We start from the raw sequence: 57,671 nt of genomic DNA, 5'->3' as shown, positions 1-57,671 counted from the left end.
ATGTCAGTTTGCTCCATGAAGATATTTTAGCCCCCCAACATGGAGCGGCACCCAGCATGATTATGTTATGGAGCGAGAGCTTTGTTTTGAAAATACTGGTCGTGGTGGTGTCATTCCGCCTGTTTACGCTGATAGCGGGTACTCAGACAAGAATGCCTTATCGGTAGGTCCGAGCAACTTCAAGATGTGAGCGCTAACGGGACATTCTCCGCTGGCACTCATTTTTCGTCCCCTTACTAACGGACTACAGCTCGATGCGTAAACTTACCGTCTTACCCCTGTTTTTCTTCCCATTGCTTGCGTTACCAGTGTTTGCATCGGCCAGCTGTGCAGACAACATTCGGGGATGGGCCGAGACGCTGCGCCCGGACTTGAAGCTCGACAGCGAGCACGCGGTGTGCAAAATCAATCCGGCCAACTCCAGCCAGGTTCTGGCCGCTCTGCCCTTCGCCGAAAATGTCACCGAGGATGGCCAGGGCGACTATGGCCTCGGTGTAATCGTCGCGAACGCCAGCAATGGCAAGATCATCTCGCAGCACTATCAAGCAGCCGCGATCAGCTCAGACGCCATCTATTTTTCCGGACTGGAACTGGATACTGCCCGTTATCAGTTGGCACCGAAGCTGCGAGCGTTTGGTGTGCGAGTGACCTACGGCGGCTCGTCGCGTCCCAATCCGTTCGAAAGTAAAGTCCTGACCTTGTACGCAGCGCTGCCAGGCGCTCAATTGAAGCCGGTGGTGAGTGGGCTGGAGGTCAAAAGAAGCAACGGTGAATGGGACACTCGTTGTGCTGGCGAATTTACCGAGACGCAGCGCACGATCTCCATCTCGGACAAAAGCAATAAAGGTCTCGCGGCCCTGGAAATCGAGCAGAAAGTCATCGACACCCAGAACCGGCCCAAGGGCGAAGAGTGTGAAAGGATCTCAGCCAAACCGGTGATTACCCGTTTCACGCTGGAATATGACGGCAGCCACTATCCAGTGCCGAAAGAGCTGTCTTCTCTTTGATGAACATCGGCCCCACCCCGAATGGGGCCTTCGCACCCGTTTCGACACGCCATCAGGGCATTTCAGTTCACTCGCCAGTTTCAGCAAACCACTTGAGTTCCCCGGTTCTGTCGATGGTCATGGTCAACATGCAGCCAGCGCCGTTGATCTGGTCCATGGTGCCGCCCGAAAAGTTGTAATACATGAAGCAATTGGCGTCTCGGTATTTGACCCATAACCGTTGCGCATCGCGCAGTTGTGTTTTTTGCTCGTCCGAGAGTGCACCCATCGCGGCTTTGTAGGACTCATTCAGGCGGGCATTCTGTAACGCCAGTTCCTTGTTATTGCAGTCATTCAGATTGGAGGTAATACCTTCAGACTTCTCGACGCACGCATCATATTCCGCAGAGTATTTGTCCTCCGCAGATGCATGCAGGGAGAATACAACGGCGCACAATACAGCCAGGCATCGCATCATGATTTAAATCCGGTTCAATGAGAGGTTTCAGCAATCAAGCTTTTCCCAAAGCCCAAGGCTTTTCAATAGTACAGGTGTAGTATTTCTAATGCGTCGAAAGCCCCTTTATTGTGTCGATCACTATAGAAAGAGGCAGACAGATGAAAAAAAGGATTGGCCTGTGCGTGACAAGCGCCCTTCTCCTTGTCTTGACCCTGCACGCAAATGCCGGAGCCGACGATATTCCGCCCGGCTATTCCGACTTTGGGTTTGCCGAGCGCTGCGACGATGAAAGTGCAAAGTTGACCACGCTCGAGGATATCGCCTGTTCCAGTGACAGCCTGCGAGCCCAGGAAACCAAAATGCTGAATCTGGTCGACGACGTGAGGGCAGAAACCAAAGGGGTCGATGGTGAGACCGGTAAGGCGCTGGACCCCATGGGCGTGCAACAGAAAGAGTGGCGCGATGCCCTGGCCCGCGCGTGCAAGGATGCCGTCTGCCTCTCCGTGTCCTACGCAGCACGCATCGCGGCAATCCACAAAGAATGGTCGGAGGCGCTTTGATGAGTACGCTTGCTTATCGGGGAACCCGCAGAGCCGTTCTGCTGGCAATGTCGGTGATCTCGGCCGCCACGTTTTACAGCGCGCCCTCACTCGCCGCAAACACTCAACCACCTGCGCAGGCGAGCATGGCGGCGTGTCCGGCTCAGGATTTCGATGGTTTCCTGAAGCGCTTCGCCAACGACATTGAGGTACAGAAAGCCTTCGTCAGTACGCCTCTGCAGAGCGAGTACATCGATCCTGAGGCTCAACCGGAACCTCGTCCTGTCTCTGAGCTACTGGACAAGTCCCAACTGCAGTTTCCACTGATGCCCAGCGATCAGCAGCAGCACGAGCAAGGTTTGACGCTTGCCAAGCGGCTCAAAGGGACGGATCAGGCAGTGATCAAACTGACCAAAGCCGACACGGGCTATCAACTCTCATTGTTCTTCAAGCGAGAAGCATGCTGGACGCTTTACCGCATTCAGGATGAGTCGCTGTAATCGATATCCTTGGCGGGTCTTTGGGAAATTACCTATACCGCCCTATTCAAGATTGCATCAGTGTAATAGCGCATAGTACATCCGTACTATTGCGCGACTGATGAGATGAAACTTAACCTGACAGTCATAAACAAACGAATTGTTTCCGTTTGATCAGCAGCAAATTGATACAGTCCTGATGGCGTCTTCTATGCAGACATTGACGGCGGAGCTAAATACCGGCCACACGTGATGTCGACATTGAGGAGACGGCCAACCGTATGAACTCAGTTAAACGCATACGACTCACCTTTCAATATACGGTAGGCCCTGATGACCATACCTTATCTCCCACTGCAGGCATGGAACAAGCACTGGAGACTCAGGGGCGAGTCGGTGTACTGCCAGCATTGTGGTTATTCACAACATCTGATTGATCCACACCCGTTCAAACATGCACCACACTGCCCGCACTCTTCATTGCTTTATCAATCCCCTGGGCGTGAGTTAGGTCAGATCATTGAGCAGAAGATAAAGGCAGGGTTGTTCTGAATAACGGCTGTCCTGAAGATCCCAGTGTCCATCGCTGCAAAAACATAACGTGTTGGAGCGAGGCTTACCGGCGAAGAACGGTAATGCGCTACATCTGACCTACCGAGTCGACTGGTTCGCGGGCAAACCACGCTCCAACTGAAAAACTGCTTTCCCTTCATTAGAGTCGCCAAGACGCCGCGCGCTCGCGCACCAAACGTAGACCCTGCAAGAGTCTCCCGTTTCTCAGGGAAAAGTCCTGGGACTTGCTCGTACGCCCGGACTCGCCTCCTGCGGTTTGTCTGTCCAGGTCAGCAGTTTTGACAGCGTTCCATAGGGCGCAGCAAAACGCTTGCAGGATGCCTCATCGGTCGCATCAGATAGCCTCGCAGACTGGGTTGCACCGATACGCAGCGCCTTCAGCCATTCTTTGGCACGGCGCTTGTCCTGATCAGCCAATGCGTACCGGTTATAGTTCAATTGCGCGTGAGCATTGCGAGTTATGGTGTCAGCGTCAGCCTGATCCAGCACCCGACATAACTGACCGATCATGACCAATCGCTCGATCCTTACAGCGTTCGTGGCTTCGCCCTGCCAGTTTTTCCACGAGAGCAATCGCTGAACATCAGCCGGCATTGTTCCGCCTGACGCGACTGCACTCTGGATGTACCTCATTTCCGGATCTGTCGCGTGCCAGGCAAACCACTCACGTTCCGTGGGGGGCAGCCATTTACCCCATTGGGTAAATAACCGGTCATCCTCAGCACTGCCACCACCAACAGGCGAGCACACAAAAGTATTCAGTTGCGAAGGACGGCACTTCCAGGTGGCTTCGCTGAGCGCCCGCTCACTTACGACACTGACAACGCGGGCGGTATTCGCGTCTTTGCCGACAAGGCCAACCAATAACCGTGGCGGCTTTGAATGATCAGCCTGGTTGTCTGGTTTATATTCGCAGACAGTCGTGATCGGCGATAACTTGATGTCAGCGGGTGCACAAGGCAGCTCGTCCAGTTCGGTGACGTCGAACCACAGCTCCATGAAGTCGCGCATTTTACGCGATGTCCACGCAAGATCCTCTGAGCGGAAATCCTCCAGTGCTGCCATGGGATCAATGGGCTGCTCTACGGGCGTCAGCGCCATAGCCGGAGCAAGTGCGCTGCTTAGCCATAGAGTCAAGACACACGCTGTTCTGCGCCGTGCAGTGCCGGGGACGCCCGCAAACATAGTTGATCTCCCACTGTTATTTGCTTAACGAATTATGGTTCTTCGTGTCCTAATAGCTGCGCTATCCGGCTTGACGCTTGGCTCGACACTCTATGTTTTCAAGCCTTGAACCCACCGCAATCCCCTTTCGCTCAAACTGCCCCTGCATGACCTCCAGCGCATATTTGGCAGGCTGCCCGGACAAGTGATAGTCCGCAGAATCCGGCTCCATGTCCTCCATCTTGAACACCCTTCGATCCTCGCCAATGTAAGCGACGGACAAAGGCACCCATGTATTGCGCATCCAGAATGAGAGTGTTCCCGCTGAGTCGTAGGCAAACAGCATCCCGGGGCCCACATCATCGAGATAAGACAGCCCTTTGGATTGCTGCGGCCAGGTACGCGCGACCGGTACGCCAGCAAGCTTGATGTTTCCGGTGAATGTCAGGTCGCACAGCTCTGTTATTTCGGCTGCCGTAGCCAGTGGTGCGTTCAGCGCACCTGTCAGCAGCAAAGCAGTCGCTGCCCTGAGAGCTGCAGTTTTCAAAGCGGAAGCAATCATCAAATGTCACGGCTTCGGCAGATATATTATCTGGACCGGCGTGTTGGGTTTTGTGTACGACCCCGTGGGATCCACGTTCGGTTTCAAACCCGGGTACCACGCCCTGAACTGTGTGTCCGATAGCCATTCAAGTTGCAACTGTTCGACTGCCAATCCGGGCGGGCCCGCTTTGAATCCTGTGAGGGACTTCACCGCTGAATGGCATTCTTCCCCTACGCCCACTTCGAGAATGCTGACCTCCAGTTGCTCGCCCCACGTAATGGATCCGGTCTCAGGACAGCTTCGAACCTGGGCGTGATATTTGCCATTGGGTGAAGGAAGATCGTAAACGATTTTGTCGGGCCCGCAGGCTGTCAGCAGGACAGACGATGCGAGTAAAAACAGGGCAGTCTTCTTCACGGTGCTACTCCAGATTCAATCAAGCGCAACATTTAATTTTTTTTGTACCTCGGCTGAGTACATTCCGTGAATACCAGATTACATTCTGATTTTTTGGCATTGCGCTTACAGTAGCCCATCGACTTCTCTTGCGCCGTCAAGGGATCGTCAGCGGTGAAAACAGCATTTACGTTCCCGTCTTCTGACTGGACCGCTGCCACGCACTGATCGGAATAGGTCGCGACGAGAAAGCAATCCGTAGCGCCCGCTGATTCGCACCTGCCAAGAACATCCTGTTTGGCGTAGTCCGCGCTTTGCTGTTTAGTGGTCGTCCAGACCTTGTCGAGTTGGTCCGAGGTCATGACCGCGCCCCAGGTACTGACCCACTCTCCGGATTTCGATCCTGAAGTATCGGAGTCAGGCCCACATGCAACGAGCAGCGCGATTGACGACAGTAACACACAGCGTTGCACGTTATTCATTCAGTGTCCTTACAGCGGTAGCAAACGAGATGAAAGAAAAATTGAACAGCACGTCGAATAAATGAATCAGTGAAAAACTGTATGACACATAGAGCTATTTTACAGTGCAGTATTCGCGGGCCTGAGACCTCAACCCTGAACTAACTATTACTCAGCCAGCTTACACACAAGACAATCTTTTTTGAGTTCACCACTTCCAAAAAAAGGGTCCATGAAACCACAGTTCTCCACTTCGTAATCCACTACGATGTCTTGAGGGTCAGCCACGACCTTGACGTAGCAGTGTTCCGTCCACGTATTCTGTTGGTATTGATCTGTAATCTGAAGATACCCTGCGCTCCGGTCATGAGTAGACCCCATGTACTTGTTTTCTGAAAACGTACCCTTATACCGACTCCAGTAATAAGCGGTGTTATCCGGATTTTTACGGTCAGGCTGTACAGCGCTAGGCTCGCCCATCAGAGGCGCAAGTTTTGCGATGGCCTCATTGACATCTTTACCCTGGGCATCTTTTACACTACTGAGCTCCTGACTAGGGATCGAAGTACACCCCACCAATGAAGACAGCAGCGCGGCGACAAGCGCATGTTTTGTGGCTGCGCTTTTTAAAACTCTGAAAGCGGCTGGCTGGGCGGAAAGCTTTACTGTCGGCTCAGACCTTTCATTCATCATGCTTGTCATACACCGTCTCGTTCAAAATTACTGGAATGGGTGGAATCGTGAAAAAATCATATTCGACACTCTGAAGTTTTTCGATAGTACAGGTGTACTATCCGCTTACTCGTCGTGGCCAACGCCTAGTAATCAGAGCGGGACAGTTTGTGTTGCCATTGCCAGTAAGTTAACGGGTACTACTCCAGCAAAAGACGCCGGGCGAGCCCTTCGATATACGCTTCATCCTGACCATTGGGATGCGCCTCGAACGCCAGGTGCAGATACTCGTGGGTCAGGTCGAGACGGTCTTGAAGCGACAGCACGCCGCGTACGTAGATCCGGTTGCGTTCGCGGTCGACATGGGGATTACCGAAGGCCACACGGCATACGGCAAACGTACTGACTTCGTTGTAACCCACCTCCCCTTCGAGCCGTTGACGCCAGACCCGGCGCTGTTTTTGCAGCCACTCCTGAGCGTCGGGCAATGCTGTGCAGGACGCGACCGGATTGTCCCAGCGACTGAGGCTTGCGCGTGGATAGGCGTGGGACAGGATGGCGTCGTAACGCTGGCCCGCGTTGGCTTGTTCTACCGCTTGCTCCCAGGACAATTTGTCGGCATCCGGTTGCGTCAAGTGATAGGTGACATTAGTGCCCACGAGGATCAGGTCGCTGGTCAACGCGGCTATACCGCGTGATTCGGCATTCGCCGGGCGCGGCGCTACGCGCTGTCGGTTGCTGCTGTCATCGATAGTCAGACATTCACCCGTGCGGCCGGCGTTTTGCAGGAGGTAAGTGCGAATCGCGACGGCCAGCGCCTTGGCGGCCTCGGCGGGCTCTGCCCTGGCTTCGCGTTGCAGCACACGCGCCACATATTCTTCGCGGTCCAGCCGGGCGACGAGTTTGTCTTTCACCAGAAAGAGTTCGCCGTCGCTGTGGATGTCCAGTTGGTTGCCATTCAAAAACTCGACGCGATAGTCGCCCAGCAAGGGGCCTGACTCAACGGCGCGGCCCGCCTTGAGCACGTACCCGATCGGGTAACGTGAAAACAGGTCGACCTCCACGCAACGTCCCGGCTCGGCGGGCCAGCCTGCGGGCAGGACCGACGCCAGGGCCTCGCTGTAATTGCGCAAGACCGTCTGGCTGGTGCCGCGCCCCTGCGCCCAGATGGGCGTGCCATCCACGGTCCAGCCGGCAAAGCCGCCCTCCCGTTGCGCAGCGGCGTCGTCGGCAAACCAGCTCCAGGTTTTGATCCGCAGAAGGCCAGCCAACGTGCCAACGACATTGTTGTCCACCGCACCCAGCACCACATCAAGCAGCACCCGTCGCGCCTGATCCTGTGCCGGAAGCGTGCCCAGAGTTTCCAGCAATTGCGCCACGGGAACCTGGGTTTGCGGCTGCAGTGTGGAAGTGCTGAGCAGCCATGGCGGTGCTTTGCGCGCTTGCCAATAAGCTCGCCAGTCCGACTCGGAGATGCCGAGACGCTGAGGCTCAAAATACAAGCCACAGGATTTCACCAATGCCTGATCGCGACCGATGCTGCCACCGGCCGTGCAGCAATAAACTTCTTCCTTGGACTGCCCTCGACACTCATAGGCGGGCTCGGTGGCGCCGGTGTCTACCAACCAGGCGTAGACAAACAACTTCCACAGACTGCCCAGCGGGGCCTGTAAATCAGCGGGCAGCGGTGCTCGCGAAACCAGCCCGGTGCGGTTTAGGGACAACAGCTCTCCCTTCAACGCCACCTGAATCGGGTCCTCCTGCGCCGAGGCCAGCGCAGGGAGTAGAAACAGCACCAGCCAGAGCCAGCGTGAACGCACGTCAATTGACCTTGATCTGGCCGTATGCAGGTTTCTGCTCAAGGGTTTGGTGCTGAGGTGCGTAGACCTGGGTGAAGCGCACTGGCGGCAGATTGAACTGGCCTTTTTGCGAGAAACGCACCAGATGCCGCATGCGCAACTCACCGCTCAAGGCATCCACCGGAATCGCGTAGCCCAGCTGGCCCGGCTCGAAGCGCGCTTTCTCAAGCGCCGCCGCTTCCGTGCCCGCCTTACCCTGGAGTTTGATACCCCAGGTCGTTTGCTCGATATCAGCGCCGGGCGGCAATGGCACTTCGATCATGCCGTAGCGCAGTGGCTTGGCAGCCTTACTGGTGATGATGACTTCATCCAGATAGAGGCTGTCACTGGACAGCGGTTTGCCGTCCACGGCTTCGAGGCTGAAGGTGAACGCTTCAGTGCCCGGCACAAGACGAGAAAGTCGGCGAGTGACGGTCACAGGCATTGGCTCCACCGCAGGCTGTCGGGTCTGGTAGCTGAGCAACGCACGCAGAGGGCGTTCCTGGGCTCCGGCCAATGACAACGATGAAGGGACGGGATTGGCACCTTCCCATGTCCAGTACATTTCACCGCTGGCACCGTAGCGCTTCTTCCAGCCTTCGCCTGGCGCCAGCGCGATAGTCGGCGACGCCTGCTCGATGCTGCGCTGCAACCAGCTCAACGCCAGAGCACGCTCAAGGGTTGATTGCTGAGGCAGTAAACGCTGCAACAACGCACGCGCACGTTCTTGATCGAAAGCTTTGAGCGACAGGTTCAAGGCTTCGGCGAATGGCTCGGAGCTGACATCCAGACGCTGCTGGGCACCCGGCAACTGGCGACTGAACGCCTCTGGGATGATCACCTTGTTCTGCCTGGCCAGCGAAGCCGTCATGACCCGCGCGGCTGCGAGGCCCAAAGCAGAATCCGGAGCATTCATGACGATGCTGCCCTCATCCATGTCCATCACATTGGCCTGAGCACCCTCGCCGGCTTTAGCCAGGTCATCCATCAAGCCACTGAGCAGCGTATTGACCGGCAATTGCATTTGTCTGGCAAACGAGAGGATCAGCGCGCGTTGCAACAGCGGCGTTTTACCGGCCTGCTTCGCATAGACATTCAGCACGCGTTGCCAGTGCTCGGGCGGCAGCGACAATTCCAGCGCCTTGCTCGCGTGCCAGTCGGCATAGTAAGCGTAAGCCGTGAGGAACGCGTCCGGCTCACCGCCGTAGCCCCACCAGTTAAAGCTTGCCGACGGCCCCGCCAGATGCACCAGACGTAAACGGCTGTTTTGCATGATCAAGCGCAAGCGGTCTCTGATTTGCGGATCAGATGACAGTACTGGATACGCCATGCCCAGTGGCAGCAAACGGCTGGCTATCTGCTCGACACCGCCATAGGGGTAGCTCAGCAGATCATCCAGTGCCGAGCGGAACAACGCTTGTGAGCTGTCATCCAGACGCAGTCGAATGGCGGTGGCATCGGCTGGCAAGGTCAGCGGTGTATCGCCACTGACCGCGTCCAGACTCTGGCTCTGCGTGACCTGCCAGCCCTCACCAGTGGCGGTCAGGCTTACGGCCAGCGCATCAGCAGTTTTACCGTCCTGCACCAACTCGGCCTTCCACTCGCCGCTTGCGAGGGAGAATGCAGGCAATGCGATGTAGTTGATGCCTTTGTTCAAGGTCACCGGTATGCGCTGCTCGGCTCCCGCGTAGTGGGTCACGAGTTCTGACTTGACCGGCTGGTCGGCCTGGCTGAACGCGAACACGCCGAGATCCGGTTTATCTCCGGCGCGGAATCGGGTTGGCCCGCTCCATTTCAGGTACAACGGTTTTTCCGAGCGCACGAATTGCTTTTTCTGACCGACCTGCCCTGTTTGATCGATGGCCCTGGCAGTGATGCGCCAGCGAGTCAGCGAGTCCGGCATTTTGAAAGTGAAGCGCACTTTGCCGTTTGCATCGGTCACCAGTTCAGGCTCCCACGCAGCGGTGTCAACGTCCTCACGGCGTGGCCGCTCCAGCACTTTAACGCTGCGATCACTGCGATTGGCCTTGCCGGGCGCGGTCGGGCTGCCGGGCAACGCGACGTCGTAGCTGATGAAGGACAAGCTGGCACTGGTGCGTACATTGTTGCGGCGCGGGTGGTGGAAGAACTGGTCGATGGCAGGCGCAATTTCCGGCTGCAGTGCATAGATCATCTCGTCGACCACGCTGACCGTCAGATGCGCGGGAATCGGCTTGCCTGCGAACTGAGTCGTCAGGTCAACGGACACGGTGTCGCCCGGCCGATAAGCGTCTTTGTCGGTGGCGATGGCTACGTCGATCTGCGGGGCGACAACCTTGATCCCGGCGTTCTGGAAGCTGTACTGCCCGCCTTTGGTGTACAGCACCGAAAAGGTCAGGTTCGGGGCGAAGTTGTCCTTCACGGCAATTCGCGCCCGGTACTGGGTATCGTTGAGCTTTTCCAGCTTCAACCAGTCGCCGCCCTTGGACAGCAACGCCGTGGCTTCAACCTTGTCGCGCTCCAGAGACAGCAACGCATCGCTGACGGGCTCAGGGAAGGTGATCAGCGCAGTAGCTTCGTCGCCGACGGTGTACTCGGGCTTGTCGAAAATCACTTCAACGGTACCCGCGACCGCCTTGACGCCGTCACCGCTCACCGAATGGCCGGTGGCCCCCAACAAACGACCGCTTTCATCCATCAACGTCAGGTTGTAAGTGCCTGGTTGCTGAAAGGTCACGCTGAAACCTTCATTCCCCGCGACGAGTTTGTCACCGCCACTGGTCTGGTCCTCCAGTCGCACCCATTTATAGCTTGCGGGTGTGACAGACCGGGTTTGCTCGCTGCCACCTTCGTTCGAATAGCCGAAGACAACCTTTTCACCCACAGCACTGAACCGTTGCGGGGCGGTAATCCGGTAGCTGGCGGCGCCCCGGTCAATCAGGATTTCTTTCGTGGTCCGGACACGATACGCCGCACCGTCACTGGCAAACACGGTGAGCATGTAGCGGCTAGGGCTGAACGCCGGCGGCAGGTCCAGCGTCGCATTACCCTTCGCGTCAGTGGTGAGTTCGGCGCTCTTCAATTCCACCGGAAACTGCCCAAGGTATTGCAGCTCATTATCGACAGTCGAAAGCTGCTGGGCGCGCAAGCTCAGGGTCAACTTTGCATTTGCCACCGGCTTGCCATCCGGATAGAGCAAGGTCAGGTTGCCTTTCACCGGCTCGTTGATGCTGTAGTCTTGTTTGGCGAGGTTCAGGGCTATCTCAAAGTGCGGCTTGATGTACTCCGCTACGCGAAACGCGCTGCTGTAGGCCTGATCCTTGTACCTGAAACGCACTTCGTAACCACCGGCAACGGCATTGTCCGGAAGCTGAAAACGGCCTTGGGCGCCCGCCTTCGAATCAAGCTTCAGGGCCAGCGACTGCAGCGCAGTACCGGTGGCATCGAGGATGGTCACGTCAACATCGGCAGCGGCTGGCGCCACGGAATCGCGAGCATTCTTGAACTCCCGCCCGACGATCTTCAACGAGACCCAGTCTCCGGGCCGGTATAACGGCCGGTCGGTGAACGCGAAGAGTTTGGTGTCGTAGATCTCGCTGTCGTAATAGAAATTCTCTGCAACGAAAACACCGCCCTCCTGGTCTTCACCGATCACGAATGAGCGTTCGGGGCTGACGTGTTTCAGTCTGAGCAAACCCTGCGCATCAGTCGCGCCGCTGCTCATGACGCCCAGGCCGTCGGTCCAGAGCACATTGACCTTCTCGGCCGGGCTGCCTTCGTTTTTGCGGGCAGCCCACACCAGAAGCTCATCACCGGCAACTTTGCTCACCGCAACGGTATTGGAGACGAACACCATGGTCGTGGCGCGGTACTTGCCGATCAGCGCCTCCACGAGGTACAGCCCGGGCTTTAACTTGCCTAGCGGGATGTAGACGTTACCGGGCACGACTTTGATGAACTTGCTGGACGAGCCGTTCAGGTCAACACCAGCCGGTGGCTGGATCGGTTTTGCTTCCCAGATCGGGTAACGGAACTGACTCACCACTGGCAAGCCGGGGATCAGTGCGAACTGCGCTTGGGCCTCGTAGGGTGTAGGCGCAGCCATGGCGTTACCCATCTTCAGCTCAGGCACTTCCTCGGTGACCTGCTTGCGGGACTCATAGGAAAACGCACGCTGCATGACGCGTCGGGACTGGCGATACCAGCTGTCCCAGAGATACGCGAGGGTGTTGGAAAGCCCTTCGCCCCTGAACTGTCCGTCACTGACCACGCGGTGCAGGTTTTTCTGGCGCTTGAGGAAGTCCATGGGTTTGTCGATGCGATACACGCGGATATCCGCGCCGCCGTAAGGCTGCATGCGGAACCGGCGATAGTCACGGCCCGGAGCTTCCAGGCGTACTTTGGCCTGCTCATCGCTGGAAAAACTGCTGTCCGCCAGTAGAAAAAAGCTTTCTCCCGGTACTGCGCTGTAGCCGCTTGGCTCGACGCTGTCGTCGGCGTTGACGCTGGTCATAGGCAGCAACAGTGCCAGCGACAATGTAATCAGAGAGCAAATACGCGGCATGCGGGCACCGATCATTGGGAGAGAAAGTTGAGTCGATAGACGCCGATGAAATTCGGGTTGGCAGCGTCGGGTATCCATCGGGTGTCCTTCCATGTCATGAGTTGCTGCAGGCTTGCCGAGCGCATGCCGTTGTCAGTGGGTGTCGTGGTGCCAGTGTGATAGGCGATGTAGCGGCCCATCCAGATCATCAGGTGCTGGTCATCGCCCTGATCGAAAAACATCAGATCACCGGGTCGGGCCTGAGCCATGTCGCGCCCGACCAGGTGACTGTTGAACTGAATCAGTTTGATCGCATTCACGTAGGGGCCGGTTTGTCCGTCGCCTTGCTGCCATTGCTGGGCGAGCCCTCGCTGAGCGTCGCTCAGTTGCATCTCCGGCGGCAGGTAACGATTGGACAAGCCATTGCTGCGCAGCCATTTGTCATCGTGAACCTTCAGTGCTTCATTGCTGGCAAAGCGCACCAGGCCCGCGCAATCCTGCTGATACCAGCGTGGGCTAGGCCCTTGGGCCAGTTGCTCTTGAGCAATACGTACGAACCAGGCACGAAATACCTGAGACTGCTGCGCGTCGAGCGCTGGAATCTGACTGGCAAATGCAGGGCTGCCGAGCAAGATCGCCAGCAGAGCAAGGCCTCGACCCAGAGCAATCACAGCGGCTTCCACTCCAATGGCAACCACTGCCATTGACCATCGGGTTCAGTACCTTGCGGCAGTGTCAGCGCGTACTTGCCGTACCCACCGAGTTTCTGCAATTTCGGGATCAGATGCGTCTGCGCGGCGTTGTAAAAAACCGGTTCCATGTCCTTGGGCAGACTGCCCAGGGTTTCTTGCTGCAGAAGTTGCGCGATTGCACCCGGGTTGAAATACATCGGGACCAGTTGATCGCCGGGCAGCACGTCGGCCAGCGGCGGGAAACGTTTGTCGAGGGTGCCCACGGCTTTGTCCAGGAGTTGGTCGTCCAGGGAGAACAGCAGCGTCGAACCGTGCCGCGCCAGACTGACCTTCATGAACGCATTGCCGCTGACCGCGTCAGGGTTTTCCGCCTCTCTGGCCAGATACGGACCAAAACGGGTGCTGACTTGTCGCTGCCACTGATGAGTTTCGCCCTGCTGCTTCTCCACTACCGGGAACACATGCCCCTCGGCATTCGCCTCGTAGGAGCCGACCATGGAACCGAACAGTTTGCCCAAATCACCGTCCAGTCTGGCGCTGTTCTTGTCGGTCAGATGGGCAACCAGCAACGGCGTGTACAAGCGCGAATCGGCATACCAGCAAAGACCCGCTGCATCAGAGATGTGCGCAGTCAGTGCCTGCGCAACCGGCTCTTCTGCTCCAAGTTTTACCAGCAATGGTTTTTGTTGCGCGGCCGCAAGGGGCAAAGCCACACATGCGCTGGCACCGATGGGCATCGCCTGCCAGATCGGCTTGAAATCAAAGCCTGGCTGATGTTCGGTTTCGTTCATCGCCAGAAAGCTGTGCCAGCCCTTCTCGTCCATTTCGAAACGCAGGCCAGCGAAGTTCGGAATGAAGCGCTGATACCCCATGGCAAGAACACTGGCGTTGACCGACAGCCGTTGCTTGACCTGCGGCGCGCGTGGCTGCAGCCCAAATGCTTCGGTGAACAGCTTTTCGCCACTGAGTAATGCGGCGAGGGCCTCTGGCGAAATACTGCCCGACTCCGGGGCGGACTTTCCGTCTTCCTGGCCCAAAGGCTGACTCAGGGTGGAGGGTTCTCTTTCATAGGTGGACGAATCACGCCCCGCGATTTTGTTCGGATTTGACACCACCACCAGCTTGTCGCCATAGGAGGCGAACGCCAGCGACTTGCTGGCATTGTAATTCAAAAGATAGAGCGGCACCTCATCGGAACCGATCTTCACCACACCGATTTCGCTCAACTGCGGGTCGTAGAGCACTTTGAGCAACTGTTCCAGCATCTTGGCCATGCCACCTCGATCCATGACCATAAGGAAGTCTTTGAGTCGCCCGTCCTTGCCGCGCCACAGTGCGATGTCCGCAGGTTGATCGAGGAGTTGCTCAATGAGGGTGTCCTGCAATGTCAGGTCATATTCGTAGATGATTCTGCGCAGGCTACCGATCAATCCAAGGCGATCAGTATGGGTTTCGTAATAGAAAACGAAATCTTCGGTGAGTGTGTCTTTCAGGAACGGCACCGCCAGCAAATCCTTGGGCAACTGGCTCAAGGAAGTGGTTTCCAGCAAACCATCCGGACGGCTCAAGTGCAGTTTGTCACTGGCAATTTCGACCATCGGCCCCTTGGGTTTGAGCATCAGCCAACCCATTGCACCGGCAACACCGGCGACCACGCACAGTCCGCCCAACAGCAATGGCCAGCGTCGGACAGGTTTTACGACGGGCGTGCCGGTTGGCTCGGAAGTCGCTGAAGTCGAGTTATCGCTCATGTTCACAAAACCCAATTCATCCGTGGGAGGGGATGATCAATAGTTGAATGTCTTGACCAAGAGCAGGTCACCGATGCCACGCAAAGGCACGATGAATGTCTCGCGTTTTTCATTGACAGTGTTTTCGTTGAGCACCAGGTTTATCTGCGAAGTAATCACTTCTTTTTCGTTACTGGCTTCATCGAAGTTATAACCGCCGCCACTGCTGTAGTTGCCCCAATAATTCACGTAAATCAGGTAGGTGCCCTGCAACGGCGCAGTCATGGTGAACATCTCCGGGCCAGGTCCATCCACGCTGTCGGTGTCCAGACCGCCGCCGTTGGTCAGCACTGGATGGGCGAAGAACGCGTGCTGGCCGTCGGGCGTAACGATGTGCAAGTCGAGCTCGGCATTTGGATCATCCCAGCCCAGCACGACACGAATGCGTGCTGGCGTGCGCTGGTTGTTGGCTTCATAAAACTGCACGCGTTTGAGGGATTTGCCTTCGGCGCTCCGCACCTCGACACTGTTGGAGCCCGCACCAAAGGCGTATGGCCGGGCAAAGCGCCCCTGCTCATCCGTATAAAGGTTCAAAGGGTTGCCGTTGACCGAGAGGACATTGGGGCCGCGTTGTTTGCCAAGGGCTTTGATCTGGCCCTCGATCATGGTGCGACTGCGCTGTGCGCCGCGGTCGATGGGAGGTGTGGGATACGCGACTCGCGGTGCCTCACTTCGGTCCAGAAGGCCGTTGTAACGCCAGCCACCCACGGGTTCCGTGAGTGCAGAAGAGGACTCGGCGCAAGCCGTAGTCACCGAGGCAAACGTTAACACCAGCGCCATCACGCAACGCACCGGCGCGCTTCCATACAGCTTGTCACTGGTCCCGCGCATGAAAGCACCCTGTTTTTTATGCGAATTAAACGCTAAGTCCATACCGCGCAACGTCAGCTCTCCTGAGCAATGGGGCACGGGAATGCCGAATAAATCTTATTAGTGCTCACACCCGCATGGGTATAAAGCGCAGGAGCAAGTGCCAGCCATTATTCTTGGAGGCCAGCCCGGCTTTCAATAGCACACATGTACTATGTTTTATCGGTCTGGGTCACTTCACGATAGGCCCATGCACCCGACTCTATAGCAATAACCATTAAAGCTATCAGTTAAGCGACTTTCATTACCTGACCCACGTTATCGCGCTGTCGATTGCGTCATTCCCCAGATAAACATCCCGGGCCATTCAGAATGCGACGTTTCAGACTTTTTACACTGCTCGCCCTGCTTGCCTCAACTGCCGCGTCAGGACAGACAGCTTGCCCAGGCGGCGTAGCACCAGGCAGCCCGCAATGCGGACCTGATTCGAGCACATCGAGAGGCGACTCATCACCGCCTCAGCCAACGGGAAAATGGATCAAAACCTGGGGGGCTCTTTCCGCAAACAGTTCGGGAGACATTGGACTGGCCTCAGGCAAGTTATCCAAATCCGACGCTGCCGCAGAGGCGGTCGCTCGGTGCGAAGCGTTTGGTGCAGGCAAGTGTGTGGCGAAGCATTATTTCTATAATCAATGCATCTCGGTGGCCCGAGCCGAATCAGGGCAATCAGCAACCGTGACAGGACCGAGGGAGAAAGCCGCAGATCTCGCAGTCAAGGAATGTGAAAGCAGCACAAACTCCACCTGCGCTGTTCTGTTAACAGAGTGCTCGCCCCCTGTTTTCGAGAAATTCTAAGTGGCAGCAACCTGGGCTGAATGCGCCCAATAGATACCAGCTCGAGGTTTGTTAAATGCTCCGTTCTTTCTCGTGTGTATTTCTGTTTGGCTCGATTATCTCCACCACCGCCATGGGCCAAACGCGATGCCCAATCGGAGTCCAGGCGGGAAACATCCAATGCATACCGGATGATCCTCAGGCAGAAGTGAACGCCGCTCCCAGGCCAACAGGTGAATGGATTAAAACCTGGGGGGCGATCGCTAGTTCGGAAAGCGGTGATATCGGCAGCAGTACCGGGAAATTTTCAAAAAACGACGCCGAAGCTGAAGCAATAAAAATCTGTGCGGACTTTGGGAATTCGGACTGCAAGGTCAACATGACTTATAAGAATCAATGTGTGGCTGTCGTACAGGCAGCCAAAGGTCGTACAGGCGGGAAGATCATCACCGCTGAAACCGCGGACATTGCGAAACGAACTGCATTGCAAGAATGCCAAGAGGACTCCGGGGCGCAATGTTTCGTCAGGGGCACGGATTGCACCGAACCGTACTTCAGGAAGTACTGAGGCGTCATTCATTCAGTGCGAGCAGTTGAGACCTGTGTCAGCTACCGAAATACCAGCTCTTGGACATCCGAGTGCACCCTGAACCCACCGCTTTCGCTTCTCTAATGATATTTCGAGTGTCGACCTGGAGATTGACCGTGCAGTAGTGATTCACGCGTTTATAGTCGTAGGTGTGCACAATGACGGGACGACCTGAGTCAACATCCTGGTACGACCCTGTTTGCTCCGGCACATCTTCGTAATAAGCCAGCGCTTCCCATTGGTATAACCCCCCGACACTGCCCGGAATGGAATCGGCAATGATGCTGGGTACGGGAGTTGGCTCATACACGGGATTGCCCATGGTTGAAAACAGAAACCCTTTAGCTTCATTGACATCCTTGCCTATGAGCTGTTTGATCATTTCGCGCTCGGGATTAAGGCTAACGCAACCTGAAACAGCTAGAAACATCAAAGCCGCCACTGTCATCTTGAACATTATTTCAATCCTGTCCTTGCAAGATGCACAACATGCTCATTCAACCAGCACGTTATTCACTAGCAGTCCAATACTGCAATTAAGGGCCCGCGCACTTGAGTGCTGCGGCCTGATTATTCCTCCAGAAATAGTGGGGCACTTGGTCAGCGCTTATCAATAGCACATGTGTACTATTGTCCCGGCGACTGACTGGGCGTTAACGTCAACACTGAATAATGAACCGTCGCGATCGATGCGAGCGCAGACCTCACTTTCTTAAACAGGCCATCTAATGCGTCGTACCCAACTGTGTTCGTTATTTGCACTTCTAGCGTCTCACTCCGCTTTTGGTCAGACAGCGTGCCCTGCCGGGGTAGCTCCGGGCAGCCCACAATGCGGGCCAGATGCGGGCACTTCAAGAGGGGACAGTAAGGAACGCGCATCTGATCGATGCAATGACATTGTGCGAGAAGAACTCTGGGCAGTCCTGCAGGATTGCACTCGCCGAGTGTACTGATCCGATATTTGAAAAGTTTTAAGCATCGATTATCTGCGGAGCACATTGCTCTGCACATCTCCACACCGAACTAAAACTAAACAGGTGCGACATCATGATCTCCAATAAGACACTCATCAAGGCACTCGGCACCGTTACCGCAGCGTTATTACTGCAAGGTTGCGGAATGATCGCGTCGAAAACGGTCAGCGATAGCGGTCTGCAGGAAAAGGCAGCCGTCACACTTAATACCACGCCTGAGAAAGTGCGGATTTTTGACAAGCGCGGCGAGCTCGACTCTGTGAAGTTCAAAGCACAGACAAACAAGGGTGTTTACAACTGCTACTACACTACCCTCGTCGGCCTTGATTCGGACACGCTGTGTTCTGGTCCTGTCGAGGGTTCTGCAAAGCAGACCGGCAATCAAGCTCCGGCACCCGCCGCCGCACCAGCAAACTGTAATGCATTGTTGAAAGCTGCCGGACGTTGCTGAAATGAGTACGCTATCGACTCACGCCCTCCTGCTGTTTAGCGCCAGTATATGTGGCGTAGCGCTAAGCGGCTGCGTACCGGCGACATCGTCGCCCTACGCTGCTTACTCGCCATACGGCACTACTCAGGCAGTTCCAGCGCAGCCTGCCTCCCGATTTGCCCAAAATAGCGCAACAGATGAAATGCTTGCGCAGTTCAAAAGTGCAGGCAAAGCAATCATTGTTGTTCCCAGCCCGAGCCTGGATAGCCTGCACACTGATTTTCAGAACAATGACTCCATCGCTAACTTCCTGAGGATGCGCTCGGGCACCACCGAGTGGACGAATACTTCGCGTGCTTCTTCAATGTTCAAGGTGGGGTACGACACCAAAAACCGCGGCGATGAGGACGACCCGAAACACGCTTACTTCCAGGTGGTTTTCGGGCGGACGATGTACATGATTTATCTGGTCGATCCTGGTCATTACTCAATCAGCGGCGTGAGCTACAACTTGCCACGAACGCGTGGTTTCGAAACCCCTGGTGGGCGCAATATCAGCCCATCGCCGCTAGGCCATGCGATGCTCAAATCCTTTACCATCGACGAGTTCGAGCGCGGTCAGAAATGGGAGGACGCAAGCTACCGCAATCAGACAGTTCAGGAGGATTACTGCACCTCAAGGCGCGTTGTTAACAATGAATGCACCAGTTGGGGGAAATCATCCTACGACGTCAAACAACAAACCTCCGCCGCTGGCTGGGTGTCCAGCACGGAGCAGCGGACCCTCGAAGCCCGTGCGGTAAAGGTCGAACTGGACAAGGAATTTGCCGCCTTTGATATCGCCGCTGGCGAAGTCATTCTGATTGATGGCTTCTTCGCAGAACCACCCGCAGCAACGTTCAAAGAGAAAAGCTGCAAGCAGACGGATCAGGAGCAGATGCGTTGCGAGCTCAAACAAGTCGCCCTTGTGCAAATGCTTGGGGAACTCGAAGAAGTCAGGAAAGCCGACAACCCTGCGGACTGGGGCATGCCTAAACTGGCGGAAACCCTGAAAGGGCTTACCTACCGCCCAATTCAGATCAAGGCCCGTGAAGTCCAGGGCGATTCGGCGTGGGGCCCGACGTACGCTTTGAAAGCTGAGTAGGTATAAGACGTTAAACGCCGTCACAGGCAAACCAGCCGTGACGGCGTTGGTTCAAGCGTGAAGTATCAAAGACAGGGGTTCTGAGATGAAAAAGATCGCGCCTTTCGCCTGCTTGCCAATGTTGATATTCGGGATGTATGCAGAAGCACAAACACGCTGCCCGATGGGCGCTCAGGCGGGTAGCATGCAATGCCTGCCGGACGACCCTCAGTACAACCAGAGTGCTCCTCCCCGGCCTACAGGTGAATGGATCAAAACCTGGGGCGCTATTGCGGGATCAGATGCGACGGGCGAGTCGGGCGGTGCCGTCGGCAAGTTTTCTGAACGCGAGGCGCGAGAGTCGGCGATGCGTCTATGCGCCCAAGGCGAAGCGAAAGATTGCGAAGTAGATTTTGTATTCTTCAATCAGTGTGCTGCCATGATTTCGTCAAAAACAATCAGCTATATCCAGGGGGCGGAAAGCGAGGAGATTGCAATTGATCTGGCAACGAAAGACTGCGAAGTAAATGGGGGCGCGCCATGCAGCGTTATTTATTCAGCGTGCACTGATCCGGTTTTCAAAAAATATTAGTCTGCAGCCGGGCAAGCTGTTCTATGCTCAGAGATTGTTGTACTCGAACCTTAAGTGCCCGGCATTGCCGAATCCGTCCCCGCACCACTGCTTCCTAAGCAACAGATTCCCTTCGCTTCTCCCTCGTCAGGGAAACCGCACACAAACTTTCGCCTGAAAAGTTCCCTTGTCAGTGCAACTTTGCGACGAAACCACACTCTGACTGCGTATCACTTTTGATACAGACCGCGTCCTCGTATGTATGATGCTCCCTCGAATTACGGAGACAGACGAATGTCGTGCAGAATTATCGTGGCTGACGACCACCCGCTGTTTCGTGAAGGTATGTTTCGGACCATCGAGCGACTGCTACCCGGGTCGGTCATTGAGCAGGCCAGCAATCTCGATGAGGTGCTGGCATTGGCCCGGTCCGGCACTGAAGTTGATACGTTGTTTCTGGATCTGCATTTTCCCGGTTTGAGTTCGATGCAGGCCATTGCCGAACTGCGCGCGGAATTCAAACGCACGTCCATCATTGTGGTGTCTATGGTCGATGATCTGGAGACCATCTCCCTCGTCATGTCACATGGCGCGGACGGTTTTATCGGAAAGAACATCGATCCCCAGGAAATTGCAGAATCCATCCTCGCTATTCGCGAAGGTGAGATTGTCGTCAAGTACAAACCCGGCGGTTCGATCCTTAACGATGCTGACGTGAAGATACTCAGCCACCTGACGGCTCGCCAGAAACAGGTACTGAGTCTGGTAGCCTCTGGAAAAACCAATAAGGAAATCGCCAAGGAACTGGGTGTTTCCCCTTTTACTGTGCGCATCCATGTATCCAGTCTGCTCAAGGTATTGGGCGTGCCAACACGCTCAGCCGCTGCCGCGCAGTTTTCCAGCCTGGTCATCAAGTAACGCAGGGCTGACTCCACGTCGGCCTCAACGTTTCAGACGACCAGTGCCCCGCCCTGTTTATACATGGGCAACCAACAACATACGGACCGTTCCAGGGAAGACAAAAGAGTCCGGTGTTATAACCGCATTATGTGATCCAGCCTGGCAATCTTTCGGCCAATTCCAGGATAAGGCGCTGCGATGTCAATGATATCGATACTCACCAAATGCAAAGACCTGGAGATGATTCAGGCTCTGTTGCGCATGGCAGTGATTGCCACCTCCTCGTTATACACCCTCATCGCCTATGCAATGGACGATATGACGGCTACGCGGATGTGGGTGATTCTGGCTTATTGCCTGGCCTTCGGTATCGTCAACACGGGGTTGATCATACGCATCGCACAAAAACCTGGCGCTTCAACTCCGCGCAGAATGTTTGCTCTTGTGGTCGACAATATGGCCGGGATTGTCACCATTACCGTCGGGGGCGAAGCGATGCTGCCCGTCTATTCGGTAATGTTGAGCATGACGGTGGGCTACGGCATGCGCTACGGGCGCACGTATCTGTTGCTGGCCACCGGATTTGCCCTCGCCTCCCTGGCGCTGATCATCCAGTTCACACCTTTCCTGCAGCAACACCCTGCCGTTGCGGTGATGATGATCCTGACGATGCTGGTGCTGCCGCTATTCGTTTATTTCCTGCTCTCGCGTCTGCATATCGCGCTTGAGGAAACCCAGGCCGCGAATGAGGCCAAGTCACGGTTCCTGGCACAAGCCAGTCATGACCTGCGTCAACCGATTCACTCCATCAGTTTGTTCACCGCCTGCCTGCGCGACGGGCAACTGGGCAATGATGAGCGGCGGCTGGTCGACAACATCGACCGGGCCTTGAGCGCCGTTGAGCAACTTTTCCGATCGTTGCTGGATATCTACACCCTCAATCAGGGCGATATGAAGCCGCATCTGGAAACCATCGATGTCGACGCTTTACTGAGCAATCTGGTCAGTCAGAATAGCGAAGCGGCCAACTGGGCAGGCGTTGAAGTCCGACTGCGACCGTGCCGCCAGCATGTTCGCTGTGACGCCGCGTTATTACGCACGCTGGTGCAGAATCTACTCTCAAACGCGTTCAAATATGCGCCAGACAAACCGGTACTGATTGGCTGCCGACAGCATAAAGGCAAGTTGAGCATTGGCGTTTACGATCTTGGCCGCGGAATATCGGCTGAACATTTGCCGCACTTGTGCAATGAGTTTTATCGGGTTCGTGAGAAGCGAGATCAAGACATTGAGGGCGTCGGCCTGGGGCTGAGTATTGTCAGCCGTATTGCCCGATTGTTGAAACTGCAACTCAGCATCAAGTCATGGCCTGAGCGCGGCACATCCGTGATCATTGACGGCTTGCCGATCGTACCCGCCAACGTGGTGGTTCCAGCGCCTGATATCGACTGGAACAAACGCCTGCTCGGTGGCTTGCGTGTGTTGCTGATTGAAGATAACCACAACGTTCTGCAAGCGACCGCAATGTTGCTGCGAAAATGGGGCTGCGATGTGCAGACCGCATCAGCGATCCCCCAGACCCGCGTGGATTGCGACCTTGTTGTCACCGACTTCGACCTTGACCGGACCGCGACCGGTGCTGACAGCATTGCCTATCTGCGCGAAATGCATGGCCGACGGATACCCGCTATCGTGATTACCGGTCATGAATTACAGCATGTACAGCAATCGCTCAACGATCCGGATATCCCGATACTGTCCAAGCCCGTACGACCTGCTGAACTTCGCTCATTACTGCTGAGTTTCAAAATGAACCAGATGCAGGACGTGGGTTACGCGACGCCTGCATTGACCTGATATATCGCTTTGGCATGCGGCAATTATTTGCTGCATGGCTTATTAGCGGCTGCGACTCATTGAGCCCACGGGTAAATCCGCTTGGCTTCGTCGTACTGCACCAGCCGTGTGTCGAGCACTTTATCGCTGCGTTTGCTGACTACTTCCAGAGGGTACATACCTGCCACCACCCCGCCGTCACTTTTGATCTTAAGTTCGTGGGTTTCATCCGGCGAGTTTTCACTGATCTGTGGAATCGCCGAAACATCACGAATCTCATCACCAACAGGAACCTCAAGTGAATAACGAGTCACTTGCACGCCCTGCCAGATACCACCCGTGGTAGACAGCCAGCCATATCGGTCAGGCCCGACCTGAATGACTTTGGCATCAAGGCAACCGCAATCGCCTGCCTGCCCTTTGTCGATTGCCGGCCTGGAGGCCAGTAGCTTCACATTCTGGTTAGCGTCCAGCCCGGCCAGAAAAAGCCCTTCCAGTCCGGGATCAACCTGGGAATATATTTCAGCTTCAGGATCACTGTGGGCTTGCACGTAAACAGTGCTGCCGGTTTCGGCACTGACGACTCTGGAAACAGTACCCAGCATGCAGTAATCCAAAGAGTCCTGACCTGCCTGAAAAGAGTGCTTCCAGCACTGTCGCGAGGCGTCGTAATTATCAGCGCCATACGCCGAATTCATCACGCCTTTCAATAGGGCCTCAAGTTCGGCGGCACTCGGTTGAGCAGAATTATTGCCTGCGGCCAAACCGGGCAGTGTCATACACGCTGTGGAGGCGAGCAAACCAACTGCCGCCGAGACTCTCATTACGCCGTTCAACAATGAACAACTCCCTTCAGTAGTTTTGCCGTGCACTTCACACCTGTTGTAAACCAAGATTCTTAATACCGTGCAAACTTGTAACGGGCGATACCACCGATTGATGGGTTGAACCTAACACTTCCTGGGAAAGGCAAACATAGTACAGGTGTACTATTTCAAATATTGGCCGTTGATTTACTTTATGCACTCATAAGACTTCCAGGCGAAGGATGCACTGCCCAGCATCCTAACTTCGTGGTAGCGCAGAGCCGTGATTCCCATAAGCACGGTTTGCACGGGCCTGGCTCGAGCAGACTTCCGTATTCACAAGACATGGACATCCAATGCTTATTAATACAACCCTCGGCGAACGTGCGCCTGCCGTGACAGATACGGCCACTGGAGCGGTTTTACCGTCAAAGCCGTCGCGCCCGCACAGCATCTTCCGGTCCATAAACGAGGTGTATGCCACTGGCAATCCGCAACCTGATCGCGCCGAGGAGTACGCAGCATGATTCGCTTGTTGAGCCTTCGCCTGCTGCATGCATTCATGGTTGCAGTGCTGGTTGGGACACTGACGTTCATATCCATAATCCTTCAGCTTCGTACGCCGTTGAGCCCTGATCAGTCGGTGTCGTGGCTTTTTCTGGGCTGGCTGGGTGACGTCCTGACTTTTGATCTCGGCAGTTCCATAGCCTCGGGGGAGCCCGTACTGGACAGGGTTGTTCAAAGTCTGGGTAGTTCAATCCCCCTGGCCGTCGGTGCGTTGATACTTTCCCTATTGATCGGGCTACCGCTTGGGATCATTGCAGGCTTGCACAGGGGTGGATGGACGGATCGCGCGCTTTTGCTCTTGAGCACAGCAATACGCGCAATTCCGCAATTTGTGCTTGCGATTATTTTTGTATTGATCTTCGCTGTGGCCATGGGTTTGCTGCCGACTCAAGGGCACGCCACATTCGCTCACTCAATCCTTCCAACTGTAACCCTCGCTTTGGGTTTGGCAGCAGTGTCTTCGCTTGCCGCGCGAGACGCCACATTAGCAGTCACTTCAGCGCCCCATTACACCTCCGGACGACTTGAAGGACTCAGCGCATTCACAGTATTCAGGCAGCACGGCTTACGCGATATAAGGGGCCCGATAGTCACCGCTCTCGGCGCTCAACTCGTGTATTTGATGGAAGGCATCATCGTCGTTGAGACAGTTTTTGCCTGGCCTGGAATTGGCATGGAACTGGTGCGCGCTATCGCCGAACGCGACTCACGAATGATGCAGGGTAGCGCTTTGGCTATCGGGCTGATGTTCGTGCTCCTCAAAACCATTGTTGACCTGGTAAACCACTCCATCGATTCTCGTCGGAGGAACTCATGAGCCACGAAGCCGCTATCCAGAGCAACTCTCCAAGGACGCATGCCCTGCCTCGCATCATTGGATTCTCCATTCTCGCAACGCTGATACTGTTTGCCGTGTTGGTGCCCTTGATGTGGGGGGTAAGCAGTCTGGAAATGGATCGCACAGCGCTGCTGTCAGGTCCCGTGCAGGGGCATCCCCTGGGCACAGACGAACTGGGCCGTGACATGCTAGCGCGGCTAGCCGCCGCTGTAGGCTTATCGCTAGGGTTCGCTGTGTTTAGTGTCATCACAGCCGCAGTACCCGGAATACTGCTTGGCATCCTTGCCGGCTGGACAGGCGGTGTCATAGATAAATGTCTCAGCCTGCTGGCCGAAGTGTTTCTGGTCCTGCCCCGATTACTGATGGTGCTACTGATCGTCGTGATATTTCCGGGAAATCTTCTGGCGGTATATGGCGCTATCGCACTGGTGCTATGGACTGAATGCTTCCGTATGACACGCGCACTTTCGCGCACGGTGCTGGCTTCGCCGGACGTGGCAGACAGCCGCCAGCAGGGGCACGGTACACTCTACGTAATACGCCGACATGTATGGCCTGAGTTGTCATCAAGACTCATGACCTTCTCCGCATCTGGTGCTGCCTCAGCCATTCTGGCTTTAGCAACACTGTCCTATTTAGGCGCCGGGGTCAGTCCTCCAACCGCTGAGCCTGGACTCATGATTACGCAGCTTATGGCTTATTCCGAGGCTGCACCTTTCAGCTTCGCATTACCAATTCTCGTAATCTTCCTGACTGTGCTTTCACTCTTGATGATTGGCAGCGGACGCAGGCCATGAACCTTCTTTTGAAAAAACAGGCTGTTGAAACCAGTAGCCGCTCTCAGGCCAAGGACATCCAATGTTCATCAAAACCATTCCACTGATTCTCGCTCTGGCAGCACTGGCGGCAGGGCCGGCATTGGCACATGACGACGGCGCCGCACCCGCGGCGCCTGCGCCAATCGCGAGGGATCCTGCCACAGGAGCGGCTCTACAGTTAAAACCACCGCGCCCCGACAGCATCATGTATTACATCAGCAGGGTGGATGGGAACGGTGACTTGTCCTACCCGACGGTCAACGGCAGTTGGATCAATTACTGGTACGGTTTTCAGTTCGAACTGAACGGAACGCTCTATTACACAGGGTTTGTCTGGGAGACACCGGACAAATACGGTGCCGAACTCGAGAATGACTTTCCTGCGCCGGATACCAAAGTAACCATGGCGCATGCCACGTTTGTCACCAGCCAACCCGGCAGCAAGTCGCCGTGGTTGCTAAAAGGCGTAGAACCGTACATCGGCGAATTTGGCGGCAGCGAGCGAGGCAACGTAGTCGACACGACGCGTGAACCGCAGACGTGGAATACCCCATCAGGCGACATGCTGCTGGCGCTGCCGACATGGTATCTGGTGTCCGGGGAGCGGATGCGAACGATCGAGATACTGCTGTTCCATCCTCAAGAACTGTCGAATACCGACGACAAATGGTGGACTTACCTGGCAACCCTCGAAGCCGGTTTCAATAACGAAGCCAATTGCGGGCCCGACTCGGCCGGAGCCATTCCTTGTGGCGACACGACCGGTAAGCTCGAGTTCATTGCGCAGAAAGGCAGCGACCTCCCGTTGCTGCGAGTGACGGTGCCTGCCGCCGGTAATCAGCCCGAAATAGTGACTGATTACAGGTACGAGGCTACGCGCAAGGTGTATGAACCGATCAAATGACCCTGACACCATGCTTTCCTGCAGCAAACAGAGAACCAGTGCAGACAGTGTGAAAACTACTGCGCTCGGCAATACTGCGTTAAAAACAGGCGAAAAATGCTCATTTAGAACACCTAGACTCCGCTTTTTCGCCTGTTTTTGCCTTGTCTTGCCGTCGCTCGCTACGTTTTCACACAGTCTGAGTGGGACCGGATTCATCCGGGAGACGGTATTCCTGACGACGATGATGTGGCGGATGTACCGACCTCTTCCCGAATAAATTCGGTCCCACAGGTTTCTGCGAATTCAGATAGTGACGGGTTTTTTGATCAGAACCGCCCCGGTGTCCTGCAGCAAACAGAGAACCAGTGGGACCGGATTCATCCGGGAAGGCGGCATTCCCGACGACGATAATGTGGCGGATGTACCGACCTCTTCCCGAATAAATTCGGTCCCACAGGTTTCTGCGTAAATTTAGGTGGTTACGTGTTGTTTCAGTGAGTACGCATTTCAATTCAGTGGCTGCAGGCTGCAGCTTTAACACCGCCCTACGGTTTTCGGCTGGAACTGATAAGGTGCGCTGCCTGTAAAAATAGCTTTGGATGACGCTGCCGGGGTCTCCACGCAATGGCGACCTGCATCCAGCAACGATCACCGTCAAAGGAAACGCGTTTAATGTTCCATGTCATGTTCAGCCTGCCGTGCCTGTATGTCATCGTCCGTTTCATCCTGCCAATGCCCTGGAAATTGCAGGCAAGAATCGCCGTCGCGTTGCTGCTGGTGCTCGCCTCGCAATATCACCTGTACTCCCGGTTTTCCTCAGGCAGCGTGTTCTCCCCGGAATTTCCGCGAACTGTCGTGATGCTGTTCAACTGGGCCTTTGGCTCGATTCTGCTCATCGCGGTGGGACAAATCATTGTTGACCTGATTACGCTGGTAACGATGCTGGTTCGGCGGAAAAAGCTGACTATTCCAGCCAACCTGCGTTATGGATTTGGTATTGCGGCGCTCTTGCTGGCAGCACTCGGTGTGAACCAGGCGATACGGGTTCCGCCCGTCAAGGACATCGAGATAACGATCAACAACCTGCCCCCACAATTTGATGGCTACAAGATTCTGCAACTGACGGACTTGCATATCAGTCGTCTGTTTGATGAGCCGTGGACAAGAGCGGTGGTGAAGGACTCGAACAATCTGGGTGTCGATCTGATCGTCGTCACCGGCGACCTGATTGACGGTTCGATCCGTGACCGGACCCGAGACATTGACGCCTTGCGCGATCTTCACGCTCCCGACGGTGTGTACGTCATTCCCGGCAACCATGAGTACTTCTTTGACAATGCAGCCTGGATGCAGCATTTCGTTTCGTTGGGGATGATCCCTCTGGCGAACAGCCACACGCTGATCAAGCGTAACGGCGCACAGATTGTATTGGCGGGCGTCACGGATGTAACAGCACCCAAAACCGGCTTCCCCGCGCCTGACCTGAAGCAAGCGCTGCAAGGCGCGCCAAAAGACACACCCATCATCCTGCTCGACCATCAACCCAGAAACGCAGAATTCTCCGCAAGCCAGGGCGTGGCTGTTCAGTTGTCCGGTCATACCCACGGCGGCATGATTCTGGGGCTTGAGCGAGTGATCGCCTTGGCGAATGAGGGCTTTGTTTCCGGTTTTTATGACGTCGACGGGATGCAGCTTTATGTCAACAACGGCACCGCCCTGTGGCCCGGATTTGCCCTGCGATTGGGCATACCGTCAGAGCTGACCCGCATCACGCTTCGAACAGCGAAGCAGCAGGCTCAATGAGTATGCAAGCGAGCACCCCTGCCCCGTTCCTGAATCCAGACGACACGGTGGTGCTGTTCGACGGGACCTGCAAACTGTGCAACGGTTGGGCACGATTCGTTATCCGTCATGATCAGGCTCGTCGAATTCAACTGGCCACGGTGCAATCACCGGAAGGCCAGGCATTGCTGGGGTGGGCCGGGCTGCCTCAGGACAAATTCAATACCATTGTGCTCATCTCGAACAACAAGGTGTCCATACGCTCCGAGGCGATGTTCGAGATCCTCAAGCGCTTGAATGCCCCTTGGCGCTGGCTGACCGTTGCACGCGTTATCCCGCAAATCCTACGGGACTGGATGTACGACAAAATCGCCCTGAATCGCTATCGATTGTTCGGCAGATACGACTCCAGCCGCGCCCCAACCGCAGACCATGACCGCCGTTTTTTGAAAGGGGATCAGTAAGTCCGGTCTGCGGACAGGCGGCAAAGTCAGCGCAGAACTTCCTTTCAAGCGCCTTCAGGCAACCTGGCAATCACCTTGATCTCAAACTGAAAACCCGATAACCAGGTAACGCCCACCGCAGTAGCCGTCGGATACGGCGCTTCCCCCCAGTATTCCGCCACCACCGCCCAGGCACGTTCGAAATGGGTTTGCGGATCGACCATGAACACCGTCACATCGATCACGTCATTGAAGCTACAGCCCGCCGCAGCAAGAATCGCGTTGAGGTTCTGAAATGCCAGGCGCACTTGAGCATCCAGTTCTGGCTCAGGAGAGCCATCGGCCCTGCTGCCGACCTGGCCGGATACGAACAGCAGGCCGTTGCTGCGGATCGCCGGAGAATAGCGATGCAGTTCGTAAAGTGCATGGCGATCAGGCGGGGTTACTACGTCACGGACAGTCATTAGGTCATTCCTTCAGTTGGCTTTGCAGGTGGCAACTGTAGGTTTGCGCGGGTGGCGGATAAACGGGCAGTTCGCTAAATGACTGTTTGGCTTGGCCAAACAATCCAATGCCTGCAATATCACGAAGAAACGCTAAGCGTCTCGATCACCCTCTGTTCTGTAGATGCGGGCCTGGCGTGCTCGCTTTCAGCGCTTTCGGCACTGATTCGCCTGGCCAGTTCTCGCCGAAACTTTACCGGGCCTGCATCACTGGGCAGATTGATTGGCGCAACGCGGGGATTAATCATGCCTTTGTGCACCGCTTCCAGCACAACGCGATCCTCGGCGAAAGCGTGTTGAACATCCTCATCGAAGCGACGGGATACCCCCTCATCGCCTGGCTCGAAGTTACGCATCTGGAACCAGTAATAACGGGTGCAATGCTCGTCTACAGGCGTCATGAAGTTGTAAGAGTTCATCAGAAAAACATCGGCATGCAGCGGACCTTCATCCCGCCCGGTACCTGCTGGCGTAAACAATGCTTTGATGATTGCCTGGCAAGGGTACTGGACTTCGTAATGCTGCAGACGATCGCATGGGCTGTCAAAGGTCACGAACTGTGCATAGAACGGTGCCACCTCAACGTTGCGCATCCATCGCGAGACAATAACGCCGTTGGCCGTTTCAGTTGCAGTTACAGGCTCCGAAGCGCAGGCAGCGTTGCCGAAAGAAGACTGATGCACCCATGCCACATGAGAGGGATCAAGCAAGTTATCGGTCATGTACAGGTAATTGCACTGCACCGTCATGCTCGCACCCCGGCTGAGTCCCCACTGCGGATCGCCCCACTCCGGCACCTCGCACACGCTTGAGACGTCTGCCAGGGAAGGTTCACCCATCCATAACCAGACCAGCCCGTAACGCACGTGAACGGGATAGCTATGCACTCGCGCCCGGGACGGAATTCTCCCGCTGGTAGGCGCCCGTGTGCAGGTCCCCTGGCCGTCGAAGGTGAGTCCGTGGTATCCGCACTCGATCTGGTTACCGTCCAGACGGCCCATGGACAGCGGGAGCTTGCGATGAGGACAAGCGTCTTCGAGTGCAACGAGGTCGCCATCTGTTTTACGAAACAGCACCACCGGCTCACCCAGTAAAGTTGTGGGGTACAGGCTATGGCCAATGTCGCTGTCGCTGGCAGCCACGTACCAGGCATTGCGTAAGTACATATGCGTTACTCCTCTTGGGCTTCGCGCTGTTGTTTAGGAGCCAGCGTGTTGCTGACACCACGCTTTTCGAGGGAAACAGAGAACTGGCAGGACCGGATTTATTCGAGAAGAGGCCGGTACATTTACAACATTTTGATCGTCGGAAATGCAGCCAATGCTCGCTCCCAGATCTGTCGGGTTCGCAGCCACACGAGCTCGCGCCAATCGCAATCGGCAGGATAAAACTGCTCCAGTAATGCCCGCTTGATGGTCTCGCCGGTTGCGTCGCAAGGGTCGCCGTGTAGATGAAGCCAGTGATCGGCACGCAGGCTGTCGTGAACATCAGGACCGGGCCAGGTGCCGCACTCGATGACAAAGGGCATCAGGTGCACGTCAGGCAGCGCATCCAGCATCGCTTGGGATGTATAGCCGGTGGAAGTCGCTGCGACTCCGGTGTCGCTCAGGGTATTGGCGCCGGTAATCAGCGTATAAAGCCACGGGCCAAACAGTGCCTGCGCGTCGGGGAGCGCCGGGTATTGAGATTGGGCAATGGTCATGAGCATAGGGTGACCGTAGTCTCCGGCGCCCGTGTGCAGGTCAAATGCCATCGCAACTTCTGCGCTACCCAGATGATTAGCAAGGATATGGCGAAGCGTATTGTTCGACCAACTCGGGCCGTGACCGCCGAAGAACAAGCCGTCGGGAAACTGATATTGCCCGGCGCCGACGATGCCCATGAGCCCGGGCCAGCTGTGCTCATCAATGAGCGAGTTGAATCGCATATCGGCCTTTGCGCGCTCTGGTCCGTCGAGGTCAGTGCAGGTGTATACATCGTGTATCGCTGCGTACGCCGCGTTGCCAGGCAGTGACTGTGTGAAATCGACGTAATTACGGTTGATGTCGATATTGTCTTCGTTGACCCGGCGCATCCACGCAGTGCCCCAGGGGTTGATCAGGTGAATCATCAGGATGGCGGTGTCGGCTGGCAGTTGCTGGGTGGCAAGCATATCCAGCCAGCGGCGTTGGCAATCCGAGCCGTAGTAACCCTCGATACCGTGAGTACCGCTGATGATAACCATCACGCGCTTGGCATTCGGCTGCCCGAGCAATGCAACGTCTGTGCTCAGCGGCTCCCCGAAAGGCCCGGGCAGCGGGTGGTCGTAGCGGGACAGGATCGCCCCGGCTTGTTTGGCGGACTGCACAAAACGCTCGCGCAGGCCTCGATAGCTTGGATGAGTCGGAAATAGATTAGGCATGAGGATGGCTCGCAGACCGGCTGTCAGCCGTTATAAATATCGAAGCTGAAGTACTTCTTCTGAATAGCGTCGTAAGTGCCATTTTCGTGAATGGCGCGCAATGCAGAGTTGATCGCGTCGATCATCTGTTTATTGGATTTGTTAATGCCGATACCCACGCCCTCGACCAACAGCACTTTGTCCCTGATCGGGCCGCCAGCGAATGAGTAGCCCTTGCCTCGCGGGGTCTGCAGGAAACCGGAATCACCGACCACGGCGTCAGTCAGGGTCGCGTCGATACGGCCGTTGATCAACTCGGGGTAGATCAAATCCTGATTCGTATAGCTCACCACGTTCACGCCATTGGGTGCCCATTTGGCTTTTGCATAGGCTTCCTGGGTGGAGCCTTGTGCGACGCCGACAGTTTTGCCGGTCAACGACTCAGCAGTTGGCAGCAACGCACTTCCGGCTTTGGCAATCAACCGGGTTGGAGAGTTGTACAGCTTGTCGCTGAAAGTCACCTGCTTGGCTCGGGTTTCATTGATGCTCATGGCCGAGAGGATCGCATCAAACTTACCCGCCTTGAGTGCGGGGATGATGCTGTCGAAACTGGTTTCCACCCACACGCATTTTGCTTTGAGCTGCGCACAGATAGCGTTGCCGAGATCAATATCGAAGCCTTCAAGTGTTCCTTGAGGCGATTTTGATTCAAAGGGAGCGAACGTGGGGTCGACGCCAAAACGAATGGTCGTGATGTCTTTACTAAAGGCCGTGGATGACACGGCTGCGAGTAAAACGATGGCGATGAGTTTTTTCATGGAGGCGTTTCCCGGCTGGGCACTCGTGGCACAGGACGACTGTCAGCGGAAAATAGACGCTGCTGAAGTCCTGAGATGATTGGCAGACAATGGAAAAGCGATGGTGCCAGTACTGTTTTTATTTTTTATGTGTAACTCATGGCGTCAACATAACGGATTCTGTGAGCGTAGATAAGGCCAGAAAAACTGGCTCATGGTTTAGAAAAACTAAACCCCGAGGCATTGGTTCAAGTCATGCTGATCTTTGCCACGGGCAACCAGCCACCGATGAAAGTCTCGGCCCCAGGCCTTATCAAAGGCACTGCTGCTCCAGACCAGATAATAGGAAGACAACAGGAACAGCGGGCGTGCCAGCGGCATGAGCAAATACCCGGCCTCAATGTCCGCGCGAACCATGGAGTACTGCGCCAGGACAAAGCCGCGATTTTCGATTGCGGCCTGGATGGCCATGGACGACAGGGAAAACACTCGATGGCCATCCCGTAACTGCGGACAGTCAACCTCCTGCGCAGTGAACCAGTCGTGCCAGGAAGGTGGTGATGCGAAGCTTGGCAGCCAGTCGACTGAAAGCAACGGGTAGTCAAGGATCTGTTCGGCACGGGTGATGGGCTCCCGGCCTTTGAGCAACTCAGGGCTGCACACTGGAACGATGCAATCGCGGAACAACTCGATAGCATTTCCACTGTCCGGAATCCGGTCGCCGTAGGTAATGCGAAAGTCTATGTCGTAGCCGCCAGTAGAAGGCTCGGCATGGCGAGCTTCCAGAAAAAGGTCAATTTCGGGATAGCGGTCTTGCCAGTCAAAAAGCTGCGGTGCGAGCCACTTGGACATCAGTGAAGGAAACGCGCTGACTCGCATGTTGCTGGTGTTTTTTGCCAACTCCACCTCAGCCCTTCCGACCTGCAAACTCTCAAACGCCGCTGCACAGTTACGGTGATAACGTTCACCTACAGTGGTAAGCCGAATGCGCTTGCCGTCTTTGACCGTCAGGGTAATCCCGAGGCTTTCTTCCAGTAACTTCATCTGCTGACTGACGGCACCAGTCGATATACCAAGGCGTCGTGCGGCCTCGGCGATACCGCCGCAGCGACCGACGATGTTAAAAATCTGCAGGGCGCGCAGAGGGGGCAAATTATCCATGGGGTCTCCGCAGACGGGCTAATCCAGATTTTCAGTCGGGTACTACAGGGTGGGGACGAGTTTATACAAGAAGGGGTCGTCAGGTTCGAATCCAGATGCAGGCAGCGAATGCTGCCGCCCAATCCGGGGATTTACGGTAGTTGATTTCACGCAATGGTTTGAGGCTGGCTGACCATGCAGCTCACAACACGACTGTCAGCAGCACATTTCCTTCATCAAAATAGCTCAAACTCAACACGGCTAACCCGCATCAGTGCAGGCATAACAACCAGAAAAAGACGGTAGAAAGAAATGACTATGGAACTGGACAGCAACGAGTACGTGACCACGACAGAGGCGCTGGAAAAGCTGTACGGCCCAATCGCCCGCCCCTCGATGGTCAAAGAGGTGGACCATATTCATCCCGTCTACCGGCCTTTCATCGAGTCAGCAACCTTTGCGATTCTTGCTTCGTCAGGCCCCGATGGACTTGACGCATCGCCACGTGGCGATCAGGCAGGGTTTGTTCATATCGAAGACAGCAAGACGCTTTATCTGCCCGATCGACGTGGTAACAACCGGATCGACACCCTGCGCAATATCGTGACTGATCCCCGGGTGGCACTGCTGTTTCTCATACCAGGGGTCGGGGAAACGTTGCGAGTCAACGGGACAGCACAGATATCAGTGAACCCCGAATTACTGGCGCGTTTCGCCGTGAATGGCCAGCAGCCTAAATCGGTGCTGCGCATCACCGTCACCAGCGTTTATTTCCAGTGCAGCCGGGCGGTCATTAGGGCGGGACTTTGGGATGCAGCGCGTCACGTGGAAAGAAGCACGCTGCCGACTGCCGGGAAAATATTGAAGGAAATCTCGGCCGCCGAAATTGATGGCGATGCGTATGACAAGGCATTGCCGGGGCGTATTGCTGATACGTTGTATTGATGGGACTCAAAGGTTTGGAGAGAACTTGATGGTCGCAGCCGGCTCACTCTCCCATCGATATCCGGGTGCTGAGCCATGAAAGAATAGCTATCTTTTGAAAATAGCCGGAAGCCGCCCCAGCCAAAAGTAAGTTAAAAAGCTCTTGCCCGATCGCAGAGTGCCTGAACGCCGCCTCGCAGCCTACGGCAGCTCCTACAGAAGACAGGCAAGCTCACACAATCAGGTCGGCTTTCAGGCCGCCAAGCTTTTGATTTTGATCTGAGGCGCCCCGTTAAATCACGCTGGCCGAACGCAGATTCTGAAGCGTGGGACGCCCTTGAGTTGAAGAGGGGCAGGACGCCGAGTTAGCCGCATTGGGCCATGGATGGCCCGTTGCGGCGGCCCACGGTTCAGGATCTGCGGGCGGGTACACATAGCGACAGCGAGGTGCCGAGTGGTGGGGCAAGAGCGTTTTGGTTACTTTTGCGCTCTATCAAAAGTGACGCGCCGTAAGGGCGCAACCAATATCAGCCCTGACCGCGATAACGGATATGTACACTAGAATCCCTGCATGGAAAAGATGTGTAGATATCAATACCCCTCAAAGCTTGAACTTGCCCACCAACGTATTGAACGAAATCGCCAGACGCGACAATTCCTGACTCGAAGCGTTGGTCTGGTTCGCACCGGCGGATGTCTGGGTCGACAGGTCCTGGATATTCACCAGGTTGCGGTCGACTTCACGTGCTACCTGAGCCTGCTCTTCTGCTGCGCTGGCGATCACCAGGTTACGTTCATTGATCTCGCTGACTCCGGCGCTGATTCGCTCCAGTGCCAGGCCAGCTTCAGTTGCCAGCGACTGCGTGCTTTGAGCCATCGACTGGCTTTTGCTCATCGACTGTACGGCCTCGTCAGCGCCTGCGCGTACGACCTTGATCATCGCTTCGATTTCGCCAGTAGAGGCTTGCGTGCGATGGGCCAAGGCCCGGACTTCGTCGGCGACAACGGCGAAGCCTCGACCCTGTTCACCGGCACGAGCGGCTTCGATGGCAGCGTTGAGGGCCAATAGATTGGTCTGCTCAGCGATACCACGAATCACGTCCAGCACCTTGGTGATGTCACGAATCTGGCCGGCCAGGGTTTCCACACGCTGCGTGGAGTCGTTAATATCCACGGCCATGGTGTTCATCGCTGTCACTGCCTGCTGGACTTGATGCTGGCCTTTTATCGCATCTTCTGCGGTCTGGCTCGACACCTGGGAAGTGCTGACGGCATTACGGGCAACCTCTTCCACTGCGGCGGTCATCTCGTTTACCGCAGTCGCGGCTTGCTGAATCTCGTCATTCTGACGAACCAGGCCACGTGTGCTGTCTTCAGTAACGGCGGTCAGCTCTTCGGCAGCTGAAGCCAACTGATCGGATGCATCGGCAATCTGCTGCACCGTGCCTTTAAGATCTTTCTGCATGTTGGACAGTGCCTTAAGCAGCTGTCCGGTTTCATCCTCGCTGTTCGAGGTGATCTCTTTGGTCAGGTCGCCCTGAGCGATGCGAGTAGCACTTTCCACGGACTGATAGAGCGGTCGGGTAATCATGCGGGTGACCACCAGGCCCAGGGTGATGGCGGCAACGGCTGCAACAAGTCCGCCGATAATCAGCGCCCAGGTCACTTGTTGGTTGGTATCCTCCCCCGAGGTGGCAACGCCAATCGCTTGCCGGGCATTGGACTCGATCATGATTTTGACTTCGCCAATGGTCTTGCGATACGCGGGGGTTGCGACGGTATCAGCAAGCTTGGCGGCCTGATCAACATCGCCACTTTTCAACAGTGCGAAAACGTTTTCTGCGGCAGCGACATACGCGGGCCAGTCCCGCTCGAAGTCATTACCTGCAGCGCGCTCGTCAGCTTCCAGAGGAGTGGCGCGATAGACTTTGAATTGTTGTTCCGCCTCGCCCTGGTTGTCCCTGAAAGACAAAACGACAGCGTTAATGTCTTCTGGCGTGGCTTTGCGTAACCCAAGGTTGATAGCTCTGAACATGTCCCGGTGGGTGGCAATAACGTTGGCTTTAACCGAATCGGTTTTCTGGATCGATACCAGGTTATTGCTGACCGTGCTCTGCAGTTGGCCGTAGATAGTTGAGATCCCGCTGTACCCCAGCGCCGCAACACCGACAGTGATGACCGCACATAGACCAAAAGCAAACAGCAGCTTTGATTTGAGCTTCAGATTGAGGAACTGGGACATGGGGAGTACTCAGGCTTGTCGTTGTTAGAGTCGAGGGTTTAACGCGTTCGCACCCTCTCTAGCAGCGTTATCGACTGGGAGTGGGCAAACTTTATCGCCCTGCCACACACCCGCGAACCTGGCCTGTAGCCGGGCATACCTGGAACTCCCCCACAAGCCTTATAAACACCCGTTCCAGCTTCAGTTAATCGTCAAATTGCGCTGAGTGCCCTCTTCCGCATTGATATGACTCAACCGCCCTTGATCGTCAAACATGAGCCAGTCGGCTCCTGACAGGCGTGTCCTCACTTCGGGTCGAGGCCATTGCAGCGTCGCGCAAAGGCGGTCGCTATTGCGGTGGATGAATTGCCAGCGGGTTTCATCGTCAGAAACGAGATAACCAGTGAGCAGCCAGTGCTCAAGCAGGAGCACTTCAACAGGGTCGTCTTCAGGCCCTTCAATACACCCAGGCAAGCGATAGCCCTTGCGGCTGCCACGTTGCTCGATCACAAGGACGGGATCATCTTCTCTTTCACGCTTGATGCGGATTTCGACGACGTCACTGGATGCACTGAACAACTGACGGCCGTCATCAAAGACGGTCTTCGAGGCAGGTTCGCGGCTCATCAGGCGACGATCCGGCAGGCGGTAATGCCACAGCTCACTGCCCGACTCAGGGTCGTAAAGCCAGAGGTATTCGCCATGAGCATCATCCTTCAGCCCCAGAAGACGGCCTGGCAGATCACTGACATGCCACAGCGTTTCAAACCCTCGATCCACGTCGACCACCCGCAGTTGCCGGTTTTGCCCAATGGTCCAGGACGAACCGTTGAAGATCCTGGCGAATACGTCGAACTTATGTACGCCCAGATCCGTTGCGGTACGGTTAACCAGGTCCAGCTTGCTGATCCGCCAGGCTTCGCTTCGGCGAACCAGCACCAGCGCCACTTGTCGGCTGTGGGCCATCACGATGGCTTGCGCCGGTACTGAAAAGTGAAAAAGACGCTTGCCGGATGCGTCGACGACCACTGCACCCGCCTCGCCCAATGCCAGCAAGTAACGCGAGTCTTCCAGTGCCACGGCATCCAGTATGGCCCTGCTCCCCATTGCGGGTGCCGACCATTCAAGCGTCGCCTCAACGCTATCCAGAGGCTGTTTACCCCGGCGAGGCAACGCTTTGCCAGGAAGGTCAGCCTGGAGCAGTTTGTCCTTGCTCATTATGACCAGCGCTTGCAACTGATTATGGGTCAGCCGCCCTTGCCCATTTGCTTCATCGGCAATGATCGCGTGTATCGTTGCGCCGGTCAGCCAGGCCAGCGCTTTTGCGTGACTCTGGTGCTGCAACAATGCCTCCGCCAGGGCAGCGCGCTCGGCGAAGCGCTGAGGATCATCGCGAAGCTGCTCCACCCATTCCCCATAGGCGGCCAGCGTGTCAGGTAACAGGATCGCTCGTTTGACCAGTGTCCTTATGGCAAGACGTCCACCAGCGGCCTCCGCGTCAAGTAACCATTGAGCCGCCCGGGCGCGCTCGCCGGGCAAACTCCAGATGGCGTCGACGGCTTGCAACCACAGCCCTTTGCCGATGAGCGACTCGGCCCACTCAAGCCTCAACCGCCCGGCACTTTCAGGCTGTTTTTGCTCAAGCATCATCACCGCATCAGCAAACGCGTCGTCACGACGAGCCACCTGCACCGCTCGCTGCCAGTTACCGGCCAGGCACAGCAAGCGGACGATCACCGCTGGGGGCATATCCCACGTCAGGGCCAGATCGGCGGCTTGTTGGTACCGCTCGTGCTTTTCCAGATAGTCGAGCGCTTCCTGGCGCTCTTTCAGCAGTTCGGCCAGAACGAACACTGCTTCTTCAACACGGCCTTCCCGGTCGAGCCTTTCAAACGACTTCCGGTATAAGTGCTTGAGGCGGTCTTTAAGGTCATCTTCAAAAAGCATCGCGTTAGCAGGTCCGGAACGCTCACCTACAACAAGCTCCTGGCGCCGTTGGGGAGTCCCAAATGCCTGCTCCCCCGTGCTCTGGCCACCTTCCAGTGGAATGGCGTGGCGCAGGGCTTCTTCCAGATCGCCGTCTTCGAACATTTCCATCATGCGCCGCATGTACTCTGCCTGGCGTTTGCCATAGAGCGCGGAAAGCGGTGAGCGAAGTGTCAGGCGTGTAAGCCAGCGACGCCATCGATTGACCCTGGGCTTCGTGGGCGTGGCGCGCGGTGCAATCCCCGGCTGGCTCTGGGATTGAGGCACCCCATACCCCCCGGAGGGCTGGCCAACAAAAAAACGGCGAATCCACAGCAGCAACAGAGTAAACAACGTTGCGCTGATCAGGATTCCCAGAATCACTGCGCCGACATCCGGGGAATCTGCCGCCGACGGCGAAATGGTTTGATCCTTCTTATCGTTGACGGCCATCCAGATAAAAGCGGCAACCAATATCCCGCTGATGCCGAGTTTCAGCCAGGGCAGCGATGCCACCTCGGGGCTCTTCCACGGGTTATCCGCTGGTCTACCGGCAGCCTGATCAGGGATTTTTTCAGGCGCGCTGACTTTGCGTTCCAGCAGCGCCTTCATCACCTCTTCCCGCTCAGGGCTGACAGGCCGCAGAGCACCGCCGAGGATCTCCCGCACGCCGGACGCAACAGCAGGCGGTTCAACAATCGGTTCCGGCAACGCCCGCCGACAGTCATAGGTCTCCAGCAAGGTGTAGCCACCCAAATCGAGCCATTGCGCTGGATTAATGAGCGTCGCATCGCGCAATTGCAAAGCGCTGACGTGGCTGGCACGCACCAGCCAGACATCGGCTGCGGGCAGGCTGCGCGCTTCCTGCGGGGTCAGAAGAGCCGAGCACAGTGCGTCGCCCTGACGTATCAGCGGCCAGCCCACCTGGGTTTCACACATCACAGACAGGGGTTGGCGAAAGCGCAGCAAGTCGCCGTCGGCAAAACGATAGGCGCTTGAACCCGTTTGCCATTGATCGAGGATCAGTCTTGCCCGTTCCTGCTCGTCAAACCTTTCGTGGGAGAACCATACCCCTTCAATGTGCTGATGACCGACCAGCACCGGACGGCGAATCAGTGTCGAGTCATGCTCAAGCATCCGTGCCTTCCCCGTGTTCGTCCGATGTTTCGTTGCAGAATATCTGCAGGCGCAGAGCATTGAGTGGCAACGAATAAACCAGTAATTCCCGGGTGGCACTGGTCAAGGCGGCGATAAGGCCGCTTACAGGGCAAAAGCTGATTTTGGCGATGGGGTTAGAGGTCGTGAACAACACACGCGATTGCCCATCACCACTTCGCAGCGTGACGGATTGCTGCCTGGAACTGTACACAACCATCGAGCAGTAATCATCGCCCTCTTGCTGCCATACACCGACAGCTTTCCAGCCACCGGACAGACAAAGGGTCTGCGTCGGCATCGAAGCATTCGGCGCAGCGACCAGTTGCCAGCGCTCGCCCTCAAGCGTAACGGTAAGCAGCGCACAGCCGCCGAAACCGCTCTTCCATTGCTTGCCACCGGCAAACAGCACCTGAGTGACGCCGTTAGCGTCGCCCACCACGTAAGCCGGCGAAACCTCGCCCTCAGCATTGATCGAGTGAGCGTATAAACGCCCGGCGTCACTGCGCACATAGGCTGCCCGATCCTTGTCGACTTTGGCCAGGCCCAGCACCTTGTCCGCAAGATAGTGAGTGGTACCTGACCTGGGTTTGGCGGGTGAGCGCGACGTTGCTATCGCCCAGAAAGCCAGATGCCCGTGGTTATCCAGTAAAAACAGACGGCCTGTAGTGCTGTTCCGCAACCAGACGGCGGGTAGAAAACTGGCCGTGCCAAGCGGTAATTTCAGCTCATCGGGCTCGGGTTTAAGGACAGAAACCAGTCCTGACATGTTCCAGAATGAAAGTTGCTGATGGTTACTCAGCACGCCGCCGAGTTTGTTGTGCATGAATGTGAGGCTGAGAGGCGTCCATTCCGGGTTCCATAGCTGACGGCGAATTTCGAGCGGTTTTTTTTGCCCGGCTGCTGGCAGCTTGATCAACACCACACCCGGCGCATCGAGCATTTTCATCGCGATGTGAGTGCCCGCGCTTGCAATGACCGGCAGCAAGGTCAGTGATACCCGCGGCACGCTGCCTTTGAGTACGGGAGCCTCAATGGTTTCCCCGGCAAATTGACCTTTCAGTAGCTGCAGTGCCAGTTGTTCGTCCGGGATGGGCAGCGACACGCGACGGGTGCTGGAACTTTGCAGCTCGAAGAACAGATTCTCCCCGCCCAGACTGCGGTGAACCTGAGCTCTGTGGGTACAGAGCTTACCGTCGGTTCTGGGCAAACGCTGCCCGACGACCCAGCACTCCCCGGCGTCATGTTGCTGTTCGGTAAGCCAGTCACCCCATGTCTGCCAATGCTCGTCAGTCGCCACCTCATAAGTACGGGCGTTGAGCAGCCGTCTGAGCTGTGCAGGCGAATCGAGTTCATGGAGTTCGGGCGCTTGCTGCAGAATGCCCCAGCGCAATTGGGCGCCCGCTTCCTGGGCGCGTCGTCCAAGCAATATCAGTAGCGCAAGGTGAACCAGTCTCGCTGCGCCTAACTGCAAGGGACCGGCATCAAACAAAACCACGATCAGCCGGTTTGCTTGCCTCGCATGGTATTGCGGTGCGACAAAAAGGTGTTCGCCAGCTGCGGCTCGCCGCAAAAACTCATCGGGCACCTCATCGGCCAGTAACCATTCGCTGGACAGTAAACGCTCATAAGGTCCGCGACGCTGCAGATCACCCAGGCCGTCGGGCTCGGGCACCCCGCCTTGCTGTCGCCCGCGAAACGGGCCGAGCAGTGGATTCAGACGCCCCAGCAGGTCGGCGAACATGGGTAAATGCTCGGGGGCAAACCATTCGAGCCACTGGCGCCAGGGTTGAAGGCCATCAGGTAATTGCATCAGCGTTGCGCCCAATAATCCTGGATGATCAGCAAGTGCTCCGACGTGACCGGAAGTTGACGATTGAGGGGCACCACGGCAGGCGGCTCACGCCACAGCAGCAGGGGTGAGCGCGAAAAACTGGACGACAAGGCCTGCCCCAGTAGATCGATTGGCACATCGGGCTCCCAACTGGTGGGTAACCATAGGCCGGGCGCACGCTCATCCATTGCCGCGTATTCCACTCCATCGACCCACGGCAATTCGCCAACAGCACCGGACACTACCATCACATCGCGATTGGCGGTGACTTGCAGACGTACAGCCTGCTCAGCCGGAACCAATGATAACCGTGCGTGCAGGCGCCGGGCTGCCTCGCCCCATGCTACGGCAGCCCGCGGCTCGGCCGGAGTCAGGCGAGGCCGCCAACTCCAGGTCTTTGCGTAAGCACTCATGCCGATGTCGACAGCATCTGGGCTAATTGCCCACGTACTTCCTGCAAGCGTGCCGGTATGGTCTGCGTATTGAAGTTGGCATCTATCTCGCGAAGCAAGCCTTCAAGCAAAGCACTAGCCGGTGGTTCGCTACGGGCCAGGTAGTCCTCCGCCGTTTCCAGCAGACGGCTGAGCCGTGACATCGGCTGCAGGGTTGCCTCCTCCACTGCACTGAACAAGTGACTGTTGCTGGACTGCGCAAAGATGTCCCGCAGGACTTCGCGACCATGCTGCTGGGTTTCCTTGGTAGGCAACACATACAGCAGCGGCCACAAATCTGCGTCACTGGCCTCAAGGCGTCCGCCCAGCAATGCGGCGGCCGCGATGAGTCGCTGAGACTTGACGATGCGGCGGTCCGAGAGCTGGATACCGGCCTCACGCAGACGCCGGATCGCGCGAGCCAGGGACGGCCGAACCTGAGTCAGGTCAACCTGTTTCAGCGCCTGTCCAAGTGTGTCCAGCTGGCTCAAGCCCAATAACTGCTGAACCGGGCGTTGCTCGGACTGCCAGCCACCCGCCAACATCGCCTCCAGTTGATTGTCAGGGACTGATTCAACGAACAGGTGCAGAAGGAAACGGTCACCGAACGCTGCCAGTGCCTCGTCGTCGGGCAAGCCATTTGCCGCACCGACGCAGACGCGCAGCGGGCACTGGATCTGCGTATGACCACGGCGAAAGCGCCGCTCGTTAAGCACACCCAACAACGTATTCAAGATGGCTGTAGACCCGAGAAACACCTCGTCGAGGAACACGATATCGGCTTCAGGGAGCATGCCGCTGACGTCTGTTTCGACGGTGCCTTCGCGCAACTTCTTCAGGTCCACCGCGCCGAACAGCTCGGATGGTTCGGTAAAACGCCCCAGCAGGTATTCGAAATAACGTCCGCCCATGGATTGGGCCACCCGCCGCACCACCGCGCTTTTGGCAGTGCCCGGCGGGCCGATCACCAGAATGTGCTCCTGGGCAACGGCAGCCAGAACAATCAACTCGGCGAGCTGCTCACGTCCGACCAAACCTTCGGTGGCGACACGAACAGCCTGGCGAATGTGCAACGCGGCGCTCTGCAATGAGGCAATCATGGGGTCTTCCCTGAAACTGAAGCCGAAGATTCTGCCTGACGGCGGCCTCGGCGGACAAGTTCAGTAACAGGATTAATGTCAGTTTTCGGATAGTTGAATATTGTTTGATAGGGGCGGCCAAGTATTCCTGACAACACGCTGTCGCGATGCAAACACAGGATCTGTAGGAGTGAGCTTGCTCGCGATTTCGGTCTATCAGTCGGTGAATATATTGCCTGTGCTGACGTAATCGCGAGCAAGCTCACTCCTACAGGTCCATGTTTGCTGCGCGACAGCGCGGATTCTGGACGATGAGAGATCTCCTACAGCCTGACCCCCACCTGTCATGGCCGTGAGGCGATCTCGTCCAGATGTTCCAGCAGGTCTTGTGGGTCTTCATACACACGCAAGGCCCCTGCCCGTTCAAGCTCTGCAATGTCATAACCGCCCGATAGCAAGCCGATACCGGTGGCTTTACAGCGGCGTGCAGCAAGCATGTCCCAGACGGCATCGCCAATCACCAGGCATTCCTCGATAGGCACGTCCAGCTTCTCCGCTGCGGCCAGGAACAGATCAGGATCAGGCTTGCCGTATTTCACGTCATCACGGGTAATGATGTTGATCTTGTTGATGTCCAGCTTAAGTGCTTTCAGGTTGATCGTTGCCGTATCAATCCCGCCACTGGTTGCAATGCACCACTTGAAGTTGTCCTGGCTGAGCGTATCAAGCAGCTCTACGGCACCGGGCAGTGCGATGATCTGGCCCTGAAGCCGCTCGTAGGCTTCTGCGTGCTTTTCGCTGAGTCGTTTGGCTTGCGCTTCGCTGATGTCCAGTCCGGTTTCTCTCGACAAGGTCTTGAGCATCAGCCCGCCACTCATGCCGATCTTGCGGTGGATGCGCCACATCGCGAGGGGAATATCCTCGGAGTCCAGGGCTTCTTTCCAGGCTGCAACGTTCTGATAGACGCTGTCTGTGAGCGTGCCGTCCAGATCGAAGATGAACGAAGTTTGCGGTCGCATGGGACTGTTCCTTTAATGAGTGTGAATCGGCGTCTCCATTTTTCGAGTGCCTGTGAACTGAGGTGTTCGGTTTTTCTTCAGTTCCCTTTCCAAATGCGCTGAACGGCCATATTCACAAAGCCCTATGAAATACTTGTACAAGAATTTACATTGGTACAGGTTTTTGCATCACTTCGGCTTACAGCCATCAGGAAAGACGTTTTGAACAGAGAGATGCGTTGATGAGTGCGGTTCGCCGATTGTGCCTGGTGCTGGGCGACCAATTGTCCTTTGACCTTGCTTCGCTGGCCGAGCTGGACGCCGAAAGCGATGCCGTGTTGATGGTCGAGGTCATGGAGGAAGCCAACCATGTGCCTCATCACCCGCAAAAAATCACGCTGATCTTCAGTGCCATGCGGCATTTCGCCGAGGCGTTGAAGGCGCGTAGTTTCCGTGTTCACTACGTTCGGCTGGATGACTCACTGAACAGCGGCTCGGTGCCTGCCGAGCTGCATCGCTGGCAGTCATTGTTGCAGCCGGAAGAAATTCACCTGACCGAGACCGGTGACTGGCGTCTTGAACACTCGATCAAGACATGTGGCTTAGCAATCCAGTGGCACAGCGACACACGTTTTCTCTGCAGTCGTAGCGAATTCTCTGACTGGGCCCAAGGCAAAAAACAGCTGCGGATGGAGTTCTTCTACCGGGAGATGCGCCGCAAAAGCCGGCTATTGATCAATGGCGATGGTACCCCGGTCGGTGGCGCCTGGAACTTCGACGCGGAAAACCGCAAGGCGTTGCCCAAGAACGTGCGCGCTCCCTACCCCGCGCGCTTTTCTACCGACGCAATCACTCAGGAAGTCATTGCACTGGTTCGGGACAGGTTCTCCAGTCACTATGGTGCGCTGGATAGTTTTGACTACCCGGTGACTCATGCAGAGGCGCAGTCTCTATGGGAATATTTTCTGGATTACGGGCTGGCCGGTTTTGGCGATTATCAGGACGCCATGGCCAGCAACGAACCCTTCCTTTTCCACGCCCGCATCAGCGCCGCGCTGAACATCGGCCTGCTGGACCTTCGTCAACTGTGCAGCGATGTGGAATCGGCCTATTGGGCAGGCAGTATTGCCTTGAATGCCGCTGAGGGCTTCATTCGCCAACTGATCGGCTGGCGTGAATATGTACGTGGCGTCTATTGGTTAAAGATGCCGGACTACGCCAGCGGCAATTCATTCGGCAACACCAGGTCGCTGCCGGAGTTCTACTGGACCGGTAAAACCAGAATGAACTGCATGAGTCAGGCCATCGGTCAAAGCCTGGAATACGCCTATGCGCATCATATTCAGCGCCTGATGGTGACCGGCAACTTCGCGCTGCTTGCCGGCATTGCGCCGCCGCAGATATGCGAGTGGTATCTGGCGATTTACATGGATGCCTTCGACTGGGTCGAGCTGCCCAACACATTGGGCATGGTCATGCATGCCGATGGTGGCTACCTCGGCTCCAAACCCTACTGCGCCAGCGGTCAGTACATCAAGCGCATGTCCAACTACTGCGGGGACTGCGCTTATAAAGTGACTGAAAGTACGGCTGACAATGCCTGTCCTTTCAACTCGCTGTACTGGCACTTCCTGATGCGTCACGGCAACCTTCTGCGCAGTAATCAGCGCATGGGCATGATCTACAAGAATCTTGACCGCATGCCCGTATCGAAACAGCAAGCACTCTGGCAGCGCGGCGAGATGCTGCTTGCGAAGCTGGATGCTGGGGAGATGATTTAAAGCAAATCGTTTGTTAAGCCTGACGCTGCGCTATAGCGAATCAAACATAGAACCTGTAGGAGCGCGCTTGCCCGCGATAGCGTCAGCGCAGTCGATATATGTATCGACTGACGCACGGAAACGCGGGCAAGCGCACTCATCAAACAACACGCAAACCACTGGATTGAAATGCATTTTCTGTAGGAGCTGCCGAAGGCTGCGAAGCATTTCTCCTGATAAACCGCGATCGCAGCCTTCGGCAGCTCCTACAGGTCCCGTGTTTACTTAGCGAAAGCGTAGTGTCAGGGACACCGGGATGCCCTTACAGAAAAGCACTCCAAATCAGGCAGTGGCATTTGTTGGACAGGAGATGCATTGAAAAAGAATGAGTTGCCCGTAAAAACCTGCGTCGTCTGCGGCCTGCCTTTTACCTGGCGCAAGAAGTGGGCGCGTTGCTGGGATGAAGTCCGCTACTGCTCGGAGCGTTGTCGACGAAACAAGCGCGCCGAGCATTCAAGTTAAAAAGCCAGATGTCCGAAACGGTCCTGCACTGGTCCTGCCCATGTCTATCGTCGTTACCGCTGTGTGCTTACCATGGGATCTCTTAAACGCCTCTCACAGAGCAAAGAGAACAGACCATGAGTAACAAAGCCCTGATCGTCATTGATGTGCAGCACTCGTTCCGCCACTCTACCTACTGGTCCGAAACTGACCTGCCGACTTACCTGAAAAACCAGCAAGCGTTGATTGACGGGTGTGTCCAGCAAGGCATCCCCGTGGTACAAGTCTTCCACGTCGAGGAGCAGGGACACTTCTCTCTGGCGTCAGGTCACGTGAAAACCCTGGACGAACTGTCCATCCAACCGGATGTGGTCATTCACAAGCGTTTTCACAGCGCGTTCGCTGGCACTCCACTCGCCGCCTGGCTGACTGAAAGACATATCAATTCACTGATCATCAGCGGCATCCGCACTGAACAGTGTTGCGAAACCACCACACGGCAAGCCTCAGACAGCGGCTTCTCCGTAGACTTCGTCAGCGAGGCGACTTTGACTTTCCCCATGACTCACCCACGCAGCGGTCGCACCTACAGCCCCGCAGAGATTCGCGAGCGTACCGAACTGGTGCTGGAAGATCGCTTTGCCCGGATCGTCACCGTTACCCAGGCGCTCGAAGGTTGAAACAATGACGATCCCGGTGCTGTTTGTACTGCTGCCCAATGTGCTGATGCTTGATCTGGCAGGCCCGGCGGAAGTACTGCGGCTTGCCGCGCAAGGTGACAGCGAAACAGCGCTGAAGGTTGATCTGCAGTACGTCAGCCCGGTTGCGTCGCTGCAATCTTCAATCGGGTTGCCATTGTCCGGTTTGGCACCACTGCCAGAGTTTCTGATGCCTGGGACGTTGGTGGTGCTGGTCGGCTCTACCACCGGGACAACACCCGCACAGCAGCTTCAGTTCGAGCAGGCCAGCGTGGTCGTCACTGACTGGTTGCAACGGGTATTTGAGCCATCAGGAAACCGGCTGGTGTGCATCTGCGCAGGAGCGTTGATCGCCGCTAAAGCGGGCCTTCTGGAGGGTCGGCAATGCACGACTCATCACTCTCTGTGCGCCACTTTGCAAACCATTGCACCCAACGCGCGGGTGCTGGAGAACCGACTGTATGTCACTGACGGGCCGATCAGTTGCAGCGCTGGTGTAACCGCAGGTATCGACCTGATGCTGCATCTGGTCGCAGAGCTGGCGGGACCGCAACTGGCCTGTTCTGTGGCGCGGGACATGGTGGTGTACATGCGTCGTGGCGGCGCTGACCCGCAACTATCGCCCTGGATTGCCGGGCGCAATCATCTGCATCCCGCGCTGCACCGTGTGCAGGACGCAATCACTGCGGCGCCTTGTGACGACTGGAGTGTTACCCGCATGGCAAGCCTGGCGTGCACCAGCAGCCGACATCTGGCGCGCCTGTTTCAAGAGCACGCGGGCATCAGCCCGCTTGATTACCTGCACCGGCTGCGCGTCAGCGTCGCCCGTGAACTGCTGGCCCAATCGACCCTTGATATGGAAGCGATAGCCGAGCGTGCCGGGTTTGGATCGGCGCGACATTTGCGGCGGATCTGGGGCAAGTATGAGGCCACGCCACCGTCGGAAAGCCGCTCGGGTTGAATAAGCTGTTGACGCGCTGACAGCAGGATATAGATCCTTAGGTGCTTGCCTGCAAATCAAAGTCCGCAGTTTTTCAGACGTGCCGCGGTGTCGCCATCGCGGGCAAGCCTCGCTCCCACAGGACCTACGCAATCTCAAGTACGGTAGTCAGAATATCGCCTTGCCGGCCCAGCAAAGAGCACGCAGCCTACCGAATCTCGTTGACGTACATGAAGTGCTCAGTACTTGCGCGCTGATGGGTCATCATCACCGGCGTGGCGGCCTGATCGAAAGACACCGCATCAATTATCATCACCGCATGGGGCGCAGTCAGTTCCAGTAACCGGCAATCTTCCTCATTGGCCAGCCCGGCCGTCAGTTGCTCCCGCACAGCGGCAACGCGCAGACCGTATTGCTCCAGCAGATAGCGATAGAGCAGCTCCGGCAGTTCGTCCGGGCCAGGAAAATCCGGCACTTTACTGGCCACGATCGTGAACTGCTCGTGCATCGCGGGCACACCATCGATGCTGCGTAGACGGTGCAAGCGATAAACCGGGCTTCCCTCTTCAATCAGGAGCTTTTCAGCGTCCTTCGCATTCGCCTCTCCCAACTGGTAATCAAGCAACACGGTGCGCGATTTCAGCAGCGCGCCTTCCTTATTGTGCAAACGGAAGTACTGGAAGAAATAACGCAGGTTGTGCAGCGGAGCCCAGCCCGTCACCACGGTGCCCGTCTTGCGCCGACGCATCAGCATCCCTTCGGACACCAGCTCGGCCAACGCGCGGCGGATGGTGCCAACTGAAACGCCGAAATCGGCCGCCAAAGCATTCTCACTGGGTATGACCGTGCCGCTGGCCCATTCGCCGAGAAGGATCGCCTCGGAGATGTGCCGTTTGACCACCTCATAAAGGGGCGCGCTGTCGTTTTCGCTCAATCGCGAGAAATTCACAGGTGCAGGCGGCGGGTTGTTGTCTGTCATCTTTTTTCCTTGACGGGCCGTGCATGGATACTTAACTATAAACTATATAGAAATACATCGAGAGCGAAAAATGACGACGAATGCGGCGCTGAAACAGGCACTCGAGTCGATCGAGGCGGATCATGATTCGCTCATCCACGATCTGCAACGCATGATCGCGGTAGACACCTGTTTTCCTCCGGGGGCGGGCTACGGCGCGTTCGCCGACCTCATGGATGAGTTGGTCGCGCCGTTAGGGATGGAAACGCGCCGCGTCACAGTGCTCGAAGCACTGTGGCAGACCCGCAGCGGCGAAGCCTATGGCGAACGCATCAATGTTGTCGCTCGCCGGACCGGCGATCAGGAAGTCTGCAGCCTATATTTCCATGTCGATACCGTACCGCCGGGCGACGGCTGGACTCAGCCACCGCTGCAACTGACCGAGGTCGGAGGCAAACTTATTGGCCGCGGCACCGCTGACATGAAAGGCAGCATCGCCTCTACCCTCACCGCCTTGCGTGCAGCCCAGCGTTTCAAGTTGCCGCTGCGCTATTGCCCGGCGTTGTTGCTGTGCACTGACGAAGAAGGCGGCCTGTACCCAGGCATCCGTTATCTGGCCGAACAACAGTTGGTCGAAGGCCACATCCTCAGCTTCAACGGCGGCGCAGCACCCCGGATCTGGGCGGGCTGCTTTGGCAGTATCGATCTGAAGATAACGGTCAAAGGCCGCTCCTCGCACTCCGGTGAGCCGGTCAATGCAATCAATGCCATTGAACAGAGCCTGCCGCTGCTTAATGCGCTGCACAGCCTGAAGCTCGACGTGCAAAAACGAGCCTGGCCGATGCCCTCGCCGCCGCATTACAACGGCGCCCCGCTGATTTCACGCATGACACTGGCCGCCGCCCACGGTGGCAGCAAGGGATCAACCGTCCCCGCGCAGTTCGAGATTCTGATCAATCGCCGCTATGCGCCGCAGGAGCCTTACGAGCAGGTCATGGCCGAGTTGGAAAACTGCATTGAGAGCGCCATGGCGGATAGCGAAGCGTTGTCCGTCGAGCATGAAGTTATTGGTCATCTGGCTCCGGTGGCCGACCCTACAGGTCCCCACTGGCCACGTTGGCAGGCTGCGCTGGGCGTTGGCTTCGGTTTCACCCCGGAGCAGTTTCAGTGCTATGGCTCGTCGAGCAGTTCCGACATGGGCTGGGTGCAGCAAGCCGGGATTCAGGAGATTCTGCTGGGTGGACTGATCCGCCCGGAAAGCCGTATTCATGCTGCGGACGAGTACACCACACGCAGCGACCTGGTGGCTCTGGCGCAGTCGATTCTGGCCTATCTGGCCGCTGATTTCGATTCGCCGGATTCTTTTGAATCACCTGCTGACTGAACACTGGAAACACCGAAGACCGGCATCAAGACTGGTTATCGGCTTTTTACCTGGCTGCCCTATGCCCACTCATTGCTAAGTGAAGTATCGCCATGACTAACGTTTTCAGGCTCAACCGTCGTCGTTTTCTGACCACCTCCGCCATCGTTACCGGCGCGGCTATGCTGCCGTTTTCCGGCACACTATGGGCTGCGGCTGCTGCACGCAAAGGCGGCACGCTGCGTATCAGCGTCGACCAGGCGGTGGGCATGCTCAACCCGCTGCTGGCACGGGTTAACCCCGAATATCTGCTCAGCGAACTGCTTTATAACGGCCTGACCCGCCTGAGCCAGGACATGCAGGCCGAACCGGATCTGGCGCAATCCTGGAGCCACAACGATACGCTGACCGAATGGACATTCACCCTGCGCAGCAATCTGCGATTCCACGACGGCAGCGCCTGCACCGCCAAGGACGTCGCCGCCAGCCTGCAAGCGATCCTTGATCCCAAAACCGCTTCGCCCGGCCTGCGCAACATCGGCCCGATTCAAACTGTCGAAGCGCTGGATGACCTGCGCGTCAAAATCACCACCAGCGCCCCGTATGCCGACCTGCCAGTGAGCCTGGCCTACCCGGACGCCAAGATCGTCCCGGCCGCCATCGTGCAAGGCGATCTGGCTCGACTGTCCCGCGAAGCGGTGGGCACCGGTCCGTTCAAGCTGGTGTCGTTCGAACCGGAACGCATGGTGGTGGTCGCCCGCAACGAACACTTTCATGACCCGGAGCGCCCGCACCTGGATCGTATTGAAATCCGCGTCTATCCCGATCCGTCCGCGGAAAGCTCGGCGCTGATGTCAGGCGACATTGACCTGATGCTCTCGGCGCAAGCCACAGAGTTCAGCCGTCTCAGTGCTGCCAGCGGCGTAAAAGGCCTGCGCGTCCCGTCCGGGCAGTTCCTGAATATCAACATGGCGTGCGATCAGCCACCGTTCAACGATGTGCGGGTTCGTCAGGCGCTGTCTCTTTGCGTCGACCGCGCTGCCCTCGTGGATTTTGTGGCGGAAGGTTTTGGTACTCCCGGCAATGACACCCCGCTCAATGCTGCTTACCGCTATCACAGCGATATCGCCTTGCGAGAGGCCAATATCGAGCAGGCCAAAAAGCTGCTGGCCGACGCCGGTTATCCCAACGGTCTGGCCATCACGCTGGTGGCTTCGGACAAACCGTCCACGCGTACTCAGTTGGGTATTGCTGTCCGCGAAATGGCCAAGCCAGCCGGCTTCAACATCAATGTTGCGACCATGGCCAACAGCACTTATCTGGATCAGGTCTGGAAGAAAGGCAATTTCTACGTCGGCTTCTACAACATGCAGCCTTCCGCCGACGCGGTGTTCTCGCTGCTGTACACCTCGAATGCCGCCTGGAATGAAACCCGCTGGAACAACGCCGATTTCGACGCAGCAGTGACTGCAGCCCGTGGCACCGATGACCCGGTCAAGCGCGCCGCCCTGTACGCCACCGCGCAGAAACTGATGCACGAGCAGGTGCCATCGCTGATTCCGACGTTCTTCGATGTGCTGGCCGCGCAACGCAACTACGTTCAGGGCTACCAGTTGCACCCACGCGGTGCAGTGTTCCGGCTCGATCAGGCGTGGCTGGACGACAGCGCGCCCAAGCGTGGATGAACCGAGGATAAATCTGTGACTGCTGCTTATCTGACCAAGCGTTTGCTGTTGGTCGTGTACACCCTGCTGATCGTTTCACTGCTGGTCTTTGCCATCACGCAACTGCTCCCGGCAGATGCAGCGGTGACGTTGCTGGGCCAGAACGCCACGCCTGAAGCCCTTGAAGCGCTGCGTGCCAGGCTTGGGCTGGATCAGCCCGCCTGGCTGCAATTCAGTCACTGGTTGATGGGGGTTCTGCAAGGCGACCTGGGTGTGTCAATGCGCAACGGCCAGCCGGTACTCGGTTCACTGCTTGATGCGCTGGGCCGCTCATTATTGCTGGCAAGCTGCTCGTTGCTGCTGATGCTGGCGGTGGCGATTCCGCTGGGAATCATCGCCGCTGTGCGCCGAGGACGTCCGGTGGACCTGATCATCGGCGTGCTGTCGTACATCGGCGTGTCGTTGCCCGAGTTCGTCACGGCCACGCTGCTGGTTCTGCTGTTCGCTGATTTCTGGCAACTGCTACCGGCGACCGGCTATGTGCCGCTGGGCGATAACGTCGTCGAAAGCATTCGCCACCTGATTCTGCCGACGCTGACGGTGTCGATGATCATGGTCGCCCACGTCTCGCGCATGGTGCGCTCGGAAATGATCGACGTTCTGGAAACCGACTATATACGCGCCGCACGCCTCAAAGGCCTCACGCGGCGGCGGGTATTGCTGCGTCATGCGCTGCGCAACGGCTTGTTGCCGACCATCACCATTGTCGCGCTGGACGTGGGCTACCTGCTGGGCGGCATCGTCGTAGTCGAGGAGATTTTCAACATTCCCGGCATCGGCCGCGAACTGCTGGTAGCAGTCGCCGCTCGCGACTTGCCGGCGATTCAGGGCGGTGTGTTGATCCTTGCCGCTACTTATTGCGTGGTCAACTTTGTGGCTGACCTGACCTATGCCTATCTCGACCGGCGAATTCAATATGCGTAATGTTTTCTACCGGCTGCTGACAACGCCGCAAGGCTTGCTGGGCAGTCTTATCTTGCTGCTGGCGGTGGTGCTGGTCATTGCTGGGCCCGCGCTGGCCCCGTTCGACCCGGAAGCCATTTCAATTCTCACCCGCTACAAAGCACCCAGCCTGACGCACTGGCTGGGTACCGACCAGATGGGCCGCGACATCCTCAGTCGTGTACTGGTCGGGGCTCAGGCAACGATCTCGCTGTCAGTGTTTGCTACCGCCATGGCGATGCTCATCGGCGCATTACTGGGCACTGTCAGCGGTTACCTCGGTGGTCGCGTCGACGAAGCACTGATGCGAACGCTGGATGCGGTAATGGCAATCCCCACGCTGTTATTTGCAATGCTGATTGTCAGCACGCTCGGCAAAAGCGATTTCAATGCGGTACTGGCGATCACCATTGCCTTCGTGCCAGGCATGGCGCGTATCGCCCGCAGCGTTGCCCTCGCAGCCCGCCGCCAGGACTACGTCAATGCCGCAATCGCCCGAGGTGAATCCACCGCCTACATCGTGGTGCGGGAGATGTTGCCCAATATCGTCGCACCGATCATTGTCGAGGCGACCATCCGCGTGGCCTTCGCGATCATGCTGTTTGCCACCTTGAGCTTCCTCGGTCTTGGCGCACAACCGCCCCAGCCTGAATGGGGGCTGATGGTTGCCGAAGCGCGGCGCTACTTCTTCCAGGCTCCGTGGATGATGCTGATGCCGGGCCTGGCAATCGCCATCATTGCGATCGGCTTCAATCTGCTGGGCGATGGCTTGCGCGATGCCCTTAATCCCAAGGGGCAGCGCTCATGAGTACGGTTTTGCAAGTGGCTGACTACAGCCTCGACTATCAATTGCCCACAGGCGCCCTGAACGTCCTGCAAAACATCGATTTCAGTGTTGCAGCCGGCGAAGTCGTCGGGCTGGTCGGTGAGTCCGGCTCGGGCAAGACCACCCTTGGCTGGGCAATCATGCGTTACCTGGCCAGCAATGCCCGGGAGATGGGCGGCAGCATCAGCCTGCAAGGCGAAAACCTGCTGCAAATGCCTCAACGTGAGGTGGAGAAGCTGCGTGGCGGTCGCCTGGGCATGATTTTTCAAGACCCTAGCGCATCGCTTAATCCGACCCTCAGCCTCGGCGAGCAAGTGGTCGAAGTCCTGACACACCACCGGGATCTGGGCTATCGCGAGGCCTGGGCCCTGGGCGAACAATTGCTGGCCGACGTTGATCTGAAAGACCCTGCCGCAATGATGAAGCGCTTCCCCCACGAAGCCTCCGGTGGCGAGAAGCAACGTGTGCTGATCGCAACCGCCTTCGCTTGCCGCCCGCAGTGCCTGATTTTCGATGAGCCGACCACGGCACTCGACGTGATCAGCTCCGCGCAGATCCTGCAGTTGTTTCGCCGTCTGCGTGAAGAAACCGGCGTTGCTTCTTTATATATCTCCCATGACCTGGCGCTGGTGTCGCGCGTTGCGGACCGGGTGTGCGTGCTCAATCAGGGGCGCATCGTCGAACAGGCTCGTGGCGGACGCATTTTCAGCGCCCCAAGTGATCCTTACACGCAACGTCTGGTGGCGGCTGTTCCGGCTGCGGACAAACGTCTGCTGGATGAAAAGAGATCCGTCGGCCCCGCACTGTTGCAAGTCAGCGACCTCAACGTCCGCTACGGGCGGCCAAGCTTGCTGGACAGTCTGCTGCGGCGTAAATCCGTGCCGTCCATGGGCGCCCGCGACATGAACCTGAGCATGGCGCGGGGCGAAATTCTCGGCATCATCGGCGAGTCCGGCTCGGGTAAATCAACCCTCGCCAAGGCCCTGACTGGCTTGACGCCGTTTACCGGCACTGTGTATTTCGACGGCAAACCGATCTGCGGCCCTGCGCAAATGGATCGCGATTACCGGCGCAAGGTGCAGATCATCTTTCAGCACCCGGACGCCTCGCTTAATCCACGACAGACGATTGGCCAGATCCTATCCCGACCGCTGCGTCTGTATGGCTTGAACGAAGGAGAAACCGAAGCGGAGGCGATCGCACGCCTGCTCCGCGAAGTGCGTTTGCCAGAAGACTTTGCCACTCGCCATCCCCACGAGTTGTCGGGTGGACAAAAACAGCGTGTCGCCATCGCCCGCGCTTTTGCCGCCCGCCCTGAACTGGTGATCTGCGATGAAATCACCGCCGCGCTGGACGTCTCGGTGCAGGCCACGGTGATCGAACTGCTACTGGAACTGCGCCGACAGCACGGCACCGCGTACCTGTTCATTACTCATGATCTCAATCTGATCAGGCAGATAGCCCACCGGATTGCCGTTATGTACCGCGGTGATCTGCTGGAAATTCTGCCCGCCGTGGGCATGGCCGCTCAGGCAACCCACCCTTATACCCGCGCCCTGCTCGACGCAGTGCCGCAGCCTTTGAATGAATTGGAGCGCATTGATGAAGAGCCACAGCATGACGCCTGAAGCGCTACTCGACCGCATTGACGAGGCGTACTGCCTGGATTTTCTGGCGCGCATGGTGCAGCACAAAAGCTACAGCGCCACCCCCGAAGAACGGCTACTGGCCGAGTACATGGCAGGGCAAATGGCGGAGCTGGGGCTGGACGCCAGACTGATGCCGGTGCCGGGCGAACGCCTGAACGCCATTGGCACGCTCAAGGGCCAGGGCGGCGGTCACAGCTTGTTGTTCAATGGGCATCTCGACACCAACCCGGTGACTGAAGGCTGGACGGTGGATCCGTGGGCCGGAAAGATTGATGAGGAGTTCATCTACGGCATCGGTGTTTCCAACATGAAGGCTGGCGATGCAGCGTATTTTTGCGCACTGAAAACCTTGATTGACGCCGGGATCAAGCTCAAGGGCGATGTGATCCTCACTTATGTGGTGGGTGAACTGCAGGGTGGCATCGGGACCATTGCGGCCATCGAGCAAGGTGTGAAAGCGGACTATTTCATCAATTCCGAACCCACTGACCTGCAAGCCGTGACTCTGCATGTGGGTTCGTTGATGTTCGTCATCGAGCTGACCGGCGACACCCGTCACCTGTCCAAACGCGAAGAGGCCGTGGACGTGATCACCGCTGCGGTGCAGTTGATCCCGCAGATCAACGGCATCACCTTCAGCGGCGCGCGTTCGCCGGAGCATGAGAAGGTCAATCGCGGCCATATCGGAGTGGTGCGAGGTGCGCTGGGCCGTGATCTTGAAGAATGGCGTCCGCCACAGGTTGCAGACTTTCTGCGCCTGCGCGGTTCGGCCCGCTACACACCGGGCCAAACCGTGGAGTCAGTGCTGGCTGATTTGCAGCGCCTGCTGGATCAGCTCTGCGAGCAATTCCCCGGACTACAGGCAACGCTGATCAATGACAGTGACAACCAGCCGCTGATGCCGCCGTTCGAGGTGTCCTATGACTCGTTGATCGTCAAGGCGGTCAACACTGCTTATGAGCAGGTTCGTGGCGAGCCGCAGCCGACCGGGATCATCACCCCGCCCGCTTATTTCGGCACTGACGCTGCGCACTTCTACCAGCGTCTGGGCATGCAAGGCGTGGTCTGCGGTCCGGGCGGCAAGTTCAACACCATGCCGGACGAACGCGTACACATCAGCGATTATCTGGACATGGTGCGCGTCTATATCCTGGCCATCCTCAGCATTTGTGAGGTTGCTGAGTAACTCAAGCGTACCCGGATTCTGTGTGCGAGGCTTGACTGCGATTCAGGCGCTGAGGTCTTTCAGTCCAACTGCTGCGGTACAGCCAATTCCAGACGGTGGATTTCCACTAAGCCTTGAGTTGGCTTTATATCTGAGGCGCCTGTATCGCGGGCAAGCCCGGCTCCCACATGAGATCGCATTCCCCTGTGGGATCGAGGCTTGCCCGCGATTCAGGCGCTGAGGTCTTTCAGTCCAACTGCTGCGGTACAGCCAATTCCAGACGGTGGATTTCCGCCAAGCCTTGAGTTGGCTTTATATCTGAGGCGCCTGTATCGCGGGCAAGCCCGGCTCCCACATGAGATCGCATTCCCCTGTGGGATCGAGGCTTGCCCGCG

Annotated in this window: 52 protein-coding genes and 1 pseudogene (1 of these 53 running past the window's edge); 27 read left to right on the top strand and 26 right to left on the bottom strand. The window is 56.8% G+C overall.

Features of this window, described 5'->3' with window-relative positions; genetic code table 11:
• Both KDX30_RS17625 and KDX30_RS17620 read left to right on the top strand, forming a co-directional pair.
• On the top strand, positions 1-167 hold the end of the coding sequence (locus KDX30_RS17625) for a hypothetical protein (RefSeq protein ID WP_027899971.1). It extends 634 nt beyond the left edge of the window; 167 of the gene's 801 nt are visible here — the last part of the coding sequence; its start codon lies beyond the left edge, outside the window; it ends in the stop codon at positions 165-167.
• 87 nt (positions 168-254) lie between these two features.
• Positions 255-1,007, top strand: a complete 753-nt coding sequence (locus KDX30_RS17620) for a PA3715 family protein (RefSeq protein WP_122395239.1) — start codon at positions 255-257, stop codon at positions 1,005-1,007.
• Between the two features lie 67 nt (positions 1,008-1,074).
• Here the strand turns inward: KDX30_RS17620 and KDX30_RS17615 are convergent, their stop codons facing one another.
• A complete protein-coding gene (locus KDX30_RS17615) occupies positions 1,075-1,464 on the bottom strand; it encodes a lysozyme inhibitor LprI family protein (protein ID WP_027899973.1) in 390 nt (129 codons plus the stop codon).
• A gap of 140 nt (positions 1,465-1,604) precedes the next feature.
• Between KDX30_RS17615 and KDX30_RS17610 the strand changes: the two genes are divergently transcribed.
• Together KDX30_RS17610 and KDX30_RS17605 are read left to right on the top strand one after the other, a co-directional pair.
• Positions 1,605-2,006 carry a hypothetical protein gene (locus tag KDX30_RS17610; RefSeq protein WP_231677048.1) on the top strand — a complete coding sequence of 134 codons (402 nt, stop codon included), beginning with the start codon at positions 1,605-1,607 and terminating at the stop codon, positions 2,004-2,006.
• Positions 2,006-2,485: a hypothetical protein gene (locus tag KDX30_RS17605; RefSeq protein ID WP_231677047.1), complete on the top strand. Its 480-nt coding sequence runs from the start codon at positions 2,006-2,008 to the stop codon at positions 2,483-2,485. The genes KDX30_RS17610 and KDX30_RS17605 overlap by 1 nt, the downstream gene beginning before the upstream one ends.
• A 756-nt stretch (positions 2,486-3,241) precedes the next feature.
• Here the strand turns inward: KDX30_RS17605 and KDX30_RS17600 are convergent.
• The 10 genes from KDX30_RS17600 to KDX30_RS17555 form a co-directional block, all read right to left on the bottom strand.
• Entirely contained in the window at positions 3,242-4,174 is a 933-nt protein-coding gene (locus KDX30_RS17600; protein WP_147471339.1) for a hypothetical protein, read from the bottom strand.
• A 109-nt stretch (positions 4,175-4,283) separates the two neighbouring features.
• A complete protein-coding gene (locus tag KDX30_RS17595; RefSeq protein ID WP_122395242.1) occupies positions 4,284-4,763 on the bottom strand; it encodes a DUF192 domain-containing protein in 480 nt (159 codons plus the stop codon).
• Positions 4,764-4,769: 6 nt separating this feature from the next.
• On the bottom strand, positions 4,770-5,162 hold the full coding sequence (locus KDX30_RS17590; RefSeq protein WP_122395243.1) for a hypothetical protein: 393 nt from the start codon (positions 5,160-5,162) through the stop codon (positions 4,770-4,772).
• Between the two features lie 32 nt (positions 5,163-5,194).
• Entirely contained in the window at positions 5,195-5,623 is a 429-nt protein-coding gene (locus tag KDX30_RS17585) for a DUF4189 domain-containing protein (protein ID WP_122395244.1), read from the bottom strand.
• Positions 5,624-5,770: 147 nt separating this feature from the next.
• Positions 5,771-6,304, bottom strand: coding sequence for a hypothetical protein (locus KDX30_RS17580; RefSeq protein ID WP_122395245.1), 534 nt, complete (start codon positions 6,302-6,304; stop codon positions 5,771-5,773).
• Between the two features lie 170 nt (positions 6,305-6,474).
• Positions 6,475-8,094 carry a DUF2300 domain-containing protein gene (locus KDX30_RS17575; protein WP_231677046.1) on the bottom strand — a complete coding sequence of 540 codons (1,620 nt, stop codon included), beginning with the start codon at positions 8,092-8,094 and terminating at the stop codon, positions 6,475-6,477.
• A gap of 1 nt (position 8,095) precedes the next feature.
• A complete protein-coding gene (locus KDX30_RS17570) occupies positions 8,096-12,670 on the bottom strand; it encodes an alpha-2-macroglobulin family protein (protein WP_231677058.1) in 4,575 nt (1,524 codons plus the stop codon).
• Positions 12,667-13,338: a DUF1175 domain-containing protein gene (locus tag KDX30_RS17565; RefSeq protein ID WP_164581748.1), complete on the bottom strand. Its 672-nt coding sequence runs from the start codon at positions 13,336-13,338 to the stop codon at positions 12,667-12,669. Before KDX30_RS17565 ends, KDX30_RS17570 begins: the two co-directional genes overlap by 4 nt.
• The gene (locus KDX30_RS17560) at positions 13,302-15,077 is read right to left on the bottom strand and encodes a DUF2138 domain-containing protein (protein ID WP_231677045.1); all 1,776 of its coding nucleotides are present in this window, start codon (positions 15,075-15,077) and stop codon (positions 13,302-13,304) included. Before KDX30_RS17560 ends, KDX30_RS17565 begins: the two co-directional genes overlap by 37 nt.
• Before the next feature lie 36 nt (positions 15,078-15,113).
• Positions 15,114-15,896, bottom strand: coding sequence for a YfaP family protein (locus tag KDX30_RS17555; RefSeq protein ID WP_122808165.1), 783 nt, complete (start codon positions 15,894-15,896; stop codon positions 15,114-15,116).
• A gap of 402 nt (positions 15,897-16,298) precedes the next feature.
• Between KDX30_RS17555 and KDX30_RS29845 the strand changes: the two genes are divergently transcribed.
• Entirely contained in the window at positions 16,299-16,781 is a 483-nt protein-coding gene (locus KDX30_RS29845) for a DUF4189 domain-containing protein (RefSeq protein WP_122808120.1), read from the top strand.
• Between the two features lie 55 nt (positions 16,782-16,836).
• Positions 16,837-17,328, top strand: coding sequence for a DUF4189 domain-containing protein (locus KDX30_RS17550; protein ID WP_122808121.1), 492 nt, complete (start codon positions 16,837-16,839; stop codon positions 17,326-17,328).
• A gap of 37 nt (positions 17,329-17,365) precedes the next feature.
• Here the strand turns inward: KDX30_RS17550 and KDX30_RS17545 are convergent, their stop codons facing one another.
• Positions 17,366-17,806 carry a hypothetical protein gene (locus KDX30_RS17545; RefSeq protein WP_027898261.1) on the bottom strand — a complete coding sequence of 147 codons (441 nt, stop codon included), beginning with the start codon at positions 17,804-17,806 and terminating at the stop codon, positions 17,366-17,368.
• A gap of 590 nt (positions 17,807-18,396) precedes the next feature.
• Between KDX30_RS17545 and KDX30_RS17540 the strand changes: the two genes are divergently transcribed.
• The 5 genes from KDX30_RS17540 (at position 18,397) to KDX30_RS17520 (ending at position 23,204) form a co-directional block, all read left to right on the top strand.
• The gene (locus tag KDX30_RS17540; protein WP_231677044.1) at positions 18,397-18,774 is read left to right on the top strand and encodes a hypothetical protein; all 378 of its coding nucleotides are present in this window, start codon (positions 18,397-18,399) and stop codon (positions 18,772-18,774) included.
• 1 nt (position 18,775) lies between these two features.
• Positions 18,776-19,897: a hypothetical protein gene (locus KDX30_RS17535; RefSeq protein WP_231677043.1), complete on the top strand. Its 1,122-nt coding sequence runs from the start codon at positions 18,776-18,778 to the stop codon at positions 19,895-19,897.
• Between the two features lie 85 nt (positions 19,898-19,982).
• A complete protein-coding gene (locus tag KDX30_RS17530; protein WP_231677042.1) occupies positions 19,983-20,468 on the top strand; it encodes a DUF4189 domain-containing protein in 486 nt (161 codons plus the stop codon).
• Between the two features lie 273 nt (positions 20,469-20,741).
• Positions 20,742-21,365 (top strand): response regulator, encoded by a 624-nt coding sequence (locus tag KDX30_RS17525; protein WP_027898257.1) that lies wholly within the window; start codon positions 20,742-20,744, stop codon positions 21,363-21,365.
• Positions 21,366-21,587: 222 nt separating this feature from the next.
• A complete protein-coding gene (locus KDX30_RS17520) occupies positions 21,588-23,204 on the top strand; it encodes an ATP-binding response regulator (protein ID WP_231677056.1) in 1,617 nt (538 codons plus the stop codon).
• Positions 23,205-23,260: 56 nt separating this feature from the next.
• On the opposite strand, the gene KDX30_RS17515 is transcribed toward KDX30_RS17520, so the two are convergent.
• Positions 23,261-23,881, bottom strand: coding sequence for a hypothetical protein (locus KDX30_RS17515; protein WP_231677041.1), 621 nt, complete (start codon positions 23,879-23,881; stop codon positions 23,261-23,263).
• Positions 23,882-24,512: 631 nt separating this feature from the next.
• On the opposite strand from KDX30_RS17515, the gene KDX30_RS17510 reads away from it, so the two are divergent.
• The 5 genes from KDX30_RS17510 (at position 24,513) to KDX30_RS17490 (ending at position 29,344) form a co-directional block, all read left to right on the top strand.
• Positions 24,513-25,373, top strand: a complete 861-nt coding sequence (locus tag KDX30_RS17510) for an ABC transporter permease (protein WP_231677040.1) — start codon at positions 24,513-24,515, stop codon at positions 25,371-25,373.
• Positions 25,370-26,191: an ABC transporter permease gene (locus KDX30_RS17505; protein ID WP_231677039.1), complete on the top strand. Its 822-nt coding sequence runs from the start codon at positions 25,370-25,372 to the stop codon at positions 26,189-26,191. Before KDX30_RS17510 ends, KDX30_RS17505 begins: the two co-directional genes overlap by 4 nt.
• Before the next feature lie 61 nt (positions 26,192-26,252).
• Positions 26,253-27,116 carry a hypothetical protein gene (locus KDX30_RS17500; protein ID WP_231677038.1) on the top strand — a complete coding sequence of 288 codons (864 nt, stop codon included), beginning with the start codon at positions 26,253-26,255 and terminating at the stop codon, positions 27,114-27,116.
• Between the two features lie 654 nt (positions 27,117-27,770).
• Entirely contained in the window at positions 27,771-28,901 is a 1,131-nt protein-coding gene (locus tag KDX30_RS17495) for a metallophosphoesterase (RefSeq protein WP_231677037.1), read from the top strand.
• Positions 28,902-28,903: 2 nt separating this feature from the next.
• Positions 28,904-29,344, top strand: coding sequence for a thiol-disulfide oxidoreductase DCC family protein (locus KDX30_RS17490; protein WP_231677055.1), 441 nt, complete (start codon positions 28,904-28,906; stop codon positions 29,342-29,344).
• 44 nt (positions 29,345-29,388) lie between these two features.
• On the opposite strand, the gene KDX30_RS17485 is transcribed toward KDX30_RS17490, so the two are convergent.
• The 5 genes from KDX30_RS17485 to KDX30_RS17465 all read right to left on the bottom strand — a co-directional run bounded on the left by KDX30_RS17485 (position 29,389) and on the right by KDX30_RS17465 (position 34,164).
• Positions 29,389-29,787: a RidA family protein gene (locus KDX30_RS17485; protein ID WP_122706629.1), complete on the bottom strand. Its 399-nt coding sequence runs from the start codon at positions 29,785-29,787 to the stop codon at positions 29,389-29,391.
• A gap of 119 nt (positions 29,788-29,906) precedes the next feature.
• Positions 29,907-30,992, bottom strand: coding sequence for an aromatic ring-hydroxylating dioxygenase subunit alpha (locus tag KDX30_RS17480; RefSeq protein ID WP_231677036.1), 1,086 nt, complete (start codon positions 30,990-30,992; stop codon positions 29,907-29,909).
• Between the two features lie 122 nt (positions 30,993-31,114).
• On the bottom strand, positions 31,115-32,227 hold the full coding sequence (locus tag KDX30_RS17475) for a DUF2817 domain-containing protein (protein WP_231677035.1): 1,113 nt from the start codon (positions 32,225-32,227) through the stop codon (positions 31,115-31,117).
• A 23-nt stretch (positions 32,228-32,250) separates the two neighbouring features.
• Positions 32,251-33,024 (bottom strand): ABC transporter substrate-binding protein, encoded by a 774-nt coding sequence (locus tag KDX30_RS17470; RefSeq protein ID WP_231677034.1) that lies wholly within the window; start codon positions 33,022-33,024, stop codon positions 32,251-32,253.
• Between the two features lie 207 nt (positions 33,025-33,231).
• Positions 33,232-34,164 (bottom strand): LysR substrate-binding domain-containing protein, encoded by a 933-nt coding sequence (locus tag KDX30_RS17465; RefSeq protein ID WP_027898240.1) that lies wholly within the window; start codon positions 34,162-34,164, stop codon positions 33,232-33,234.
• A 297-nt stretch (positions 34,165-34,461) separates the two neighbouring features.
• Between KDX30_RS17465 and KDX30_RS17460 the strand changes: the two genes are divergently transcribed.
• Entirely contained in the window at positions 34,462-35,088 is a 627-nt protein-coding gene (locus KDX30_RS17460) for a pyridoxamine 5'-phosphate oxidase family protein (protein WP_231677033.1), read from the top strand.
• Between the two features lie 580 nt (positions 35,089-35,668).
• On the opposite strand, the gene KDX30_RS29840 is transcribed toward KDX30_RS17460, so the two are convergent.
• The 7 genes and pseudogenes from KDX30_RS29840 to KDX30_RS17430 all read right to left on the bottom strand — a co-directional run bounded on the left by KDX30_RS29840 (position 35,669) and on the right by KDX30_RS17430 (position 44,771).
• Positions 35,669-36,532, bottom strand: coding sequence for a methyl-accepting chemotaxis protein (locus KDX30_RS29840; protein ID WP_406643937.1), 864 nt, complete (start codon positions 36,530-36,532; stop codon positions 35,669-35,671).
• Positions 36,527-37,309: pseudogene (locus KDX30_RS29835) on the bottom strand (MCP four helix bundle domain-containing protein); the annotation flags it as partial. The pseudogene KDX30_RS29835 and the gene KDX30_RS29840, both read right to left, overlap by 6 nt.
• 180 nt (positions 37,310-37,489) lie before the next feature.
• Entirely contained in the window at positions 37,490-40,390 is a 2,901-nt protein-coding gene (locus tag KDX30_RS17450; RefSeq protein WP_231677032.1) for a bpX6 domain-containing protein, read from the bottom strand.
• A complete protein-coding gene (locus tag KDX30_RS17445; RefSeq protein WP_231677031.1) occupies positions 40,383-42,221 on the bottom strand; it encodes a hypothetical protein in 1,839 nt (612 codons plus the stop codon). Before KDX30_RS17445 ends, KDX30_RS17450 begins: the two co-directional genes overlap by 8 nt.
• Positions 42,221-42,655: a bpX5 domain-containing protein gene (locus KDX30_RS17440; protein ID WP_231677030.1), complete on the bottom strand. Its 435-nt coding sequence runs from the start codon at positions 42,653-42,655 to the stop codon at positions 42,221-42,223. The genes KDX30_RS17445 and KDX30_RS17440 overlap by 1 nt, the downstream gene beginning before the upstream one ends.
• Positions 42,652-43,773: an AAA family ATPase gene (locus KDX30_RS17435; protein ID WP_231677029.1), complete on the bottom strand. Its 1,122-nt coding sequence runs from the start codon at positions 43,771-43,773 to the stop codon at positions 42,652-42,654. Before KDX30_RS17435 ends, KDX30_RS17440 begins: the two co-directional genes overlap by 4 nt.
• A gap of 323 nt (positions 43,774-44,096) precedes the next feature.
• The gene (locus KDX30_RS17430) at positions 44,097-44,771 is read right to left on the bottom strand and encodes an HAD family hydrolase (protein WP_231677028.1); all 675 of its coding nucleotides are present in this window, start codon (positions 44,769-44,771) and stop codon (positions 44,097-44,099) included.
• A gap of 221 nt (positions 44,772-44,992) precedes the next feature.
• Here KDX30_RS17430 and KDX30_RS17425 point away from each other — a divergent pair, with 221 nt between their 5' ends.
• From KDX30_RS17425 to KDX30_RS17410, 4 genes are all read left to right on the top strand, one after another.
• Entirely contained in the window at positions 44,993-46,531 is a 1,539-nt protein-coding gene (locus tag KDX30_RS17425) for a cryptochrome/photolyase family protein (protein ID WP_231677027.1), read from the top strand.
• Positions 46,532-46,885: 354 nt separating this feature from the next.
• Positions 46,886-47,032 (top strand): DUF2256 domain-containing protein, encoded by a 147-nt coding sequence (locus KDX30_RS17420; protein ID WP_099271412.1) that lies wholly within the window; start codon positions 46,886-46,888, stop codon positions 47,030-47,032.
• A gap of 116 nt (positions 47,033-47,148) precedes the next feature.
• Complete coding sequence (locus KDX30_RS17415) at positions 47,149-47,691, top strand: cysteine hydrolase family protein (RefSeq protein ID WP_122708861.1); 543 nt, start codon at positions 47,149-47,151, stop codon at positions 47,689-47,691.
• 4 nt (positions 47,692-47,695) lie between these two features.
• Complete coding sequence (locus tag KDX30_RS17410; RefSeq protein WP_231667567.1) at positions 47,696-48,670, top strand: GlxA family transcriptional regulator; 975 nt, start codon at positions 47,696-47,698, stop codon at positions 48,668-48,670.
• Between the two features lie 187 nt (positions 48,671-48,857).
• Here the strand turns inward: KDX30_RS17410 and KDX30_RS17405 are convergent, their stop codons facing one another.
• Positions 48,858-49,628, bottom strand: a complete 771-nt coding sequence (locus KDX30_RS17405) for a GntR family transcriptional regulator (RefSeq protein ID WP_122395275.1) — start codon at positions 49,626-49,628, stop codon at positions 48,858-48,860.
• Positions 49,629-49,698: 70 nt separating this feature from the next.
• Between KDX30_RS17405 and KDX30_RS17400 the strand changes: the two genes are divergently transcribed.
• The 6 genes from KDX30_RS17400 (at position 49,699) to KDX30_RS17375 (ending at position 57,297) form a co-directional block, all read left to right on the top strand.
• Positions 49,699-50,991 carry a M20 family metallopeptidase gene (locus tag KDX30_RS17400; RefSeq protein WP_231677026.1) on the top strand — a complete coding sequence of 431 codons (1,293 nt, stop codon included), beginning with the start codon at positions 49,699-49,701 and terminating at the stop codon, positions 50,989-50,991.
• A 92-nt stretch (positions 50,992-51,083) separates the two neighbouring features.
• Complete coding sequence (locus tag KDX30_RS17395; protein WP_231677025.1) at positions 51,084-52,655, top strand: ABC transporter substrate-binding protein; 1,572 nt, start codon at positions 51,084-51,086, stop codon at positions 52,653-52,655.
• A 15-nt stretch (positions 52,656-52,670) separates the two neighbouring features.
• The gene (locus tag KDX30_RS17390; RefSeq protein ID WP_231677024.1) at positions 52,671-53,618 is read left to right on the top strand and encodes an ABC transporter permease; all 948 of its coding nucleotides are present in this window, start codon (positions 52,671-52,673) and stop codon (positions 53,616-53,618) included.
• Positions 53,611-54,444, top strand: coding sequence for an ABC transporter permease (locus KDX30_RS17385; RefSeq protein ID WP_099271418.1), 834 nt, complete (start codon positions 53,611-53,613; stop codon positions 54,442-54,444). Before KDX30_RS17390 ends, KDX30_RS17385 begins: the two co-directional genes overlap by 8 nt.
• On the top strand, positions 54,441-56,090 hold the full coding sequence (locus KDX30_RS17380) for a dipeptide ABC transporter ATP-binding protein (protein WP_231677023.1): 1,650 nt from the start codon (positions 54,441-54,443) through the stop codon (positions 56,088-56,090). The genes KDX30_RS17385 and KDX30_RS17380 overlap by 4 nt, the downstream gene beginning before the upstream one ends.
• Positions 56,065-57,297, top strand: a complete 1,233-nt coding sequence (locus KDX30_RS17375) for a M20 family metallopeptidase (RefSeq protein WP_231677022.1) — start codon at positions 56,065-56,067, stop codon at positions 57,295-57,297. The genes KDX30_RS17380 and KDX30_RS17375 overlap by 26 nt, the downstream gene beginning before the upstream one ends.
• The last annotated feature ends 374 nt before the right edge of the window (positions 57,298-57,671 follow it).

This window comes from Pseudomonas quasicaspiana, from assembly GCF_021147825.1.
GTDB classification, from domain to species: domain Bacteria; phylum Pseudomonadota; class Gammaproteobacteria; order Pseudomonadales; family Pseudomonadaceae; genus Aquipseudomonas; species Aquipseudomonas quasicaspiana.
The sequence above is the reverse complement of the archived record's forward strand: the minus strand, read 5'-3'. Positions and strand labels throughout refer to the sequence as shown.

Bases quoted from the DNA above. Each gene is read 5' to 3' on its own strand.
- KDX30_RS17620 (WP_122395239.1), top strand. From the start codon at position 255: ATGCGTAAACTTACCGTCTTACCCCTGTTTTTCTTCCCATTGCTTGCG.
- KDX30_RS17615 (WP_027899973.1), bottom strand. From the start codon at position 1,464: ATGATGCGATGCCTGGCTGTATTGTGCGCCGTTGTATTCTCCCTGCAT.
- KDX30_RS17610 (WP_231677048.1), top strand. From the start codon at position 1,605: ATGAAAAAAAGGATTGGCCTGTGCGTGACAAGCGCCCTTCTCCTTGTC.
- KDX30_RS17605 (WP_231677047.1), top strand. From the start codon at position 2,006: ATGAGTACGCTTGCTTATCGGGGAACCCGCAGAGCCGTTCTGCTGGCA.
- KDX30_RS17595 (WP_122395242.1), bottom strand. From the start codon at position 4,763: ATGATTGCTTCCGCTTTGAAAACTGCAGCTCTCAGGGCAGCGACTGCT.
- KDX30_RS17585 (WP_122395244.1), bottom strand. From the start codon at position 5,623: ATGAATAACGTGCAACGCTGTGTGTTACTGTCGTCAATCGCGCTGCTC.
- KDX30_RS17580 (WP_122395245.1), bottom strand. From the start codon at position 6,304: ATGACAAGCATGATGAATGAAAGGTCTGAGCCGACAGTAAAGCTTTCC.
- KDX30_RS17570 (WP_231677058.1), bottom strand. From the start codon at position 12,670: ATGATCGGTGCCCGCATGCCGCGTATTTGCTCTCTGATTACATTGTCG.
- KDX30_RS17565 (WP_164581748.1), bottom strand. From the start codon at position 13,338: ATGGCAGTGGTTGCCATTGGAGTGGAAGCCGCTGTGATTGCTCTGGGT.
- KDX30_RS17560 (WP_231677045.1), bottom strand. From the start codon at position 15,077: ATGAGCGATAACTCGACTTCAGCGACTTCCGAGCCAACCGGCACGCCC.
- KDX30_RS17555 (WP_122808165.1), bottom strand. From the start codon at position 15,896: ATGGCGCTGGTGTTAACGTTTGCCTCGGTGACTACGGCTTGCGCCGAG.
- KDX30_RS29845 (WP_122808120.1), top strand. From the start codon at position 16,299: ATGCGACGTTTCAGACTTTTTACACTGCTCGCCCTGCTTGCCTCAACT.
- KDX30_RS17550 (WP_122808121.1), top strand. From the start codon at position 16,837: ATGCTCCGTTCTTTCTCGTGTGTATTTCTGTTTGGCTCGATTATCTCC.
- KDX30_RS17545 (WP_027898261.1), bottom strand. From the start codon at position 17,806: ATGTTCAAGATGACAGTGGCGGCTTTGATGTTTCTAGCTGTTTCAGGT.
- KDX30_RS17540 (WP_231677044.1), top strand. From the start codon at position 18,397: ATGATCTCCAATAAGACACTCATCAAGGCACTCGGCACCGTTACCGCA.
- KDX30_RS17535 (WP_231677043.1), top strand. From the start codon at position 18,776: ATGAGTACGCTATCGACTCACGCCCTCCTGCTGTTTAGCGCCAGTATA.
- KDX30_RS17530 (WP_231677042.1), top strand. From the start codon at position 19,983: ATGAAAAAGATCGCGCCTTTCGCCTGCTTGCCAATGTTGATATTCGGG.
- KDX30_RS17525 (WP_027898257.1), top strand. From the start codon at position 20,742: ATGTCGTGCAGAATTATCGTGGCTGACGACCACCCGCTGTTTCGTGAA.
- KDX30_RS17520 (WP_231677056.1), top strand. From the start codon at position 21,588: ATGATTCAGGCTCTGTTGCGCATGGCAGTGATTGCCACCTCCTCGTTA.
- KDX30_RS17515 (WP_231677041.1), bottom strand. From the start codon at position 23,881: ATGAATTCGGCGTATGGCGCTGATAATTACGACGCCTCGCGACAGTGC.
- KDX30_RS17510 (WP_231677040.1), top strand. From the start codon at position 24,513: ATGATTCGCTTGTTGAGCCTTCGCCTGCTGCATGCATTCATGGTTGCA.
- KDX30_RS17505 (WP_231677039.1), top strand. From the start codon at position 25,370: ATGAGCCACGAAGCCGCTATCCAGAGCAACTCTCCAAGGACGCATGCC.
- KDX30_RS17500 (WP_231677038.1), top strand. From the start codon at position 26,253: ATGTTCATCAAAACCATTCCACTGATTCTCGCTCTGGCAGCACTGGCG.
- KDX30_RS17495 (WP_231677037.1), top strand. From the start codon at position 27,771: ATGTTCCATGTCATGTTCAGCCTGCCGTGCCTGTATGTCATCGTCCGT.
- KDX30_RS17490 (WP_231677055.1), top strand. From the start codon at position 28,904: ATGCAAGCGAGCACCCCTGCCCCGTTCCTGAATCCAGACGACACGGTG.
- KDX30_RS17485 (WP_122706629.1), bottom strand. From the start codon at position 29,787: ATGACTGTCCGTGACGTAGTAACCCCGCCTGATCGCCATGCACTTTAC.
- KDX30_RS17480 (WP_231677036.1), bottom strand. From the start codon at position 30,992: ATGTACTTACGCAATGCCTGGTACGTGGCTGCCAGCGACAGCGACATT.
- KDX30_RS17475 (WP_231677035.1), bottom strand. From the start codon at position 32,227: ATGCCTAATCTATTTCCGACTCATCCAAGCTATCGAGGCCTGCGCGAG.
- KDX30_RS17470 (WP_231677034.1), bottom strand. From the start codon at position 33,024: ATGAAAAAACTCATCGCCATCGTTTTACTCGCAGCCGTGTCATCCACG.
- KDX30_RS17465 (WP_027898240.1), bottom strand. From the start codon at position 34,164: ATGGATAATTTGCCCCCTCTGCGCGCCCTGCAGATTTTTAACATCGTC.
- KDX30_RS17460 (WP_231677033.1), top strand. From the start codon at position 34,462: ATGGAACTGGACAGCAACGAGTACGTGACCACGACAGAGGCGCTGGAA.
- KDX30_RS29840 (WP_406643937.1), bottom strand. From the start codon at position 36,532: ATGCAGAAAGATCTTAAAGGCACGGTGCAGCAGATTGCCGATGCATCC.
- KDX30_RS17450 (WP_231677032.1), bottom strand. From the start codon at position 40,390: ATGCTTGAGCATGACTCGACACTGATTCGCCGTCCGGTGCTGGTCGGT.
- KDX30_RS17445 (WP_231677031.1), bottom strand. From the start codon at position 42,221: ATGCAATTACCTGATGGCCTTCAACCCTGGCGCCAGTGGCTCGAATGG.
- KDX30_RS17440 (WP_231677030.1), bottom strand. From the start codon at position 42,655: ATGAGTGCTTACGCAAAGACCTGGAGTTGGCGGCCTCGCCTGACTCCG.
- KDX30_RS17435 (WP_231677029.1), bottom strand. From the start codon at position 43,773: ATGATTGCCTCATTGCAGAGCGCCGCGTTGCACATTCGCCAGGCTGTT.
- KDX30_RS17430 (WP_231677028.1), bottom strand. From the start codon at position 44,771: ATGCGACCGCAAACTTCGTTCATCTTCGATCTGGACGGCACGCTCACA.
- KDX30_RS17425 (WP_231677027.1), top strand. From the start codon at position 44,993: ATGAGTGCGGTTCGCCGATTGTGCCTGGTGCTGGGCGACCAATTGTCC.
- KDX30_RS17415 (WP_122708861.1), top strand. From the start codon at position 47,149: ATGAGTAACAAAGCCCTGATCGTCATTGATGTGCAGCACTCGTTCCGC.
- KDX30_RS17410 (WP_231667567.1), top strand. From the start codon at position 47,696: ATGACGATCCCGGTGCTGTTTGTACTGCTGCCCAATGTGCTGATGCTT.
- KDX30_RS17405 (WP_122395275.1), bottom strand. From the start codon at position 49,628: ATGACAGACAACAACCCGCCGCCTGCACCTGTGAATTTCTCGCGATTG.
- KDX30_RS17400 (WP_231677026.1), top strand. From the start codon at position 49,699: ATGACGACGAATGCGGCGCTGAAACAGGCACTCGAGTCGATCGAGGCG.
- KDX30_RS17395 (WP_231677025.1), top strand. From the start codon at position 51,084: ATGACTAACGTTTTCAGGCTCAACCGTCGTCGTTTTCTGACCACCTCC.
- KDX30_RS17385 (WP_099271418.1), top strand. From the start codon at position 53,611: ATGCGTAATGTTTTCTACCGGCTGCTGACAACGCCGCAAGGCTTGCTG.
- KDX30_RS17380 (WP_231677023.1), top strand. From the start codon at position 54,441: ATGAGTACGGTTTTGCAAGTGGCTGACTACAGCCTCGACTATCAATTG.
- KDX30_RS17375 (WP_231677022.1), top strand. From the start codon at position 56,065: ATGAAGAGCCACAGCATGACGCCTGAAGCGCTACTCGACCGCATTGAC.